This is a genomic window from Psychrobacter glacincola (assembly GCF_965118485.1).
GTDB lineage: Bacteria > Pseudomonadota > Gammaproteobacteria > Pseudomonadales > Moraxellaceae > Psychrobacter > Psychrobacter glacincola_D.
The window spans coordinates 1-51,866 of sequence record NZ_CBCPJH010000024.1; the positions used below are offsets into that span (position 1 = coordinate 1).

40 protein-coding genes and 1 tRNA gene are annotated in these 51,866 nt (G+C 42.0%); 21 read left to right on the plus strand and 20 right to left on the minus strand.

The genetic code is table 11. The features are described from left to right. Positions 1 to 444, plus strand: a 444-nt coding sequence (locus tag ACMHKH_RS09775) for an AMP-binding enzyme (protein ID WP_413520450.1), incomplete at its 5' end; no start/stop codon positions are given. 802 nt (positions 445 to 1,246) lie between these two features. Here the strand turns inward: ACMHKH_RS09775 and ACMHKH_RS09780 are convergent. The 7 genes from ACMHKH_RS09780 to ACMHKH_RS09810 form a co-directional block, all read right to left on the minus strand. Further along, positions 1,247 to 1,323: transfer RNA gene (locus ACMHKH_RS09780), tRNA-Ile, on the minus strand. A gap of 82 nt (positions 1,324 to 1,405) precedes the next feature. After that, on the minus strand, positions 1,406 to 2,209 hold the full coding sequence (locus ACMHKH_RS09785) for a pteridine reductase (RefSeq protein ID WP_413520451.1): 804 nt from the start codon (positions 2,207 to 2,209) through the stop codon (positions 1,406 to 1,408). Between the two features lie 70 nt (positions 2,210 to 2,279). Then, positions 2,280 to 3,467: a tRNA nucleotidyltransferase gene (locus ACMHKH_RS09790; RefSeq protein ID WP_413520452.1), complete on the minus strand. Its 1,188-nt coding sequence runs from the start codon at positions 3,465 to 3,467 to the stop codon at positions 2,280 to 2,282. Between the two features lie 152 nt (positions 3,468 to 3,619). Beyond that, positions 3,620 to 5,938, minus strand: coding sequence for an NADP-dependent malic enzyme (locus ACMHKH_RS09795; protein WP_413520453.1), 2,319 nt, complete (start codon positions 5,936 to 5,938; stop codon positions 3,620 to 3,622). A gap of 327 nt (positions 5,939 to 6,265) precedes the next feature. Then, positions 6,266 to 7,738, minus strand: a complete 1,473-nt coding sequence (locus ACMHKH_RS09800) for a protein adenylyltransferase SelO (RefSeq protein WP_413520454.1) — start codon at positions 7,736 to 7,738, stop codon at positions 6,266 to 6,268. Positions 7,739 to 7,999: 261 nt separating this feature from the next. After that, positions 8,000 to 9,178, minus strand: a complete 1,179-nt coding sequence (locus ACMHKH_RS09805; protein ID WP_413520488.1) for an acyl-CoA desaturase — start codon at positions 9,176 to 9,178, stop codon at positions 8,000 to 8,002. Positions 9,179 to 9,628: 450 nt separating this feature from the next. After that, entirely contained in the window at positions 9,629 to 10,354 is a 726-nt protein-coding gene (locus ACMHKH_RS09810) for a glycerophosphodiester phosphodiesterase (protein ID WP_413520455.1), read from the minus strand. Positions 10,355 to 10,790: 436 nt separating this feature from the next. Here ACMHKH_RS09810 and ACMHKH_RS09815 point away from each other — a divergent pair, with 436 nt between their 5' ends. Next, the gene (locus ACMHKH_RS09815) at positions 10,791 to 11,735 is read left to right on the plus strand and encodes a hypothetical protein (protein WP_413520456.1); all 945 of its coding nucleotides are present in this window, start codon (positions 10,791 to 10,793) and stop codon (positions 11,733 to 11,735) included. A 97-nt stretch (positions 11,736 to 11,832) separates the two neighbouring features. Here the strand turns inward: ACMHKH_RS09815 and ACMHKH_RS09820 are convergent, their stop codons facing one another. Further along, positions 11,833 to 12,429: a cob(I)yrinic acid a,c-diamide adenosyltransferase gene (locus ACMHKH_RS09820; protein ID WP_413520457.1), complete on the minus strand. Its 597-nt coding sequence runs from the start codon at positions 12,427 to 12,429 to the stop codon at positions 11,833 to 11,835. Between the two features lie 216 nt (positions 12,430 to 12,645). On the opposite strand from ACMHKH_RS09820, the gene cysS reads away from it, so the two are divergent. From cysS to pdxH, 5 genes are all read left to right on the plus strand, one after another. Next, on the plus strand, positions 12,646 to 14,106 hold the full coding sequence (cysS, locus tag ACMHKH_RS09825) for a cysteine--tRNA ligase (protein WP_413520458.1): 1,461 nt from the start codon (positions 12,646 to 12,648) through the stop codon (positions 14,104 to 14,106). A 140-nt stretch (positions 14,107 to 14,246) separates the two neighbouring features. Next, complete coding sequence (locus tag ACMHKH_RS09830) at positions 14,247 to 16,322, plus strand: mechanosensitive ion channel family protein (protein WP_413520459.1); 2,076 nt, start codon at positions 14,247 to 14,249, stop codon at positions 16,320 to 16,322. 374 nt (positions 16,323 to 16,696) lie between these two features. Beyond that, the gene (gene guaB, locus ACMHKH_RS09835; protein ID WP_413520460.1) at positions 16,697 to 18,169 is read left to right on the plus strand and encodes an IMP dehydrogenase; all 1,473 of its coding nucleotides are present in this window, start codon (positions 16,697 to 16,699) and stop codon (positions 18,167 to 18,169) included. A 230-nt stretch (positions 18,170 to 18,399) separates the two neighbouring features. Next, positions 18,400 to 19,767 (plus strand): phosphoglucosamine mutase, encoded by a 1,368-nt coding sequence (glmM, locus tag ACMHKH_RS09840; RefSeq protein ID WP_413520461.1) that lies wholly within the window; start codon positions 18,400 to 18,402, stop codon positions 19,765 to 19,767. A 52-nt stretch (positions 19,768 to 19,819) separates the two neighbouring features. After that, positions 19,820 to 20,470 carry a pyridoxamine 5'-phosphate oxidase gene (pdxH, locus tag ACMHKH_RS09845; protein WP_413520462.1) on the plus strand — a complete coding sequence of 217 codons (651 nt, stop codon included), beginning with the start codon at positions 19,820 to 19,822 and terminating at the stop codon, positions 20,468 to 20,470. A 140-nt stretch (positions 20,471 to 20,610) separates the two neighbouring features. Here pdxH and ACMHKH_RS09850 read toward each other — a convergent pair whose 3' ends face one another. The 7 genes from ACMHKH_RS09850 to ACMHKH_RS09880 all read right to left on the minus strand — a co-directional run bounded on the left by ACMHKH_RS09850 (position 20,611) and on the right by ACMHKH_RS09880 (position 28,954). Then, positions 20,611 to 21,984 carry an HlyD family secretion protein gene (locus tag ACMHKH_RS09850; protein WP_413520463.1) on the minus strand — a complete coding sequence of 458 codons (1,374 nt, stop codon included), beginning with the start codon at positions 21,982 to 21,984 and terminating at the stop codon, positions 20,611 to 20,613. A gap of 101 nt (positions 21,985 to 22,085) precedes the next feature. Next, positions 22,086 to 23,702: an MFS transporter gene (locus ACMHKH_RS09855; RefSeq protein WP_413520464.1), complete on the minus strand. Its 1,617-nt coding sequence runs from the start codon at positions 23,700 to 23,702 to the stop codon at positions 22,086 to 22,088. A 310-nt stretch (positions 23,703 to 24,012) separates the two neighbouring features. After that, a complete protein-coding gene (locus ACMHKH_RS09860) occupies positions 24,013 to 24,651 on the minus strand; it encodes a glutathione S-transferase family protein (protein WP_413520465.1) in 639 nt (212 codons plus the stop codon). 44 nt (positions 24,652 to 24,695) lie between these two features. Next, positions 24,696 to 25,373, minus strand: coding sequence for a type 1 glutamine amidotransferase domain-containing protein (locus tag ACMHKH_RS09865; RefSeq protein WP_413520466.1), 678 nt, complete (start codon positions 25,371 to 25,373; stop codon positions 24,696 to 24,698). A 272-nt stretch (positions 25,374 to 25,645) separates the two neighbouring features. Then, complete coding sequence (locus ACMHKH_RS09870) at positions 25,646 to 26,695, minus strand: NADP-dependent oxidoreductase (RefSeq protein ID WP_413520467.1); 1,050 nt, start codon at positions 26,693 to 26,695, stop codon at positions 25,646 to 25,648. A gap of 90 nt (positions 26,696 to 26,785) precedes the next feature. Further along, positions 26,786 to 28,006, minus strand: a complete 1,221-nt coding sequence (locus ACMHKH_RS09875) for an iron-containing alcohol dehydrogenase (protein ID WP_413520468.1) — start codon at positions 28,004 to 28,006, stop codon at positions 26,786 to 26,788. A gap of 309 nt (positions 28,007 to 28,315) precedes the next feature. Next, positions 28,316 to 28,954 (minus strand): TetR/AcrR family transcriptional regulator, encoded by a 639-nt coding sequence (locus tag ACMHKH_RS09880; RefSeq protein ID WP_413520469.1) that lies wholly within the window; start codon positions 28,952 to 28,954, stop codon positions 28,316 to 28,318. Between the two features lie 275 nt (positions 28,955 to 29,229). On the opposite strand from ACMHKH_RS09880, the gene ACMHKH_RS09885 reads away from it, so the two are divergent. Then, positions 29,230 to 30,720, plus strand: a complete 1,491-nt coding sequence (locus ACMHKH_RS09885; RefSeq protein ID WP_413520470.1) for an aldehyde dehydrogenase family protein — start codon at positions 29,230 to 29,232, stop codon at positions 30,718 to 30,720. A gap of 433 nt (positions 30,721 to 31,153) precedes the next feature. Here the strand turns inward: ACMHKH_RS09885 and ACMHKH_RS09890 are convergent, their stop codons facing one another. Continuing rightward, complete coding sequence (locus tag ACMHKH_RS09890) at positions 31,154 to 31,384, minus strand: hypothetical protein (protein ID WP_413520471.1); 231 nt, start codon at positions 31,382 to 31,384, stop codon at positions 31,154 to 31,156. 188 nt (positions 31,385 to 31,572) lie between these two features. On the opposite strand from ACMHKH_RS09890, the gene ACMHKH_RS09895 reads away from it, so the two are divergent. From ACMHKH_RS09895 to ACMHKH_RS09925, 7 genes are all read left to right on the plus strand, one after another. Then, a complete protein-coding gene (locus ACMHKH_RS09895) occupies positions 31,573 to 32,979 on the plus strand; it encodes a DASH family cryptochrome (RefSeq protein ID WP_413520472.1) in 1,407 nt (468 codons plus the stop codon). Between the two features lie 49 nt (positions 32,980 to 33,028). Further along, on the plus strand, positions 33,029 to 33,466 hold the full coding sequence (locus tag ACMHKH_RS09900) for a DUF3429 domain-containing protein (RefSeq protein ID WP_413520473.1): 438 nt from the start codon (positions 33,029 to 33,031) through the stop codon (positions 33,464 to 33,466). A gap of 175 nt (positions 33,467 to 33,641) precedes the next feature. Then, the gene (locus ACMHKH_RS09905; protein ID WP_413520474.1) at positions 33,642 to 35,114 is read left to right on the plus strand and encodes a hypothetical protein; all 1,473 of its coding nucleotides are present in this window, start codon (positions 33,642 to 33,644) and stop codon (positions 35,112 to 35,114) included. A 139-nt stretch (positions 35,115 to 35,253) separates the two neighbouring features. Then, a complete protein-coding gene (locus tag ACMHKH_RS09910) occupies positions 35,254 to 36,510 on the plus strand; it encodes an NnrS family protein (protein ID WP_413520475.1) in 1,257 nt (418 codons plus the stop codon). A 105-nt stretch (positions 36,511 to 36,615) separates the two neighbouring features. Beyond that, positions 36,616 to 37,170 carry an Rrf2 family transcriptional regulator gene (locus ACMHKH_RS09915; RefSeq protein ID WP_413520476.1) on the plus strand — a complete coding sequence of 185 codons (555 nt, stop codon included), beginning with the start codon at positions 36,616 to 36,618 and terminating at the stop codon, positions 37,168 to 37,170. 144 nt (positions 37,171 to 37,314) lie between these two features. Next, positions 37,315 to 38,097 (plus strand): ankyrin repeat domain-containing protein, encoded by a 783-nt coding sequence (locus ACMHKH_RS09920; RefSeq protein WP_413520477.1) that lies wholly within the window; start codon positions 37,315 to 37,317, stop codon positions 38,095 to 38,097. Between the two features lie 51 nt (positions 38,098 to 38,148). Next, on the plus strand, positions 38,149 to 38,592 hold the full coding sequence (locus ACMHKH_RS09925; protein ID WP_413520478.1) for an SRPBCC family protein: 444 nt from the start codon (positions 38,149 to 38,151) through the stop codon (positions 38,590 to 38,592). 75 nt (positions 38,593 to 38,667) lie between these two features. Here ACMHKH_RS09925 and ACMHKH_RS09930 read toward each other — a convergent pair whose 3' ends face one another. From ACMHKH_RS09930 to ACMHKH_RS09940, 3 genes are all read right to left on the minus strand, one after another. Beyond that, complete coding sequence (locus ACMHKH_RS09930; RefSeq protein WP_413520479.1) at positions 38,668 to 38,979, minus strand: DUF1244 domain-containing protein; 312 nt, start codon at positions 38,977 to 38,979, stop codon at positions 38,668 to 38,670. Positions 38,980 to 39,045: 66 nt separating this feature from the next. Then, positions 39,046 to 39,792 (minus strand): hypothetical protein, encoded by a 747-nt coding sequence (locus tag ACMHKH_RS09935; RefSeq protein ID WP_413520480.1) that lies wholly within the window; start codon positions 39,790 to 39,792, stop codon positions 39,046 to 39,048. Between the two features lie 229 nt (positions 39,793 to 40,021). Then, the gene (locus ACMHKH_RS09940; protein ID WP_413520481.1) at positions 40,022 to 40,444 is read right to left on the minus strand and encodes a tetratricopeptide repeat protein; all 423 of its coding nucleotides are present in this window, start codon (positions 40,442 to 40,444) and stop codon (positions 40,022 to 40,024) included. A gap of 359 nt (positions 40,445 to 40,803) precedes the next feature. Here ACMHKH_RS09940 and ACMHKH_RS09945 point away from each other — a divergent pair, with 359 nt between their 5' ends. Beyond that, entirely contained in the window at positions 40,804 to 42,057 is a 1,254-nt protein-coding gene (locus tag ACMHKH_RS09945; protein WP_413520482.1) for an amidohydrolase family protein, read from the plus strand. Here the strand turns inward: ACMHKH_RS09945 and ACMHKH_RS09950 are convergent. Further along, positions 42,052 to 42,960, minus strand: a complete 909-nt coding sequence (locus ACMHKH_RS09950) for a dienelactone hydrolase family protein (RefSeq protein WP_413520483.1) — start codon at positions 42,958 to 42,960, stop codon at positions 42,052 to 42,054. The two genes, ACMHKH_RS09945 and ACMHKH_RS09950, sit on opposite strands and share 6 nt — an antisense overlap. 459 nt (positions 42,961 to 43,419) lie before the next feature. Here ACMHKH_RS09950 and ACMHKH_RS09955 point away from each other — a divergent pair, with 459 nt between their 5' ends. From ACMHKH_RS09955 to ACMHKH_RS09975, 5 genes are all read left to right on the plus strand, one after another. After that, entirely contained in the window at positions 43,420 to 44,586 is a 1,167-nt protein-coding gene (locus tag ACMHKH_RS09955; protein ID WP_413520489.1) for an MFS transporter, read from the plus strand. A gap of 226 nt (positions 44,587 to 44,812) precedes the next feature. Beyond that, the gene (locus ACMHKH_RS09960) at positions 44,813 to 46,483 is read left to right on the plus strand and encodes a fatty acid--CoA ligase (RefSeq protein ID WP_413520484.1); all 1,671 of its coding nucleotides are present in this window, start codon (positions 44,813 to 44,815) and stop codon (positions 46,481 to 46,483) included. A 220-nt stretch (positions 46,484 to 46,703) separates the two neighbouring features. After that, positions 46,704 to 48,731: a propionate--CoA ligase gene (locus ACMHKH_RS09965; RefSeq protein WP_413520485.1), complete on the plus strand. Its 2,028-nt coding sequence runs from the start codon at positions 46,704 to 46,706 to the stop codon at positions 48,729 to 48,731. 289 nt (positions 48,732 to 49,020) lie between these two features. Then, entirely contained in the window at positions 49,021 to 50,505 is a 1,485-nt protein-coding gene (locus ACMHKH_RS09970; RefSeq protein WP_413520486.1) for a CoA-acylating methylmalonate-semialdehyde dehydrogenase, read from the plus strand. Positions 50,506 to 50,692: 187 nt separating this feature from the next. Next, entirely contained in the window at positions 50,693 to 51,853 is a 1,161-nt protein-coding gene (locus tag ACMHKH_RS09975; protein ID WP_413520487.1) for an acyl-CoA dehydrogenase family protein, read from the plus strand. Positions 51,854 to 51,866 lie beyond the last annotated feature (13 nt).

The window sequence follows — 51,866 nt, forward strand, 5'->3', positions numbered from 1 at the left end:
ACTTACTTTAATAGTGAAGAGTCGGCGCTTGAGTCCGATGGTTGGTTCGATACAGGCGATATTGCAACCATCAACGAAGATGGGTATTTAAGAATTCGAGATCGTGCCAAAGACTTAATCAAGTCGGGTGGTGAGTGGATATCATCAGTAGAGCTAGAAGATATTGCTATGTCGCATCCTTCGGTAGCTATGGCAGCGGTTATTGGCGCCACACATCCAAAATGGGATGAGCGTCCGGTTATCATCACCCAACTGGCGGTTGGCGAGCAGGTAAGCGAAGAAGCGCTACTCGCTCATTACGAAGGTAAAGTAGCAAAATGGCAGCTTCCTAATGCTGTCATCTTCGTAGAAGCAGTTCCGCTAAATGGTACTGGAAAAATGCTCAAAAAAGACTTACGCGAGCAGTATGGTAATCACCTTATTGAGCGCGGTTTGATTGACTAATTAAGCAATATTTCGGCTTTCATTTAAAAAAACATTTATTCGATAAGCTGTTGATACTACATATTTTGTAGTATCAACAGCTTTTTTTATAAGGTTAAGAGAATAATAGTCCTGCCTTCTATGGCAGAATGGGAGATATAGATCACATGGTTACCGTACTAAAGGCCAAGTATGCTTATGTAAATACCACTGGTAACTTAAAAATAAAACCAATGCTATCGATGCTATTTTAAATAATGATCTATTTGCAGTGGGGCTATGCAATTGCAGTACAAAAAGTGATGTCTTTCACAGCTGGCTGAGTCAGTTACTGCTACCCACTCTACATAGCTATTAGGGCGGTTATAGGAATGTTACTGAAGCTAAGATCGCCATCAGTAATTATATCTGGGGGTATTATCAATCCGTGAGAACGCACCATTTTAATGATTATTTGTCACCGCTAGAAAAAGAGAAACGTTACTTTAATCAAAACCTCTTATCAGGTGTCCTAAATTAGTTGACCACTATAGATTAGACTACTTGCCTACACGTAGTGTAAATCCAGTTAATACATCATCCATATAGATTTCAGTACCTTTAGCGGTATAGTCTACTGAATCGATAAATTTTTTGGTAAGTTTAACTTTCATATATCACCCATGCAGTAGTACATAACCATAGTGTTAGTAGTCGTCATACTTTAATTACTACAAGGGTCAAAGTATCAAGATAGTATCAAAAAATTAAATATATCATTGTATACGCATAAAATTTAAGCAACAAAAAACCCCGTAAACATTGAGTTTGCGGGGTTTAAATTTGGTGGGCCCAGTAGGACTTGAACCTACGACCAAAGGATTATGAGTCCTCTGCTCTAACCAACTGAGCTATGGGCCCTTTAGACGCACAATGATACCTGATTTTTATATATTTTCAAGTAAAACTTAGCAGATATAGCAGACTATTTGATTAAATGTGACTAATGACCACCAGCCAGTGTCAAACTTCGTCCACCATCCACTGTGATAATTTCGCCAGTAACATAACTGGCTTGTACCAAATACAGCACGCTGTGTGCAATTTCAGGAGGTATCCCTATACGCTGCATAGGGATAGAGCTTATAATTTTGTTTTGTTGCTCATTATCAAGCGCTTGGTCGCTATCCGCTTCGGGTAAAATATTCACTCCAGGAGCGACGCCGTTAACGCGTACATCAGGCGCCATATCAAGCGCTAGAGACTGTACCATCATCCGATGTGCTGCCTTTGCCATATTGTAGACGGTATAATTGGCAAACGGTTTATTATGCGCATGAATATCAAGTAGGCTGATAATACAGCCTTGCTGCATTTTTAGATAAGGATATAGCGCTTGGCTTAATAACAAAGGCGCTTTAGCATTGCTCAAGATCAGTTCATCCCATTGGTCATGATGAATACTTCCAAGTGGAGTAGGATAAAAGCGAGAAGCGTTATGTACCAGTACATCTAATTGTCCAAATGCTTGCATAATATTGTTAGTAAACTGCTCTAAAGTTTCACTGTTATTAACGACTGCCAAATCGGCCATAATAACCACAGCGCTATGAGCATGAGTCTCATTTAGCTCGTTAGCAAGAGCATTTGCTTCTTGCTCACTATGGTGACAGTGAATAATGACGCGATAGCCTTGCTTATGAGCTGCACGAACAATCGCAGCCCCAATGCGCTTAGCACTGCCCGTAACAAGCATAACAGGTGCAGATGTCGTCACCGGCTGAATGTTTTTAAGAGTTTGAGTCATAGTAATCTTTTAATCAGAACATGATTTTAAAGGGTCAAAATGTATAAAAAAGGATCGAATCTGTTTTCAGTCAGGCGATTTGAGTTTCTAAATGCTCAATTCTGCATTGACGTAAAGCTTCACCAATCGCTGGACCCTTGAGATTTTGGTCGATATCATTCATACCGATAGCGTGGAAGCTATTTAACGCTAACATCATTTGTCGATGTTGTATCGCTAGCTGCAAGACTTGGCTTGTGACCAAGAGCTGCGAGAGTTTTTCAGGCTCCTTATGGGCACTACAAGCTTGAATAAGGTCAATTTTTTCTGCTGCACTAAGCTGATTGATCACGTTTAATTTCTCAGCCTGTTGTATGAATAAAGTCGCAAACTGGGTCTGTACTTTTGGAACTTTAGTAGTATTGCCTATCTCATTAATTGCTTTGGCAGCTGTCACCGATTCATCAGGCTTTAAATCATTGGCGTTAAGATTAAATAACGACGAATTGAGGCTAGCCATTAAGATTGCCCAACGCTGTGATAAATTTAACTGCATTTGACCGGCAAAATATAGCGACGTCTGTACTGTTTCTCGTATCTGACCATCATTCCAGGCTTGATGTAATGAAGCAAAATACTCTGTGAGCGCGCCTATATCAAATAGCTGCTGCCAGTATACCTGCGGAGATAGTTGCATCATCGCGCGGCTCGATTCTTGCCAAATACGTTCATTACTTAAATGAGCAAGCTCGCCAGATGCCACCAACTGACGCATTAATAGCAAGGTTTCATCGGCGATGGTAAAACCTAGATCATAATAGCGGCTATAAAAGCGTGCCGTTCTTAGGACTCTTAAAGGGTCTTCGCTAAAGGCACTCGAGACGTGGCGCAAGGTCTTGTTCTCCATGTCAGCCAGTCCACCATAATAATCTATCACCTCACCATTTATTGGTGTATCGTCGGTTAGGCTAGTAACTTCTATTGCCATGGCGTTGACGGTCAAATCACGCCGCTGTAAATCTTCTTTTAAGCTAACGTTTGGACTGGCATGGACGCTAAAGCCCTGATAGCCAACCCCTTGTTTACGTTCAGTGCGTGCAAGCGCATACTCTTCACGGCTCACTGGATGCAAAAACACAGGGAAGTCTGCGCCTACCTGTTGAAACCCTGCATTCAGCATTTCTGCAATGGTTGCACCGACGACAACAAAGTCTTTATCTTTGATAGGACGCCCTAATAGCTGATCACGTACCGCACCGCCGACGAGATACACTTGCATAATATTCTCTTTGTCTTATTACTAATTAATCAAATTTTTACCAAAAAAAACCAGCCAACGCTATGAGCATTGGCCGGTTTTAGTATAGCAGACGGTCTCTACAAAAAACGATCGAGACGGTCTTAATTACGCACTTTAAAGAGCATAATTAGTTACTGCTGCTCGTTTTCTAAGTCTTGAGCTTCAGTGACGGCGAGCGCTGTCATATTGACCACACGGCGTGCTGTTGCTGATGGCGTCAAGATATGAACAGGTTTACTGCCGCCTAATAAAATAGGACCAATAGACGCGCTACCCGTTGCTGTCTTAAGCAAGTTAAAGGCAATATTTGCCGCATCTAGCGTCGGCAAGATAAGCAGATTTGCTGAACCTTTTAAATTGCTCGAAGGTAAGTCATGAGCACGGATATGCTCATCAAGTGCAGCATCACCTTGCATTTCACCATCGAATTCAAAGTCAACATTCATCTCTGTGAGCAGTTGATGTACCTTACGCATTTTCACTGCGCTGGCACGATCAGAAGTACCAAAGTTTGAATGTGATACCAACGCCACACGCGGAGTGATGCTAAAGCGGCGCAATTGCTCTGCTGCCAATACAGTCATTTCAGCCAATTGCTCAGCAGTTGGATCTTCATGGATATAAGTATCCGCAATAAAGATATTACGATCTTGCATGAGCACTGCATTCATCGCATAAAAATCATTGATACCTTCTTTTTTATCAATCACTCTGTCGACATACTTTAAATGCAGCTGATAGTGACCGAATGTACCACAAATCATGCCATCCGCATCGCCATTTTCAACCAAAAGTGCACCGATTAAAGAAGTTTTACGGCGTAAATCACGGCGAGCAAGCTCGATACTGACACCATTACGTTTGTTCTTCTCGTAGTAGCCTTTCCAGTAATCGGTGTAGCGTGGGTCATCATCAATATTGACAATAGTAATGTTTTCGCCATCTTTTAATCGTAGTGCTAGCTTGGCGATATTATTTTCAATGACTGAAGGACGACCGACCAAGATAGGATAAGCCAATTGCTCGTCGACGACCACTTGCACAGCTAACAATACATTGCTATCTTCGCCTTCACAGTAAACGATGCGCTTCGGATCGGCTTTTGCACGAGCAAAGATAGGTTTCATCACAAACGCTGAGTTATAGACAAACTCAGATAGACGCTGACGATAGGCTTTCATGTCGTCGATAGGAAGGGTTGCAACGCCTGAATCCATCGCCGCTTTGGCGACTGCAGAAGCAATTTCAATGATTAGGTTTGGCTCAAGTGGTCCTGGAATTAAGTATTCGCGACCAAAACTTGGCGTACTTTCAACGTTTTGCAAGTTGCTCATTGGCGTTGCTTCAACGTGTGCCATCGCAGCAATCGCACGTACGCAAGCAATTTTCATCTCTTCGTTAACGGTGGTCGCACCAACATCTAACGCACCGCGGAAGATATACGGAAAACACAAAGCATTGTTTACTTGGTTAGGATAGTCTGAGCGACCAGTCGCCATAATGACGTCTGGACGGACGGCATGGGCGAGTTCTGGCATAATCTCAGGGGTTGGGTTGGCAAGCGCAAAGATAATAGGATCTTTTGCCATACGGCGAACCATATCTTCTGTCAATGTACCCGGCATAGATAAGCCTAGGAACATATCGACATCATCGATGAGCTCTTCAATAGTCGTCGCTTTGGTGTCACGCGCATACATCTGCTTGGTTTCGTCTAGGTTCTCACGGCGAGTAGTAATAATACCGCGTGAGTCAGAAACGTAAATATTGTTTTTATTAACGCCAAGCGCACAGATAATGTTCAAGCATGAAATGGCTGCTGCGCCTGCACCTGAACAGATAATTTTAATATCTTCAATTTTTTTGCCAGTAATAATCAAGGCATTGAGCATCGCCGCGGCAACGATGATTGACGTACCATGCTGATCATCATGGAATACCGGAATGTTCATACGCTCACGCAATTCGCGCTCGATTTTGAAACATTCTGGTGCTTTGATGTCTTCTAAGTTAATACCGCCAAAGGTAGGCTCAAGAGAGGCAACCGCCTCGATGAATTTGTCTGGATCATTTTGAGCAATTTCAATATCAAAAACATCGATACCAGCAAATTTTTTGAATAAAACCCCTTTACCTTCCATTACAGGCTTTGATGCCAATGGACCAATATTTCCTAAACCTAATACTGCAGTACCATTGGTAATAACGCCGACCAAATTGCTACGCGCGGTGTATTTAGCCGCTAAAGAAGGATCTCTTTGAATCTCAAGACAAGGTACTGCAACACCTGGCGAATAGGCAAGCGCCAAGTCACGTTGGTTAGCCAATTGCTTGATAGGGGTAACCGAAATCTTACCCGGTCGTGGATGTGAATGGTAATGTAGGGCAGCCTGTTCAAACTGCTCTTTTTCCGTAGGGGTGTCCGTATTCAAAGTGATATCGTCATTCATAATAATTGCCATGGTTAGGATAAATTGGAATAAATTAAATGGTGATAAAAACTAATGCCTAATGCTCAAAAATCATAAAAGATGATCATGAGTGTATATTGATCATTAAAGAATGATGTGGGGTGCTTAGACGTCAAAATAAAACAATATTGTGCGAGAATGATTCTAGCATTATTGCCAATTATTTGCCTAGCAAGCAGCGTGTAACCCCTAAACAATATAATAAAATGATATTCGTTATTTATCTAGTTGATAATGCCAAAAAACCGACCTAAATATCAACCTTAAATGTAGCATATATTCAAAATATTACAGAAAAATTAACCATTAAGAAGAGCAGCTAATTGGCATTTGCGGTGCATGAGGCGCGGGCGGCATGGTATCAAGTTCGATGGCGCTATCATTTATAATATAAGGGTTAGCTAGTAAGTTGAATACCCGATTTAATTCATCGAACTGTCCTTGCTCTGCGGCAGTAATAACACGTTGAGCCATGCTATTACGCAATACATAAATAGGATTATTGGTTGTGATGTCGTCAATCGCTTGAGCAATAGATACCTGCTGTATTTGTGCTAAATAACGTGTTGCCCAATCTTGCAAGACTTGTGCTGCTTCATTGGTTAACTCAGCAGTCATTATTGTCAATAATTTCTGCTCATAAGGATGCTCATTTGGGGCGATTAAAGCCAATAATGCTCGGAAACTATTGGTATAGTCGAGTAAGTTATCTTCTAATAAGGTTAACCATTCAAAAGCCAAAGTTAAGCTCTCTTTTGCATGCGGCAATCCAAGCTTGCGGCATAACCCTTGCTGATAGTGCTGCATAAAGGTCGCTTCATAAGGTGCTAAACAATCTGCCAGCGTATCGCGTGTGACCCCAGCCTGCGTTAAGCGCATAAAGTGCGGCAGCCAAATGTTTAGATTCCAATGACCGATGGCAGGTTGGTTCTGGTAAGCATAGCGTCCGCTATGGTCGGAGTGATTGTTAATCCAAGCGGGATTAAAGCGTTCCATAAAGCCAAATGGACCGAAGTCTAAGGTGCTACCAGTAATAGATAAGTTATCCGTATTCATAACGCCATGAGCAAATCCAATCAACTGCCAATCGGCTATCATGCGCGCAGTCCGTTCAACCACAGCCTGTAAAAATGCTAGGACTGGCTTTTCACTATCGCGGCATTCTGGATAATAAGTATCAATCATATAATCGGTAAATTCGCTGAGCAAATCAGGAGCAAAGCTTGCTATCCATTCAACATGACCAAGGCGAATATGGCTGTCAGCGACACGCATTAACGCCGCACCAGCTTCTAGGCGTTCACGGCGTACGCGCGTATCAGACACCACAAATCCCAAGGCGTTAGATGAGGCAATACCAAGCTGAGTGAGGGCATGACCGCATAAATATTCGCGAATGGTACTGCGTAAGACTGCACGGCCATCACCCATGCGTGAGTAGGGCGTTAAACCTGCACCCTTCAGATGTAAATCTTGTAATTGATTATTTTTATCAAGTACTTGCGCCATCAATAATCCACGTCCATCACCCAACTGACCTGCCCATTGACCAAATTGGTGACCAGCATATGCCATTGATAAAGGCTTGAATTGTTCAGGCACATACTGCCCACCAAGTATCTCAACCCAGCGTGCCATTAAGTATTCATCTTCTGTCCAGCCTAGTTGCTGTGCAACCTGCATATTAAAATGACCGGTACGAGGGTTTTCTAGTGGGGTTGGCAGTTGCTCATGATAAAGGCGAGTGTCTAATTTGACGTAGGTATTTTGATAGCGCATAGAAGCCGTTCCAATTGAGAGATGAAAGCTAGGAGATAAGACTTAAGATATAGACCGAATAAACTCACTATAGCATAGCCTTGATATAGCAGCATTGCACTCTGTCAATCTCTTGTAAATCATGATTATTTATTACATGGTTGGTTATACATCACTATTTATCAATAGACATGATAATTTAATACCGCATAAAAAAATCCCCCTATCTTTACAGATAGAGGGAAGGAGAACCGTCACAATAGAAATACTAAATCGTTAAGCTTAAGCCGCTTTCGCGCTTTCACCGATAGAGCGAAACGCTGTTTTTAAATTACTATTATGTGCCAATATTTTTTGTTCAATCTTAGCATAATCTTGCTTCAACTCATGTTCAACTTCATGTAAGCGATCCGCAAACTCAGTCTTTTTCAGCTCAATCGTTTTGGCTTTAAGGGCTTGCCATTCTTCGACAGTCTGCGTAAAGGCATCATATTCAAACTTGATACGTTCTTGGAAGCTTTTCATAGCATGAGGAATATCGATACCACTCGATGTTGCCGTATCAATCTGCTGCTGTGCTGCTTTAAATTGCATTTGCACTTCAGCATGCTTAATCGTGGTGTCATCAACGGTACGTAGCTCGCTGGTCAAGCTAAGTTTCGATAAGCCTGCAATTAACCATTTGGTTGGATCATATTGCCACCATTTTACCCCATTACGATAATCGTATTGGAAGAAGTGATGGTAGTTATGATAACCCTCACCCCAGGTAAAGATAGCTAAGAAAAAGTTATCACGTGCACTATTAGTATCGGTATAAGGACGCGTACCAAACATATGACATAGCGAGTTGATAAAGAAGGTAAAATGATGCGTCAATACCAAGCGTAGTAGACCTACGATGATTAAAGTACCCCAAACATCACCTAGTAACCAACCAATCGCAGCGACCACGCCGATGTTCAGTGCCGCAACCCATAAACCGTAATATTTATGCTGAATTTGCAGCGTTCTATCTTTGGTTAGGTCAGGGATATTTTTATAATCAAACTTACCACTAGGATAATTGCGTAGCATCCAGCCCATGTGACTAAAGAAAAAGCCACGTTTCGCTGAATACGGGTCATCTAAGCGATCATCAACATGACGATGATGGCTACGATGACCTGAAACCCAATCAAAAGCTGAACCTTGTACAGCAAAGGTAGAACCTAGCAATAAAAAGTTTTTGACGATTGGATGCGCTTTATAAGCACGATGCGACAACAAACGGTGATAACCCGCTGTGATACTAATACCTGTCCAAACCATAAAAGCACCAAACACGCCCCAAACTGGTGCGCTAACTTGATGGGTAAACAGATACCATGGCGTAATGATAGCAGCAGCAATCGGCGTGGCTACCAGAATAGTCGCTGGAATCCAGTTAATCGGTGCTTTGGTAAACTCAAACTCACGCATATCGATGCTGTCTGCACTGGTAGAGACATCTTGCTCTCCTGCAGCATGAGCATAGTTGCGTTTGGCAACTGGTGTCTCATCAAGTGAGTTCTTCGCTTTATTCTCATCAAAACGCGTTCTAAAACGTGTGACTTGAGTGCTGGCGGTTTTGACAAATGTGTCACCAGATTTGATAGCGAAACGTAAGCCTTTAAGCGGTAAGCCAAGTGCTTTTTTTGCAATCATATAATATCCCTAACGGTATTAATTTAAGTCTCTATATTACCTTAAATACTTAGTAAAGTGAACACTTATACACTATAAAAATATTGCTAAATAACAATAACTTGTATCGTTTATGCGCTGTATTACCCTAAATAAGCAGTGACTTATCAGTTCTTGTGCGAGAGTGTAAGTAGGACGCTAAATATGTAGGCTAGAAGCATGCCTATTTAAGTACTGATAATATGTTTAGCACAGCAGATAACATGGATAATCGGTAATGATGACATCGACTTGCCAAGCTATTAGCTGTTTAATCGTTTCAATATCATTGACCGTCCAAGCACTAACAGGCAAATCATAGCGATGACAATACTGAATGACTTCTTGGTTTAGCAGTGGGTAGTGAATACCGAGTCGCGTGCAGCCCAGTTGCATAGCCGTATTGGGCGCAGTTGCTAATGATTCAGGCGTACGGATAAGTAATCCACGCGCTATGTGTCTTAATACAGTGGTACGTTGCAAGCGTGCATGCAGCTCAATATCAAAGCTGGTCAGTACGATAGGTAGGCTGGCAAGTGGACTGTCAATGAGGTCACGTATTAAAGCTTTTGTGAGTTTGGCATAATCAGTACGATTATGGGTCTTAACCTCAAGCTCAATATAACTGAAACCATTGAGTGCAGGCGCTATAGTAGGTAAGGCAATAATTGGCTGACCGAATTGTAAGTAACGCTGAATTTCAATAAGACTTAACTGGTCGATGCGTGATTGCTGGGCACACATGCGTTGTAGGTTGTCATCATGAAAGACGATCAGTTGCCCATCTCGGCTAAATTGCACATCAAACTCTACGCCTGCTACACCAGAAGGCTGTAGTTTTTGCGCATATTTAAAGCCTGAAAAAGTGTTTTCTAATGCTTCTCCACGCGCACCGCGATGACCGAGTAATAAGGTATTTTTAAAATCTATCATAATCAGTAACTGCCAACTGTTTTAAGTATTTTATTTCAATCATTCTACTTTGAGCGCCATAATTTGGATATGGTGCTTTTAAGATTATATTTTACCTATTGCTTTTATTTAGGAGCGACAATATCGAATACTATCGTCAGTCCTAAATAAAACAGAGAGCTACTGATATTCCCTCATGTAAATGTTGCAATATGTGGCTAAGCAAATTTCTATTTGTAGTTTTTTTGCAACTAAAACGGAATTTTGGACACAATGTTGAGCGTTATTTGTATATCAGTTGGCTAGATGGATGACCATTTCATACAAACACCGTATAATAATGTGGTTTTCAAATCTATTACAGAGCCTGTTTCGGTTAGATTTGAGTGTCATAGTTTAAACGTCAAATACTGTCCGTGAGCGGTGGTACGAATCAGCGAATTGGAGCAAAAGAGATATGAGCGTAGCAAATAAAAATGTGAGCAAGTGGTATAAAGTTGCTGGTATCGGCATGGTATGTGGTTTAGCGCTTGCTGGTTGTGATCGCTCAGAAAAAGAAGACGCTACTGATACAGTAGAGGTGACCGAGCAAGAAGGACAGGTCAGTGAAAACACGGCTGCCACAGTAGTAAGCTGTGATGACCCTATGGTACAAGATCGCCTTAAATCTGCTTTAAAAAATACGCTCAATCAACAAGCGCAAACGCTAGCAGTCAGTTATGCCAATGACGCAGAGATTGGTTTAAGCAGTGGTCTGGTCTCTACGAAAGCTGGCGGTATCATGATTGATGTACAAAACGCTGCCGTATTGCAAGCGACTAATGAAAATGGTCTGACCACTTGTCAAGCAAGCGTCAGCATGACATTGCCAAGTGAAGACTTATATCAAGCCAGCCAAGTGCAAGCCGCTAACAATCAGCCAAGTCTGCAATCACGCTTAGCCAATGACAATATTCGTATCAATAATAATATGCTTATCGACGACGCCTTTACTTATGTCGTTGGTAAGCAAGGTGGTCAAGTACGGACACGTATCGCAGGACAGCCAGCATTATTGACTGTCGTATCTGAAGTGATTGCTAGCTCAGCGCTGCAGTCAGCAATGGAAGAGCAGCGTGCCCAACGTGCCGCTCAGCAAGCTGAACGCCCAGCACAACAGAACAATACTGCCAGCCAGCCACGAGTAGTAGCGCCTGCTGCGCCTGTACGTCCAGCACAACCTGCTACACCGCCTACTGTGAATCAAAATAGTCAGAGTAGTAATAACCAGAGTAATAATCAAGCAGCAGCAACGCCTAAACCTAGTAATACCGCACCTGCCACTCCAGAAGCACCAAAAGCGACGCCTAAAGATGAAAGTATCGATATGGTGATTATTGAAGATAAAGACGCGACTTATTAATAATTCTTCTGCTCAATATTGATAAATATAGTTCAATAAAAAACGCCCGCAACTAATGAATTGCGGGCGTTTTTTTATTGATGATTCAGTATTTTTATTATTTATCAGCGAATTTTTGTAATACCTGACTGTCCCATAGGACTTCAGAAACCTGCTCAGGGTCGGTGCAAAAACGTGCAGCGACAAATAGCCAATCAGATAGGCGATTGATAAAACTTACTGCTGTCGGACGAATAGATTCTGGGCGCTGTTGTTGCAATAGTACTGCTTGGCGTTCAGCGCGGCGGCAAACAGTACGTGCCACGTGTAATTGGCTGACTAATAGTGAGCCTGTCGGTAAGATAAAATCTTTAAGCGGTGGCAACTTCGTATTCATCGCATCGATTTGCTGCTCTAACCAATCGATATGAGTGACATTGACACCTTCATACTCTGGCATCGACAGCTCGCCACCGATATTGAATAATAAGTGTTGAATAATGACTAAGGCTTGAGCAAAGTCAGCTTGTTGAGTATGCTCAATCGGCGTTTGCGTAAGCTGCGCGCGTACCAAGCCGATATGCGAGTTCAGCTCATCCACATCACCCATCACACTAAATAGACTATCAGCCTTGCTGACACGACTGCCATCTGCCATGCCCGTACTGCCATCATCACCAGTACGTGTATAAATTTTGCTTAAACGATTACCCATATCTCTATCCTTAACTATTTAGTATTTTTATCATTACAGGGTTTTACTTGCGCGCTCATTGTAGTATTTTACGAGCGTTTTCGCTAAGATAATGAGTTAAATTTTATCTTGGTAATCTGCTTACCATTAATTTAGACATTAACCGCTTATGTAAGTGCGTTTTTATTTGTTAGGCTTGTTTTTTCTTATACTTTTAATCAAAAAGGCTGTATTACTATGACTATAACTCTTGCAGACGCTATGTCTCAGCTTGCTATTTACGATTCACTCACTGGTCGCAAGCAATCATTCAAGCCACTGGTTGCAGGCGAAGTTGGTATGTATGTCTGTGGCATGACGGTTTATGATTATTGTCATATTGGTCATGCGCGAGTGATGGTTGCCTTTGATATGGCAGTGCGCTGGCTTGCGCAGCTAGGCTATGAGGTGAATTACGTACGTAATATTACCGATATTGATGACAAAATCATCAATCGTGCAGCGGAGAATGGTGAAGAGATTGGTGCGTTAACGCAGCGATTTATTACCGCCATGCACGAAGATGCGACAGCACTTGGTTGCCTATCACCTAATGCAGAGCCGCGTGCAACCGACCATATCGATGAGATGCAACAAATGATTGCAACGCTAGTCACTAACGATTATGCCTATGCGGGCGATAATGGCGACGTGTATTATGCGGTCGATAGCTTTGCTGATTATGGCAAATTATCGAAACGTAATCTTGATGAGATGCAGGCAGGTTCGCGGGTTGTTGTTGAAAATGATAAACGTAATCCGTTTGATTTTGTTTTATGGAAAGCGGCGAAACCTGGTGAGCCACAATGGATGTCGCCTTGGGGTCAAGGACGTCCAGGCTGGCATATTGAATGTTCGGCGATGTCGACCAAATGCCTTGGCAATACTTTTGATATTCACGGTGGCGGTCATGATTTACAATTCCCGCATCATGAAAACGAGATTGCGCAATCTGAAGCGGCTACTGGTTGTGAATACGCGCGCAATTGGATGCATGTCGGCTTTATTAATGTCGACGGCGAAAAAATGTCTAAATCGCTAGATAACTTCTTTACCATCCGTGATGTCATGGCAAAATATCTACCAGAAACGGTGCGCTTTTTCTTATTATCGAGCCATTATCGTAGCCAAGTAAACTTCTCTGATAGCGCTTTAGATGAAGCTCATAATAGCCTAAGCAGGTTGTATCAAGCATTAAAAGTTGCTGAACAACAAAAAGGTCAAACGCTTATCATCGATGACGCATTGATTAATAGCGCCTATGCAAGCGCAGCCGGACAAGACTTTATCAAAGCCATGAATGATGACTTTAATAGCTCAACTGCGATCAGTGTGCTGTTTGGATTGGCACGTGATATCAATAAAGCAGGCAAAGTAGAAGATGTAGAGACTGCATGGCAATTAGCGCAGCAATTAAAAGCGTTGGCGCAAACGCTCAATATTTTACAGCAGCCTGTTCAACAGTTCTTGCAAGCCGTAATTGGTGAAGCCGCAGAAGATGATTTAACAGATGACGCTATCGATGGTTTAATAATCGAGCGTACTGATGCCAAAACCAGTAAAGATTTTGCCCGTGCTGATGAGATACGTGTGCAGTTAAAGGAAGCGGGTATTGAATTAGAAGATAGCCGCGCTGGCACGACTTGGCGACGCGCTTAACGTAAAAGCTAAAATTAGTACATGCATCAAGCAACCAGTATGCTTAGAAATTTATGCTCAGAAATTAAGTCAGCTTAACGCTGGCTTTTTTTTGTAGAGTACATTAGCTTAAGCTTATACATAGGTCAGATATATATCGTATGAAAAATAATCATCAGTCTTTGGTTTCTAACTTGGATTCTAACAACGTTCAAGCTTTGCAATGCGGCATGGGTGGCAAAGGCATCAATTCTGGCGACGCCAAGAGTGATGTTTTTACTGCTTTTACTGTTGGCGATAAAAGGATTATTAAACACTCAAACGTATGGCAATTTACCCTCAGTATATTTGTCATGATATTGAGTATCGTTTATGTTCCTGTATATGCCGCTACTAGTGATGCTCTAGCGATTAATAATCAAAGTGATGTAAAAGCTCAAAATTATAACGCAGCAGAAAAAAGTACTGTACCAGAAAATATAGTTGATTATGCAGCGCAGAAAATTGAGGGTATTAAAGCAGAAGGAGTCAGCGTTTCTGCCATCGCAGAAGAAATGACTAGTCCGATAGAAAAAAACACGGTGCAGCAAGCAGGGGTGCTACAAGGAGACTCAGGTCTTACTGGTGATTATAATGAAGGCTATTATTCTTTAAATAAGCTCAATACCGGTTTGCCGCCATTATCTGAGCCGCCGAATTTGTCGACACCCCTTGCAACCTTAGAGTTTTTCCAATCAGCTGTGATGAAGCAGCAATATGACTTGGCCGCTTATGCACTAAATATGAATCTGATTGATGCCGATTCGCAATCAAGTCGAGCCATGGATTTGGTCAAGCAACTGGATTTTTTATTGGTTGAAAAAAAGCTCTATGTGTTCGATAAACTGCCTGATCGACCTGATGGTTTGATTGAGCCGCCGCTTGGTAGTACTAGCAGTATTCAAGGTATTCCTAGGCGCTCCATTCAGCTTGGGTATATTGATTATCGCGAACGCCGAGTGCCACTGCATCTAGAGCGTGTGCGTCTTGATGATGGAACGCCTTTTTGGGTATTCTCAGCACAGACGGTAGCAAATATTGACAAACTGTATGAACAGTATCATCCGGCAAAATTTGAGCGTTATTTACCGGATTGGACCAAGATTAAATTTTTCGGTATTGCTATCTGGGAGTTTTTGGCATTATTTGTATTTTTCGCCTTTACGATGGGTATCGGCTGGCTACTCAGTATTGCCGCGGGGAAACTCCTTAATTGGTATGTGATGGATAAAGAGGGTAACCGCCTTGGTACCCTTCATCATAACGGGGTGGAAGATTTGGTCAATAAGTTGACCGTGCCTTTAACCTTTACACTCAGTTTTTCATCTGTTTATACCTTGGTTTCCGGTGGTTTTCCTTATTTGGATGCTTTGGCTTCATCAACCCGTCCCATTGTTTGGATAGCACTGGTCTTTAGTGCGATGTGGCTTGGTATTCGAGCCATTAACTTTTTTGCCAATCGTTATAAAGATTTGCAAATTGAAAACCTAAGCGATGAGCATTTTGATAAAAGTCGTAGCCGCCGAACCTACATGTCTATCTTTCGCCGGGTTTTTATCTTTGTCATGATTTTGGGCGGGATTTGGATTGGCTTGAGCGAATTTACCAATATTGATGGACTAGGTAAGACTTTATTAACTTCAGCTGGTATTGCGGGTGCGGTCATTGGTATCGCCGCGCAACCTATTTTAGGTAATATTATCGCCGGAATGCAGGTTGCGATTACCCAGCCTGTACGTATCGGTGATACAGTCATGATGGAGGGCGAGTGGAGTACGATTGAGGATTTGGGCTATACCTATGCGGTACTCAAGACATGGGATGAGCGCCGATTGATCGTCCCTATGCGTCATTTTATTACGGAAATTGTAGAAAACTGGTCACATACGGAATCGCATCAAACGTCAGTGATTTATCTCTATGTCGATTATGGCGCTGATATTGATGCTATTCGGCAGAAATATATTGAGCTTGTAAAAAAGAATGGACTATGGGATAGCGAAGTTGAGCCTGAATTGTATACGGTATCAGTATCCGAGAGTAGTATTAAGCTGCGCTGTAGTCAAGCATCTGATAGCCCAATCAACGCATGGACACTTGAATGTGAAGTGCGCGAGGAGATGATGAGTTATTTATATACGGAACAAAAAAACTATCTACCAGCTGAGCGTTTGATAATTAAAACCAATTACAGTTAAATACTGATTATTATTTTTAAGTAATTAATAGGGTTACTGTAGCAAAATAGGCTGACAAATAAGTTATGCGAATGCTGGTATTATTTGCTATAATATGGCGTTATTTTTAAAGGATAATTCAGCTATTAAGCGTTGAGTAATCGTGTTTTAGGGTAAGTAGAGGCGCTATATTTGCGAATTTACCGAGCTAATAATATTATTGCCAATGATAAATGAATGATGTGCTGAGTGAATGTTGGTATTTAAAATTTATTCTGCACAGTTTTATCGCTATTTACTGGGTCTTTATGACCTAACAAGGTGAATAAAGCGCTCGTTTATTGTCTTGATGTTGCATTGTCTACCCATCAAAATAACCACTACTAGGGGTCTGTATGTTGCGAATTGTCGATGAAGCCTTAACCTTTGATGACGTTTTATTATTGCCAGCTTATTCAGAAATACTGCCAAAAGCTACTAATCTAACGACACGTCTTACAAAAAGCATCACACTGAACTTACCGCTTATCTCTGCTGCTATGGATACCGTTACTGAGTCCGAGATGGCCATTACCATGGCACAGCTTGGTGGCTTAGGTATCTTGCATAAAAGTATGGATATTGACAGACAAGCCATGCAAGTGCGCCGCGTCAAGAAATTTGAAGCAGGTACAGTGGTAGATCCTATTACGGTCCATCCAGAGATGACTATCGGTGAGTTATTAAGACTGACCCAAGACAATAATATCTCAGGCGTACCAGTGGTCGAGAAGGGCACGGATAAAGTAGTCGGTATCGTCACTCATCGTGATTGGCGTTTTGAGACCAATCTATCATTGCCTGTTAGCCATATCATGACGCCCCAAGATCAGCTGGTTACCGTAAAAGAAGGTGAGAGCAATGAGAATATTAAAAGACTGCTACATGAGCACCGTATCGAAAAGGTCATTGTAATTAATGATGATTTTCGTTTGCGCGGTCTGATTACGGTTAATGATTTTGCTAAAGCTGAAAACAACCCAAATGCTTGTAAAGATGAGCAAGGTCGCCTGCGTGTTGGCGCAGCTGTTGGTACAGGCGCAGATACCCAAGCGCGCGTTGAGGCTTTAATTGCCGCTGACGTCGATATCCTTGTTGTTGACACGGCGCATGGTCATTCAAAAGGCGTGATTGATAAAGTATCTTGGATTAAAAAGAACTTTCCGCACGTACAAGTGATCGGTGGTAATATCGCTACAGGCGACGCTGCTAAAGCGTTACGTGATGCTGGAGCAGATGCTGTGAAAGTTGGTATTGGTCCAGGATCTATCTGTACCACACGTATTATCGCGGGTGTTGGTATGCCGCAAATATCTGCCATTGATAGTGTTGCAACTGCTTTGCAAGACAGTATTCCATTGATTGCTGATGGTGGTATTCGCTACTCAGGCGATATGGCAAAAGCCATTGCTGCAGGTGCCTCTTGTATAATGGTTGGTTCGCTTATGGCAGGTACCGAAGAAGCACCGGGTGAAGTTGAGCTATTCCAAGGTCGCTACTATAAAGCTTATCGCGGTATGGGTAGCTTGGGCGCTATGTCAGGTCAAAACGGCTCATCAGATCGCTATTTCCAAGATGCCAAAGACGGTGTCGAAAAATTGGTACCAGAAGGTATCGAAGGTCGTGTACCGTATAAAGGTCCAGTTGCTGGTATCGTTAACCAAATGGTTGGTGGCTTGCGCTCATCTATGGGTTATACGGGCTGTGCAACGATTGAAGAGATGCGTACTAAGCCACAGTTTGTGAAAGTGACTTCAGCTGGTATGAAAGAATCACATGTCCATGATGTACAGATTACTAAAGAAGCACCTAACTATCGCGTTGACTAATGGTAATTTTGACGCTGTAGGGTGCAATAACGGGCAGTCTGACTGCGTCAAGTGACATTAAGATACAAACAGCCAACAATGCCTTGTTATTGTTGGCTGTTTTTTTTGTAAAATACAATAATAGATTATTTTAATAATAATTGATAATGACTTATCCTTGTTAATTATTAAAACCACTTAGCCTGCGTGTACGTCTGGCCTTTTACTTTTATACTTAAGGAACAATAATAATGAGCTACTTTGGCACCGATGGTATTCGCGGAAAATTTGGTGAGCTGCCAATTACGCCAGACTTTATCTTGAAACTAGGGTATGTAACTGGGCTTGTGCTGATAGAAAATAATGATAATTCTGCTCGTAAGCCAAGCGTGGTAATTGGTAAAGATACACGGCTGTCAGGCTATGTGATTGAAGGCGCATTACAAGCAGGTTTTAACGCAGCTGGCGTTGATGTATATATGCTAGGACCACTGCCAACGCCCGCTATTGCGCACTTAACACGTAGTTTTAATGCCGATGCAGGTGTGGTTATTTCTGCTTCTCACAATCCTTATTTTGATAATGGTATTAAGCTCTTTTCAGGTGACGGCAAAAAATTGACCGATGAGATGCAAAATGCCATCAACGATAAATTAAAAGCTATTATGGCTGCTACAGGTAGTAATGACACACTGATGCCTATTCTTGACCCTGCGCAATTGGGTAAAAATAATCGTATCGATGATGCAAAAGGGCGCTATATTGAATTCTGTAAAGGTAGTTTTCCTTATCAGTATGACTTAGATCATCTGACTGTGGTCGTCGACTGTGCAAATGGTGCAGGCTATAGTGTGGCACCTCGTGTCATGCGTGAGCTTGGCGCCAATGTCATCGCCATTAATAATAAGCCTGACGGTATCAATATTAATGCTGATTGCGGCTCAACCCATCCTAAAGGCTTACAAGCAGCGGTGCTTAAATACGAAGCCGATGTCGGTATTGCCTTAGATGGTGATGGTGACCGTATTGTAATGGTCGATGAAGCCGGTAATTTGGTTGATGGTGATGGCATCTTATATGTACTCGCTACCCAAGGTATAAATAAAGCCAAAGGCGTCGTTGGGACATTAATGAGTAATATGGGTTTAGAGTTGGCACTAAAAGCAGCTGAGATTGAGTTTACACGTGCAAAAGTAGGCGATCGTTATGTGATGCAAGAGCTTGAAGCAAACGGTTGGATATTAGGCGGCGAGCCATCAGGTCATATTTTATGCTTGGATAAAAGCCGAACGGGCGATGCCATTATCGCAAGTTTACAGATACTTGCAGTTATGCAAGCAAGAGGTAAAGCGCTGAGCGATTTAACTGAAGGCTTTGAAGTGTTACCACAAAAGCTGGTCAATGTACGACTATCTCAAATGCAAGATCCGTTTGAGCATGAAGAGTTGGTTGCCGCTTTTGATAAAGCACGTGCTACTTTAGAAGGTCGTGGTCGACTACTTATTCGCCAATCTGGTACTGAGCCGATGATTCGAGTGATGGTTGAGTCAGATGATGAGATAGAATGTGATGTAATGGCAAATGATTTAGCAGATAAAATCAAAGCTATATTGGGCTAGTAGTATTTAAATATAAAACTATTAAAATAAGCTATTAAAAAAAGGAAGCATCATGAGTATGGACTTTACTGATCAGCGTTTATCATATGAAAAAGGTCAACTTGACCAACAGTCAGTACCAACATCACCGTTTGAGCTGTTAAAGGCTTGGATGAATGAAGCAATAGAGGCGCAGGTACAAGAGCCTTATGCGATGAGTTTGGCGACTTGCGGCGCCGACAGTAAACCTAGCGTGCGCATCGTTTTATTACGTGAGATTACGGATAAAGGTATCGTGTTTTATACCAATTATGAAAGCGCTAAAGGTCAAGATATTGCTGAAAACCCTAATGCAGAAGCATTGTTCTTTTGGCATAAACTTGAGCGTCAGATTCGTATCAGCGGCAGTATTGCCAAAATTGATGCTGATAAATCTGAGGCTTACTTCCAAAAGCGTCCGCATGACAGTCAAGTAGGGGCATGGGTCAGCCAGCCACAAAGCGGTGAAGTTGCCAATCGTGAGGTGATGGAGCAGACGTTTGAGCAGTTGCAAACAGATTATCCAGAAGGCACCGCCGTACCAACGCCAGAGTTTTGGGGTGGTTATGAGATTACTATCAGTGATATTGAGTTTTGGCAAGGTCGCGCCAATCGGATGCATGACCGCATTGTCTATCATAAAAAGGCAGATGGTAGCTTTAGCACCAAACGCTTATTGCCTTAAGTGCAATAGATAGTTGATGATATAAACTTATGAGAAGTTAATATCTATAAAAAAGCCACTTTACATGCCATATTCATATGGCAGATAAAGTGGCTTTTTGCATTCATTACCAGATCAACTATCTTGTTTTTACATTTTATCTATTTGGTATCTACATCCACCGACACGGACATACCAGGACGTAGCCGAGCAAGCTCTGGCTGATTTGGGTCTAAGTCGATACGTACCGGAATGCGCTGAGCGATTTTGATATAGTTTCCTGTCGCGGGATTGGCAGCGCCAGCACTAAATTCACTACCTGTTGCGGGTGAGATATTGCTGACATGCCCGCTAAACTGCGTGCCACCCAAGGCATCCACATGAATGGTAGCGGCTTCGCCAACTGTCATGTTTGCTACCTGCGTTTCCTTAAAGTTGGCAATAATCCACACACCTTTTGGTACGATATACATGAGCTGCGTACCAGCACTAACAAGCTGTCCCGCTTGTACATTTATTTGACTCAGCTGACCTGACTCTGGTGCTCGAATAACCGTATTTTCAAGGTTAATCTGTGCTTGCTTGGCACCGGCTTCTGCATTTTTGATGTTAGCATCAAGAGATGAGCGGCTGCCACTGGTTTTTTCACGGGCTTCACGTGCCACTTGCAAGTTTGCTTCCGCTTGTTGTACGCCTGCGAGCGCCTTGGCAAGCTGAGCTTCGGCATGAGCAACCTCTGCTCTTGATACGGCGCCAATGGCGACCAGTCCCTGATAGCGCTTCACATCTTCACGAGCACTTGTGACACTGACTTTCGCACTGTTTAGATCCGCTTCACGCGCTTGAATCTGTGCTTGGCTTGACCCTGTATCTTGCGCATTACTAGAGCGATTGGTCACGGCCACTTCAATATTAGCTCTTGCCTGTTCAAGTTGCTGCTGAAAGCTACGGTCATCTATTTTTACCAACAAATCACCTGCTTTTACGCTGGCAAAATCTTGTACGGCAACTTCAGTCACGTAGCCAGAAACCTGTGGGCTGATAATGGTTGTTTGACCTTTAACAAAGGCATTGTTGGTTTGCTGAACGGTTGGCGTAAAAGGCGGTAGTTTCCAGGCATAGAGAATGAGTGCCACACCAATAACAATCAAAGCAATGAGTAAAGCCAAATTAAAAAACGATTTCTTTTTGGGTGACCAACCTGTCGAGTCGGTTATTGGCTCTACGGGTGGCATAGGTGTGGCATCAACGGTCTTATTTGCTACATTCTCAGTATTATTAGCATTAGTGTCATTAATATCAGTATTTGTGCTTTCAATAGCCGTATCCGACTTAATTAAATCAGGATTTATCTCGCCATCGCCAGTAGTTAGTTTCGCTCCATGGATTGCTGTTGCAGGCTCTATAGGGGTTTTGATGGCTGAACCAGTCTGATTTGTGCCATCAGGATTGGTAATTGCATTGTTAGGTTCATTGTTATTCGCGTTGTTAGGTGTGTTTGCGTCATCAAGGCGATTGGGTTTGTCTTCGTTCATGACGCGCTCCTAAGGGTTTTAATAAACATAATAGATAACTTTAAAATAATAATTAGAGAGAGTAATAGATATAGAATACACAATAAAATCTGTACTATCTGCTATTTTTTGCCCATCATTTCTGCTAACGCCGCCAGCTCTTTGCCAAGCGGGTTGCGCTTATGATACAGGTAATAAAAATAGACCATCAATAAATAGAGCGCGGTAATCGTAGCAGCCACTGCCATTAAAAAGAATAAGTCATCATAAGCGGCGACGGTCGCTTGGCGCTGAATACCTTGCAACATTTGGGTCATTTGAGCAGGATCACCAGCAGTCATCGAGCTGACCATATCTGCATAGTGCATCTGCGTGCGGATAGTGGTAAAGGCTTGAATACCTGCCGCACCTGCCAAACCGCCAACCGTTTGTGAGATACCAAAAATGACAGAGAAGCTAATAATATAGGCAGGTCCATTGGCAATCGCACGGAACATCCCTTCAAATACCATCGGTCCCATAAAATATACGGCAGCAAAGGCAATGATAAATTGGCTAAAATAAAACATAATAGGCGCAGAATTAAGTGATACACCGGTATCTATCCAAGCACCGATCGCAATCAGTGCAACAGCAAAAATTACCGGTCGACGTAGGTCCATTGCATTGGTCGTAAAGATACTAAGTACCAATGCCAGCGCACTGGCTGCTAAAATAATGGCATAAAACACAATCAGCTGATCGTTGCCATAGCCAAGGTTTGCCAACAATCCTGCTGCGCCAACGCTTTGCTCGGACAGCAAAATACGCATGACAGCACCGGTTATCATAAAGGCGATAATGGTTCGGCTACGCATCCAACGTACTTGCAACATCGGGTTTTTACGATGGGTTTCAATCCATAATGCAATGGTAATGGTGACAACAGCAATAATCAATGGATAACTGAGCCAAGGCGTCGTCCACCATAAGATACGACCTTGTACCAAAAATACCGCCAATGCAGCAAGACCGGTCGCAAAAAAAGCAAAGCTGACGATATCAAGTTTTTCAAAGACTTTTTCGGTATTACCACGAGGTAGCTCAAGAATATTAATGAGCCCAAAGCATATCAATGCCAGCCCAACTTGAAATAGGAACAAACCTTCAAGTTGACCATCAGCTGCTAGATAAGGCGAGATGATACGGGATAAAGGCACCCCAAACTGCACCAAGCCAAAGCCCAAGATTAGCCCGCTGATACGCCGCGCCGTTGGCATACCTTGCAGACAATAAAAGATAGACAGCACTGTCATGGCACTGGCGACCACACCACTAAACCCCCGAGCAATCAGCTCTAAATAATAAGGCTCGATGCTAATGCCAGTCGTTGAGCTCAGTAAATTACTACTGACCAACCACTGCATGCTAGTGGCGGCAAGCAAAAAGAATAAGGTGATTTTGCTAAACAATGGCATACCAAACTGTTGGCGTATCTTATACAAAAGTACGGTGACACAAGCATTGGTCATATTATAAGCGACCGATATCCAGCCACCTTCAACAGGTGTCAGACCCATCTCTCCTTGAATTTGAGAGAGGTTAGCGACCAATAAACCGTTTTGGAAACTGGCTGTGATACCGATAAAAATACCGATGAGTAAATAAAATACCTTTCGGCGTGTAGGATGGTCGGGTGTGGCAGGCGAGCCCAGCATGAACGGCTGTTCATGAGGCTTAAATTGATAGTCGGTACTCATAAGGCAGGGTCGATCTGTATAGGGGAATTGATTGACATAAGACAGCTCCTAAACAGGACTTACGACAGTTGCAATGACATCCATTAAGCGTAATGCTCGGTAATAGAGTGATAGAACCAAAAGAAGTGCATAAAAGCTGCTTTAAATATTTTATCATAGTTTTTGCTGAGGATTTAGCATCCGCGTCTATTTTATGAAGTTAGCAAACTATAAATAAAAAAGCAGCCTATCACGTAGGCTGCTTTTCTGTTTTAATGATATAGTCAATATCCTTTAATATTGATATAAAATTACACTGACTATATCTCCATTAATATACGTTGCTGGTTTCATCATGATTCGCCTCTAAACGCATCGCACGCTGATAACTATCGAGGCTAGCAAGTTGTAGCGCGTATTGTTTGATATGAGGATAATCCTCTAACGCTTCACGCTTGGCAAGCATAATCAAATCAAATGACAGCATAAAGTCTGCACCGCTAAGCTTATTACCGACGATAAATGACTTACCTGCCACCTCATCATTTAGATAGCTAAGCAGCTTATGTTTTTCTTGAGCGATATATCCTTGCAAAAAGGCATTGTCACCAGCGCCTGCTTTATTGGTAAATAATTCAAGCAATAATGGCAGCATCAGCGAGCTTTCTGCAAAATTAATCCACTGCAAGTAATGGCCATAATCTGCGCTATCAGTAGCAGGGCGCAGGCTATCGGCAGCAAAGCGTTCAATCAATAGTTCAGTGATCGCCCCTGATTCCGCATAAAGCTCGCCATCCATCTCAATAACCGGAGATTTACCAAGTGGATGTACCGCTTTTAAGCTATCTGGTGCTAGATGCGTTTTGGCATCGCGCTGATGGCTAATAATCTCATAAGGTTGCCCTAATTCTTCTAAAAGCCATAAGGTACGTAATGAGCGTGATTGATTGAGATGATGTAAGCGAATCATGGGGTTAACCTTTTAGCTATTTTAAATGTAGCGTATTTTATATATTAAGCCTGTAGCTTGGCGAGTAAACGCTTCGCCGCTTCTTCTGATGAGGCTGGGTTTTGACCGGTGATCAACAAGCCGTCTTCTACCACATAGGATTCCCAGTCCGCTCCTTTTTCATAGTTGCCACCATTAGCTTTAAGGACATCTTCTAATAAGAAGGGCACCACGTCTGTAAGCTGAACACCTTCTTCTTCAGTATTGCTAAAGCCTGTTACGGTTTTACCTTTAACCAAGTATTCGCCATCAATTTTGACGTTTTTAAGCGCAGCAGGTGAATGACAAACGAAAGCCACGGGCTTATCTTGTTTGATAAATGTCTCAATCAGTTCGATCGAGTTTTTGTCAACGGCTAAATCCCATAATGGACCATGACCACCTGGATAGAATACGGAATCGAAATCTTCAGCGTTCATATCAGCCAGTTTTTTAGTATTCGCAAGATGCTCTTGAGCTTCAGAGTCTTCTTTAAAGCGCTTGGTATCTTTAGTTTGCGCATCTGCTGTATCACTACTTGGATCTAGTGGTGGTTGACCGCCAGCAGGAGAAGCTAAGGTAACATTGACACCGGCATCTAAAAAAGCGTAGTAAGGGGCGGCAAATTCTTCAAGCCAAAAGCCTGTTTTTTTGCCAGTATCGCCCAGTTTATCGTGTGAGGTTAGTACCATTAAAATATTCATAATTATCCTTGTTTATAATTGACGTTTATTGTTGAGAGTTATTATTGACGTTTATGATTGCTATTTATAGTTTAAAGCTATCAGGGCTGTGTCGCAGTTAGCATTATAAAATCAGCGTTGCTACTAAGCATCAGCAATGCTGAAAAACTAACTGCTCACAGTATTCCTTTTTTACGACTGACTTTCAGTAGCTGTATTAACGATTTATGTTGTTAACTGGTTATTTTAAGACACCTTGATGTCAGCTGCTTTTTACTACTCGTTCATCTAGACTATTGAACGTCAGCCACTTTTACCACGGTTTTACCAAAGTTTTTACCATCAAGCATATCGAAGAAAGCTTGTGGTGCTTGCTCTAAGCCTTCAACGATATGTTCTTTGGTTTTTACTTTACCTGAATCAAGCCAGTCGCCCATGGTTTTTAAGAACTCAGGGAAGTGGTCGCCATATTCTTCAAAGATAATAAAACCTTTGACCGTTAAGCGTTTACTTAGAATATTGCCCATCAGTACACCTAAGCGGTCTTTACCATCAGGCAGTTCAGTGGCGTTATATTGTGAAACCAATCCGCATACTGGGATACGTGCATGAGCATTTAGCAATGGCATAACCGCATCAAACACTTTGCCGCCGACGTTTTCATAGTAGATATCGATACCATCTGGGCAAGCAGCTTTTAATTGCTCGGCAAAATCGTCCGCTTTATGGTCGATACACACATCAAAGCCAAGCTCATTCACCGCGAAGTCGCATTTTTCTTTACCGCCTGCTATACCGACAGTATGCAAACCAAGCTGATTGCCCGTTTGTCCGACGGTTGCGCCGACAGGACCAGTAGCTGCTGCAACGACTAAGGTTTCGCCTTTTTGTGGTTTTCCGATATCGGTTAAACCCATATAGCCTGTGAAGCCTGGCATACCAAGCACACCCAAACCGTAAGATGGATTGGTCATATTTTTATCAAGCTTTAGTACGCCTATCTCATCACTGACGCTATAATCCTGCCAACCTGAATTTGACACAACCAAATCACCGACGGCGAAATTAGCGATATTGGATTCGACCACTTGTGCAACCGTTCCACCTAGCATCACATCACCAACTTGTAGAGGGTCAGCATAGCTTGCGGCATCGCTCATACGTCCGCGCATATAAGGGTCAAGCGACATATAGACGGTACGTAGTAGCATTTGCTTGTCGTTTGCTGTTGGAATCTCACCAATGGCTAGCTCGAAGTTATCGGCAGTTGGCGCGCCATGTGGGCGGCTGGCAAGTTTGATTTGACGGTTTTGTTGTTGGTTTTGTTGTTTGTTAAAGCTCATGATAAATTACCTTCTTTTATTTATTCTAGGTTGTAAGGTTAGCCGCCACTTTGAAGTGACAGGCTAATGGTTATTATAATGTTCAAGGTGTTAGGCTGCGCTGGTAATGGCACGCTCTAAGATACGACGTGATACTGCTAAGTCATTTTTACCATGCTCACCCAGTTTGACCATTTTGTGAGCTTCAAGTTGGCTGATGATAGGGTCGATGGCAGCAGCGTCTAAATCTGCATCTTCTAAACTCACCGGCAGACCAAGCTCGCGGAAGAATTTTTCAGTCTGTTTGATAGCCGCTTCAATGATGGCATCATCATTTAGCTCAGTACCATTATCCTCTGCTTTAATGTTCCAAACGTTACGTGCATATTGAAGGAGCTTGTCTTTTTTGCTGTCTTTAAGCTCACGTAGTACGGATGGCAACAGGATAGTTAAGGTGCGGGCATGGTCAATCGCATGCAATGAAGTCAATTCATGACCAATCATATGCGTCGTCCAGTCTTGTGGTACACCCGTACCAATCAAACCGTTTAGCGCCATGGTCGCTGTCCACATGATATTTTTACGTGTTTCTAAATTCTCTGGATCTGCTTTTACCGCGGCACCTTCTTCAATCAGAATTTTCAGTAAACTCTCAGCAAAGGCATCTTGGACTTTTGCGTTGACCGGATAGGTCAGGTATTGCTCCATGACGTGTACAAAGGCATCCGCTACACCGTTCATCACTTGGCGCTCAGGCAAGGTCATGGTTTTGGTTGGATCTAAAATTGAAAATTTAGGGAAAGCTAGTGGATTACCAAACGGTAGCTTTGCTTGACGTTCACTATAGTTGATCACGCCGCCCGAGTTCATCTCAGAGCCGGTCGCTGGAATAGTCAATACCGCACCCAAATCAACCGCTGAGTCGATGTTTCGGCAATAACTTGTCAACGCATTCCACGCTTGCTCGCGTGATACCGTGCCATCTTCTTCAGTCAATGATGAGACCAGCGCGACAAACTTACTGCCATCAATCACTGAACCGCCACCAACCGCTAATAAAAAGTCAATATTATGCTCATTGACCATATCAGCTGCTTTTAATAGCGTCGTAAACTCTGGATTGGCTTCAATACCACCAAACTCAAATACCTCACGATTGCCACTGGCTGCCAATGCTGTTTTAACTTCATCCAACGTACCCGTACGCTGCGCTGAACCGCCACCATAAGTAATCAGTACACGAGCATCTGTCGGTACAAGCTCAGCTAACTTCTCGATTTGACCTTCGCCAAAGACGATACGGACAGGGTTGTAATATTGAAAGTTATTCATAAGATTCCTAGTAGATTCATAAGTACGAAAAAAGTATTTAATAGTTAAGATAAGGTATGCAGGTTATTTGCATCTGTTCGCATTATATATTAATTAGACCGGTCGTCTAGTAATTATTTTTAATATTTACAAAACTATCGTATAAGTGTTTTTCACGATAGGAGTATTAAAATGCTATTCAATTGGGTTTTAAGTAGAAAGTTGAGTAGTGTGCTTAGAAATATCCTTGCCTACTAACGATTGAAGGTTAGCCAAACAAGGATAGAGAACAGACAAGTATGAAAATAGAAGAAGGCAAAAGGAGCGTGCTTAGCGTCCCATCTCTGTCGTTGTCATCTGCCAGACTTCTGCTAACGGTGTATCCGTTTGGCTAATCTTAGCTACTAAGCTAGCGCCTAGCCAAGCAAAGTACCAACGCTTTGCCATACTCTCAGCGGCGACATTATCGAGACGAGGAACAGATTTATCCTCCCAACCGACTTTAATTTGAGTCGCAAGCCAAGTAATGGTTTGCAAGTAGCCGGCATGCAAAACTTTACGCATGGGCTCAGACATATCGGCAACTTCAGCGCTCAGCTTCACGACCAAGCATTTCTCATGATCACAGTTATTTTGCTGGGTGTCATACCAGTTTTGAAAATAATCATATAGTTTTTGCTGGGCACTAACATTTTGTGACCCAATAATATCTAAGCGCTGCTTATACTGGGTAAAGTAGTGGCTGATAATCGCCTCGCCAAAGGCTTCTTTTGACGCAAAATAATGATAAAAAGACCCTTTAGGGACGCCTGCGGTATCTAAGATCTGCTTAATACCAACTGCGGTAAAGCCTTTTTGTGCAATAAGCTTATAGCCTGTCATCAATAGATGTTCTTTGGTATTTGATAGCGCAATATTTGAAGCTTGGTTGTCAGTATTGGGTGTGTTTATTGCATTGGGTATAGACATAGTGCTTATGTTCTCCTTAGAGAGACGTATTTTTAAGTGTAAATTATTAGATATGAATGGTTTATAAGAATAAATTACGTTTGTTCAACAAAGAATAAGGTTAAAAGACGTTTATTTCTATACTGTCTATGTTAGCATTAGACCAGTCGTCTAGCAAGTTGCATTTATTATAGGTGCTTAACTGCCATAGACGATAAATAGCAAAACTTAGAACTTATAAATTTATAAAAGAGTTTGTTTAATTAAATATCAACTAAAAATAAATAAGGATAATTATGTCAACCGAGACTAAAAATACCCCGCCAAATGCTTATACGGATTTCCATTTGCAATATATCGCAGGCGAATGGAAAAAAGGTGATGATGATAGTATTAATACCGATACCAATCCTTTTAACGGTGAGACGTTAGTAGAGATTCAACAAGCGACAGATAAGCAGTTGGATGAAGCTTATCAAGCTGCCAGTGAGGCGCAAAAGCAATGGGCACAGCAAACCCCGAACGAGCGTGCTACTATCCTTTATAAAGTAGTGAATATTTTTGATCAGCGTCAAGATGAGATAATTGATTGGCTCATTAAAGAGTCGGGCAGTACGCGTATTAAGGCAATGGTCGAGTTCAGTAGTGCGCGTGCGATTACCCTTGAAGCCGCAAGTTTCCCTAATCGCGTCCATGGTGAGATTCGTCCGTCTAACACGCCAGGTAAAGAGAACTTTATCTATCGTGAGCCGATGGGCGTGATTGCGGTAATTAGCCCATGGAATTTCCCGCTACATTTGACCCAACGCTCAATTGCGCCAGCATTGGCATTAGGTAATGCGGTAGTACTGAAGCCTGCTAGTGATACACCGATTACGGGTGGCTTGCTGCTTGCAAAAATATTCGAAGAAGCGGGTTTACCAAAAGGGCTGTTAAACGTCGTCGTCGGTAGCGGTAGCGAAATTGGCGATGCGATTGTCACCCATGACATTCCAAGTTTGGTTTCCTTTACCGGCTCAACCTCAGTTGGTAAGCATATTGGCGAATTGGCAAATGGCGGCGATTATATTAAGCAAGTGGCGTTAGAGCTCGGTGGTAACAGTCCGTTTGTCGTGTTAAAAGATGCTGATATTGAGCAAGCGGTGAAAGCGGCAGCCTTTGGTAAGTTCCTACATCAAGGTCAGATTTGTATTGCGATTAACCGTATCATTGTAGAAGATGAGATTTACGACGATTTTGTTAGCCGTTTTGTCGCGCACGTTAAGACTTTGAATGTTGGTGATCCTAACAAAGCAGATACCGCAGTCGGTCCAATTATTAACGAAAAACAAGTAAAATCGCTCAAAGATAAAATTGCTAAAACGCAGCAAGAAGGCGCAAAAATGCTATTGAGCGGTGAGATAAAGGGTCAAATGGTGCCACCTCATATCTTTACCGAAGTAACGCGTGAGATGGATTTGTCTTGTAATGAAGTGTTTGGTCCTTTGGTCGGCATCATTCGCGCCAAAGACGAAGACGATGCGTTGTCGATTGCTAATGACTCTATGTATGGCTTATCAAGTGCAGTGTTTACTCAAGATATGGCAAAAGGCTTGCGCTTTGCCCGTGGTATCAAAGCTGGCATGACCCATATCAATGATATCTCGGTCAATGATGAAAGCAATGCACCTTTTGGCGGCGAGAAGAACTCAGGTATCGGACGCTTTAATGGCGAGTGGATTCTCGAAGAATTTACTACTTTACATTGGATCTCGGTGCAGCATACGCCGCGTGATTATCCTTTTTAAATACGCAGTTTTAAATAACCCATTCTAAATATTTTAAATGAAAATTTTAGTATAAAAAAAGACTGCCTTCGGGCGGTCTTTTTTTATTCGTATAGGATAACGAAAGATATATAGAGGCTATCTTTAAGACTATTAAAAATCAAGGTCATATTAGATAACATGGCTTACTCTCAAAAGCGTTACTATTATTAATAATATCGCGCATATTGTTATTAAGAACCAGGTCGTTTTAGCCCAGTTTTGCATAATCCCATTACTCCAATATATTCGTTATATTGAATATAATATATAACAATATAAATAAGTCAAACTCTTTAGAGCATCATGGAGATTTCAATGTGTTGTAGTCAGTTTTTAGGAGTAATAGATTATCACTCTTGATATCAATTAAAAGACCGCTACATGGCGGCCTTTTAAAAAAATTCAAACATAATTATTTAAGATGAAAGCCCAATAAACCCTGTATCTCTTCAATAGTCATGTGCCTAACGAGCGCTTGTTCTTCAACCGTTAAGCGGTTGGTATGTTCCTTTATCATTGTATAAATGCTGCGAGAAATCTCAGACGTCGTGGCATAGTACATTTGCGGCTGTTCTTGGGTAAGCTTGATTAAAAATCTATTAATAATTTTATGCTTTTGAGTGGAAGTGTGTTCTTCGGTCATGGCATTCTCCTAGGTATAAACTATTTAAGCAGGCGCTTGAATGATAGTCAATCATGATACTGAGAATAATGATAAATATCACAGGCTGCTGTTTAACAAGGCATGTATAGTATTTTCTATTATAAAGTATTATATTTATTCATAAGTAATTTATTAAGTAAATCTAATTAAAAATATTGGGGATAATAATGGGCAATCAGCCAGCAGCTACGTTATCACAAACACTGATGGACAGAAAAATCGTGTTGATGCTGTTCCATAATGATTTACGGATTAATGATAATGCAACCTTACTAAAAGCGGCTGAAATAGCCAGTGATAATAACGGACGACTGCTGTGTGTTTATGTCTCAGACATGGCAGATTTGCTTGCCGAGCAGGCTAGTAAACCACTTTATCAGTTTGCCGATATGGGGCAGGCACGCACGAAGTTTTTAGTTGAGAGCTTGGCTGATTTGGATAAATCACTACAACGCCTTGGCAATAGATTGCTGTGTTTAGAAAAACAACATTCAGTACAAGACGATTCATCCCAAGAGTTAAATGACTTTATACGGCTATGCCAACTTATCGAGCAAAAACAAGTCACTGATATTTGTGTCAGTCAAACTGCAGACTATTATCAAAATCAAGCTTATAAGGCCTTGCAACATAAATTCCCGCATATTAATTGGCACAGTCAGTCAACAGCGACACTATTTGCTGCTATGCCAACGGATGAGCTGCCCAAAAGCTTTACTCAATTTCGTAAACAGGTAGAAGCACATCATAATTTATTAACCGCAGAAAGTGGTTTTGAGGTTTATCAGACACCAGAAGCATTGCCACCCATGCCCGATAATATACTGAATGGTCACCAATATTTACTAAATCAACAATCTGAGGATTTATTACAGCAAACAAAACCATCTGAATTTCAAGGCGGTGAAACAAGCGCTACCAGTCATTTAAATAGCTATTTTAATTCTCAAGCGCCTAGTACTTATAAGATAACTCGTAATGCGCTGGACGATTGGACGCACTCCACTAAGTTTTCAGCGTGGCTAGCGAATGGTACATTATCGGTCAAAGTGCTACTGAATCGCTTGCGGCTTTATGAAGCACAAGTTATCGCAAATGACTCGACTTATTGGATATGGTTTGAGCTGCTATGGCGCGAGTATTTCCACTGGTATGCAATGGCTCATCAACAAAAACTGTTTTGGTTCCGCGGTATTAGTCAGCATGCACCAACAACTTGCCTTGATACAGAACGTTTAGAGCAATGGCAAATGGGTACAACGCCATATCCTATCGTCAATGCTTGTATACATCAGCTGAAAGCAACAGGCTATATGTCCAATCGAGGCAGGCAAATCGTTGCAAGTTGTCTGATTCATGAGTTGAATCTTGATTGGCGTTATGGTGCTAGCTATTTTGAGCAGCATCTTATCGATTATGATGTTGCTAGTAACTGGGGTAATTGGCAGTATTTAGCAGGTGTAGGCGCTGATCCACGGGGGTGCAGACAGTTTAATCTTAAAAAACAAACACAACAGTATGACCCCAACGGTGACTTTATTAAAAAATGGCAAGGGAATAAAATCAGTGAATAGCGGTAATAAGCCTTAGATTAGATACCTTAATACGAGATAAATGAATACTATGAAAAAACCTAGTCCTTATTTAACTTTTGCAGGCGCTATGCCATTTGTGCTTAGTGCTATTTTTATTACTATCGGTATTGACGCTATCCCAGTTTTGGGGGAAATTGGGCATGTTCTTTCGATTTACGGCTTGGTGATAGCGTCATTTATGGCAGGCGCGCATTGGGGTAATCATCTGAGTTTAGCTGATGACAATACATGGGCGGTCAAGCTACCTATATTTAGTAATATTATCGCGCTTGCACTGTGGTTAGGGTTTCTAATTTTATCAAGTGCTGGTTTTATTTGGCTGTTGGTCGCGGGCTTTATTAGCATGTTAGTGATTGATTATGGTCTGCATCAAGCGCATATTATTAATAATGAGTATTTTAGAGTAAGAAAGTACGTCACTATAATAGTGGTTGTTGCACTTATTATTGCAGGGGTTCAGTTGTAGGTTTTTATTGGTTATCTTGATTTTAAAAATCATTATGTTCAAAATTACAATATTCAAAATAATGGTATAAATACTGCTATAGATTCTAATTTGACGCTTAGCGCTATTTATATCATTGATGTTATTGTTACAGGAATAGGGCTTTGCTTAGTCGAAGAAGTAAAGGAGCTTGGTTATGAGATACCTATTTATTTCTCTTTGCTACTTTAGCTTACTGTCTTGTGCGACTATTCCTGATCAGGCTTATCATAAAGTTGTCTGCGATATAGAAGATTCTTGCGCCAAAACAGAGTTAGATGCCAATATCAAGCCAGTCACCAATATGGTGATCGTCAATGGCGTATCAGTATTTCGAGAAGATCAGGTGGAGAAAAAACAGGGAGATACTATTGCTAATACCTCCTTCAATTTACTTTACTTGGAATATGCTGAGAATGGTCAAAAATTTGAGGGCACTAGGCAGCTCGATGTCATTAAGCGTGCCATGGCAACTTCAAACAAACCGGTTTATTTGGTTATTTATGTGAATAGTTGGAATAATAATGCGAGCAGCGACCAGCCAAGCCCAGATTTAGTCAGTTTTCCTTATCTACTCGCTCGTCGCAATTTCCAGAATCCAGAGATGAATGTCATCGGTGTGTATATTGGCTGGAATGGTAAAAAACATCAGAATGCTCTAGCCAATATTTTATCGGTACAAAATAGAGCAAAAGTTGCGGATACGATTGGTAAAAAAGGAGAGGTAAGAGCAGATATTATTTCTTTGGTAAATAATGTGCAAGAGAACCCTCATTCAGGATACACGCTTATCATAGGCAAATCTTTTGGTGGGCGACTGTTGTCCCGAGCTTTTATCGATGATTTAGCACAAGCAAAATCGGTTAAAGATTGGCCTCTGGGAAGTCGTTCATTGTTAGTGACATTAAACTCAGCAATAGGGGCAGACGCTTTTGATAAAATATATCAAAATATGCCGGATCCTGACCCTAACTCTGGTTTAACACTGCAACGACCCTTTTGGATAAATCTAACCTCAAAAGATGATTGGGTGACTGGGAAAGCATTCCCAAAAGCGCGATTAATCGGACAAAAGCTCTCTGATTTGGCGAAAAAAAGAACGATTGGACATTATATACCCTATGTTTCTCATTCTATTACCATTGAGAATGGTGATTCTCCATATAAAAAATTTGAGTGTTTTTCTAGCTACAACAGTCATGACAGCCATGATAGTCACGGCATTGAAGCGCAAGATGGAAAGGCAACGCTAATGCCAATGCCTAATGTCAGAGGCATAGAACCATGGTTCAAAATACCCTTGCAAGACCCAAATTATAGTAGAGCAAATCGACGTAATGATAATGGAAATCTGACGAATAGTTTCTGTGATGAGACACGATATGTATATGAAAATCCAAATGCTATAGGAACGGATGGTCGTTATTACACGACTGTTTTACGACCTTTATATCATCGATCGGAAAGCAGATTAGGTTATATGTGGAATTTCCACACCGATCAAAGTGTCATTGGCTATAGACCGGAAGAAGCAAAAGTCATAAAAAACTCAGGAAAACATAATGCCTATGTGCAGACCATTCTTGGTCGTATGGCTGACGATATGTTATTCACATCCCCAGAAAAGTAATTGGTTTTACGTGAATAAAAAAATGATAACTGTGCTTTATAAACAAACTTAAAAGCTAAAAACATTGAATAGTCAATAAGATTCATTTAAAATGAATCTTTAAGGTAGCTTTTCTAACATTCATTATAAGAAGCCTGCTATGCAATCGATTAATTTACCTACTAAGCCGCCAAGCTCGCCGCATCCTATACTCAACTTAAGCTTTCGGATATTTTTTAGTGCAGGGGCAATTTTTGCCATTATAACAATGGCATTGTGGGCATTTGTGTTTACTGGGCATACCGATATCGATGCACAAACCTTAAATCCATTATATTGGCACGGTCATGAGATGATTTATGGCTATGCGTTAGCCATAGTAGCAGGGTTTTTGCTGACCGCGGTGAAAACGTGGACCGGCGTTATGATGCCTTACGGTTATAGATTGCTGGGTATTTTTGTTTGTTGGTTGCTGGCACGTTTAGGCTGGATAGCATTTGGTTTAGGGTTTGATATTGGTCTTGAGCAAAGTGCTTGGTTGTTGTATATAGCTGCCGTGTTTGATTTGCTATTTGTCGGTTCTATGGCTTTTGTGGTATTTCGTGCTGTGTTACAAGTTAAGCAATATAAGCAAATGGGTATCTTGGCAAAGCTTGCGCTACTCACGCTCGGTAATGGCTTGTGCTACTGGGGTATTATCAGTGCCAATATGAATGTAACCAAAATAGGCGTCTATTTAGGTTTTTATCTTATTATTGGCTTGGTATTGACTATCGGTCGCCGGGTAGTGCCGTTCTTTATTGAACGCGGTTTGAGTATTCCAAATGCCGCAGGCGTGGCAGAAACGGTGACAGTACGGAATAGTAAGGTACAAGATATTACAAGTTTGCTATTCTTCTTCGCCTTTTTTATCACTGATTTATTTTATCCCAATAAATACTTGCTGACCATTAGTGCTCTTGGTGTGGCAGTGGTGAATATCGTACGCTTGATGGGTTGGTATCATCATAGTCTTTGGCAAAAGCCGTTGTTATGGTCGCTGTTCGTCGCGTTTTTAGGCATGTGTGTGAGTTTTATACTGTACGCGCTACAGCCGTGGCTCGGTTATAATCATAGTATTGCTGTACATGGATTGGCAATCGCCGGTATTGGTATGATGACGGTAGCGATGATGGCACGTGTGTCGCTTGGACATACAGGGCGTAGTATTCATCAGCCACCCAAAACGCTCAATATCATGTTTGCATTGATGGTATTGGTATTTATCAGCCGCGTGCTATTGCCACTTATCGATAATAGCCATTATTTATGGTGGGTAATGGCCGCGCAAGGGGCTTGGATTGCCTGCTTTATATTGTTTTGCAGCAGCTATCTGCGTATCCTAGCAAGCCCGCGTCCAGATGGTTTATTTGGTTAATGCTTGCTGCTATCTGTTTACTGATAGCGACAGTGATAAAAATGCATCTGAATGACAATATATGTTAAATGAATCCATTACTGATTAACAATAGGAGCGCTTAAAATGCGACTGACCAATTATAGTGATTATGCGCTGCGCTCATTAATATATTTGGCGACCAAGCCTGATCCGTATTTATTAGCGAATATTAGTGATATTGCCGATAGTTATCATATTTCTAAAAGTCATTTGACCAAGATTATTCACCAGCTTGGACAACTTGGTTATATCGATAGTGTGCGTGGTAAAAACGGTGGTATTCGCTTGGCCCTTGCCCCAAAAGACATTAATTTAGGTGTATTGATTAAACAAATTGAGCCAGATTTTAATTTGGTTGAGTGTTTTGCGACAGACTTGTCCGTTACTCCAAAGTCCGATAGTAATAATAATTTGGTAAATATCGACAGTAGCCACGAAGAACATATCGCTAAAGATGTCTCATTAACACTGGTTGATGAAGTAGCACAGACGGCTAGGGTAGGCTGTGTTATTAGCCCTGTCTGTCAGTTAAAGCAAGTGTTCTTTGAAGCGTTAACCGCTTTCATAGCAGTGCTTGAAGGCTATACCTTGGCAGATATTATTACTAATAAAGATGAGCTTGCAGCACTATTATCATAAGTTGTTTTCTTGGTTTTTAAGAGATGACTAAGATATAACAAGATTTTGTGATTTACTTAATGGCCATTGTTAAGTTATTATTAACCTTATAATACTCCAGTGTATATTATTTAAATTAAATCTAAGTTCGTATAAGGTTATACTATGAAATTTGTTTGTAAAATGGGCGCATCCGCTGTTATGGCAGCAATGTTATTAACAGGTTGTTCAAGTTTAGATGCTGCTAGTAATAATACTCAAGGTAGCACAGTACAAGTGGCGCCGACGCTGCAAGCAGGGTTTCGCTTTAGCGCTGCTGAGAATTTCGATATTGCCAATAAAGACAAGCTCGCGTGGCGTGTATTTTACGACAAACCATCTATAGGCACAGATGCTAAGTGGTTCGATGCAGTCAAACATGGAGATCTGGCGACTGTTAAATATATGGTGGCAAACGGTCAAAATGTAGAAGTCAAAGATACTGGTAGTCTTGATCAAACGGCATTGGGTTGGGCGGCATTTATTGGTTATGAAGATATGGTTGATTATCTGATTGCTCAAGGCGCAAGCTTGCAGGCGACTGATAAAGGCGATGTCTATAATGTCCTAAAATCTGCCGTATTGGGTAAAAATACCAAAGTGGTCAAAAAGGTATATAACTTACTAGATGCAAGTGAAGGCGTTGATTTAAACGATCAAACTCGCGAGAGCGATGGCGAGACCTTGATTATGGTTGCCGCTAGCAACAACCGCATCGAAACGGTCAAATACTTACTGTCAAAAGATGCCAATCCAAACTTGGTAGCGACGACTAAAGATAAGAAATTAGGTTCTTATAATCAAGGCGCGTACTCTTATGCTTGTACGCGCGGGCATGTAGAGATGCAGCAATTGCTAAAAGCAAATGGCGCTATCAATCATCGTACTGGCAAAGCAAGTTGTGAGTAATTTAAAAAATAAGTTCATAAACTTAAAACCTTACTTTAAAGAGATAAGCCAGTGTTTAAAATAAAAGTAGAACGTATTGTAAAAAAACCTATTGATGAGGTGTTTGAGGCCATAAGTGATCATGCCAGTTATGGATCATTTAAAGCGGTGAGTACTGCTAAGTTAGTAACTGAGGGTGATGATGAACGCAATGGCGTTGGTGCTTTACGAAGCGTACAAACGGGACCCATTAAACTTTGGGAGCGCATCACTGCGTTTGAGCGTCCTACTCATATGCAATATAAAATAGAAAAAGCTAGACCTGTAAAATTTAACCATGATAAAGGTATTATTGATTTAAGAGATTTAGGCGATGGAACCACCCACGTCACATGGATATCAGAAGGTCGAATAGTAGTACCATTACCCTTAATCGGTCGCTTGCTTGATCGCAAAATGCAAAAACAAGGTACGGTAGGATTTAGTAGCATACTCAAAGCAATAGAAAGCCGCTAACTCAGTGGCGATTTTGGCTTTTTCGCTATAATTATTCAGTGGTGGCTAAATTTAGTTGAGCCACCACTGTTAGTTTTAATCAGCTTTGTTTTTAGCCGCTTCAATCTCGTTAAAGCGTGCTAATTGCTCTGGAGTTGCTGGTTGTTGATACTTTTGTTTCCACTCGGGATAAGGCATACCATAGACGAGTTCACGAGCATCCTCATAGTCGATTTCAATACCACGCTCCTCACCAGCTGCTTTATACCATTTCGATAAACAGTTGCGACAAAAGTCAGCAAGATTCATGAGTTCGATATTTTGTACATCTTTACGCTCATCTAAATGAGCTAATAGACGGCGAAATGCTGCGGCTTCTAATTCGGTGTTGGATTCTAATTTCGCCATAATATTTTCACTAATACTTAATAGCTAGTTGTGTGTGCAGAGGTTCAAACTTTAACCTAACTTAACTTATGCGTTTTCAAGTTTAGGACGTGCTTTATCAATGGCTTTTAATAGCGCTTTCTCGAACTCACCGTCTTTAAATGTGACCAAATAAGAATGTGCTGCGCAAAAGTTGCGTACATCACGCCAGTCATGTGCTAATTTACTCGCCCAATCACAATATTGCTTGCCGGCATCTGGATCATTTTTCAGCGCTTTTTTGGTCGTTAGATGCAGCAATAATTCAGGTAATACCGCTTCTAGTAATTTGGTCGGTGGACTCATAAAAGTATCATCAACGTGTAAGCTTTTACTGGCAGGATGGAATGCTAGTAGCGAACCTGCATGAATCATCTCATTAGGTGCGATGTAGTGGATGCCTTGTGATATTGAGAACTTCAGCTCAGGATAACGCTTAGCGACCGCATCACTTTCGACTAAGTCCTTTGCCCACTGTACTTCAGGTACTTTTTTATGATGGCGACTACTGCCATAAAAAGTCGCTTGCGGAAAGTCTTTTGCCATTTGCGTACAATGTACAGTATGAAAGGGGTGGAGATTAAGTACTGCTTCGACATCTTGCCCATTGTTTGTCAGCGCCATTACTTGCGCTCGCAGGTCATCAGTCAAGGTATAACTGTCTAAAAAAACAAACTTTCCAGAGCTAAGTTTAACCAATGAGCATTGCGTGCCGATATTTAGCACACCGCCTAGGCGAAACGTACCACGAATGTTCCAAAACCCTGCTCCCAAATCTATGATTTTATCGCTCATTGATACTAATCCTTATGGTTTGTTTTCTTAAACTATTTTAGTGGTTAGATAGCTGCTAATTATAAATGCTTATAATAATGCCTATGTGTTCTTAGGCTTATAAATCCTACAATAAAAAAGCGTGCATAGAGTCTGCCATAAAAAAGATAGCAGGATGTGTATCAATATGCGAAGGTAGAAATGTATTGATTCGATGTAGTATTGGTACTGGATTGACAGTTCAGATTATTTACTCGGCTAATAGCTTGGTTAGCAACTTATCAATTTCTACTTTAAACTCTTTATCTTCGATTTTATTGGCAGTGATTTTTGCATTTTGTAGGCTCGTAATAGCCGCTTCTTTTTGCCCCAACTCAACTTGAATCACCGCCATAGAAAATGCAATGGATGACAGATGGTCTTTTGAATTGATGGCTTTGGCTTTCTCTAGCGCTTTATCATAAATGACCAAGGCTTCATCTAACTCTGCGGTAAAGTCAGCAAGAGTTTCCCACTGTTCTGGATGGTCTTTATCGGTGTTTTCATTGTCTATGCAAATCGCTTTTAACTCGCTATACAGCCAATTAAAGGCTTCTTGATGTCCTTTTCTGTCGGCTTCTAGGAGCTTTTCAGCTAAGGTATAGACGGACTTATATATTTTAGTACTAATCATGATTCACATCCTTTTTAAAATTGAGCGTAGCGTTTTAGGTAAAGCGGTAGAGAATATATTTCTGAAACTAGGAGCAAAGCTGTAGCTAGAATATGGGAAAATCGTTATTTTAACATTATTTGTGTTACTGCTGGACGGCAGACGTAAGCAGGGGCTGTAAAATAGCATCCTACTTGCGCTCACTCAATAGACGATTGAGTTTATCCATTGTTTATTATTGAAGGATTGAGAATTAAACAGTTGCGATAAAGTGGTTGTAGTAATTCGATTTTGGCGAAACAATTATTAGTGTTTTGTTAAATATAGTCAGCCCAAGCGATTTAATAAATTATTAATAAAAACTAGAAAGGATCACAATCATGGATGTCATTATTACTAATGCTCGCTTGGCAAATTATCAAGAGAAGGTCACGATAAAGATAAAAGATGGGCTGATTGCCGCTATCGAAGATAGTCATACTGAAAGCTATGAAGATAAAGCTTCTGAAAATAATGCTAATCCCACCATTTATGATGCTAAAAGCAACTTCGTCTGTGCAGGATTTTATGAAAGCCATATCCACCTTGATAAAGCCTGCATACTTGATCGCTGCAATATAGAAACTGGTGATTTGGATGAAGCAGTAAGTGAGACAGGGCAGGCAAAAGCAGAGTTTAGCGAAGACGATGTATATGAGCGTGCTTGCAAAGTGATAGAGATGGCGATAAAAAAAGGCACAGTGGGACTGCGTACGTTTGTAGAAACGGATGCCAAAACCCAATTACGCAGCTTTAATGCCATTAAAAAAGCGCGGGAAAAATATGCCTTTGCAATGGATATCGAGATTTGCGCCTTTGCTCAAGATGGTTTGACCATGGCGCCACAAACTTATGCGCTATTACGACAAGCTTTGACGCAAGGCGCGGATTTGGTTGGTGGTTGCCCTTATAAAGACGATCATCCAGACCGCCATATCGAGATGATATTTGATTTAGCAGAGCAGTTCGATGTCAATGTTGATTTTCATTTGGATTTTGACTTAGATCCTAAAGGCTCGAGCATCCCTAAAGTGGTTGAAGAAACTCTCAAACGTCAGTATCAAGGGCGTGTGTCGATTGGTCATGTGACTAAGCTTTCGGCGATGAATACCTTACAACGCGGCGCAATGGCAGGGCTATTAAAATTCGCGGATATTTCATTAACCGTCTTGCCTGCGACCGATATCTATTTAAATGGGCGCGATTATGAGGCATTAATCCCAAGAGGGATGGTGAATGCTAATGAGCTGGCAGAGTTGGGCATTAATACCACCATTTCTAGCAACAATATTCTCAATGCTTTTACTCCTTATGGTGATGCCTCGCTTATTAGAATGGGTAATATGTATGCCAATATCGCTCAACTCTCAAAAGACAAAGATATAGAAGCTGTCTTTGATATGATTGGTAAAAATGCGGCAAAGATACTGTCAATGCAAGCGGAAATTGCCATTGGCGCGCCTGCAACTCTAGTCGTCTTGGAAGCTAAAGATGCGGTGACCGCCATTAGAACCAACGCGCAGGCTTTGGCAGGCTTTAAAAACGGTAAGCAGACATTTTGCAATGCGTCGGCTGTTATTTTGAGCGGATTATAAGCAGTTTTTATGGTCGTAGGCTGATATGCGTGGGCTACTGCTATAGTCCTCCTTGCCACATAAAAATTTATCAAAACGTGTATCGTTATTGATATAGCGGTGCATCCATGCAATACCTGGTTTGCTCAGTAGTATCTCGTTAAAACGATAGCTTGGACAAAAGTGGCTACCATTTTTTATCTCAATCTTCATTTTAGGACCTGAAGCATTGTTATAAAAGACATTGCCATAATTTTTATTAGCTGCAATGCGATCATTTTGACAACTGATAAACAAAGCGGGCGTGTCCATGTCGCCATAGCTTTTTTCGTGATAAGGGGTTTGTGGAATAATGGCGCGTATGCTTGGGCGCTCGGTTGCTAAACGGAGTGCGCCACCACCACCCATTGACCAGCCGATAGCGCCCAAGCGATTGCTGTCTATCTGCGCACCGACGGTACTGTCATTGATGATATGATCAAGGGCAGCATTTAGTTGCGCGGCGCGGCTATCTGGGTTGTCATAGATAGAGTTGGTGTTAATAGTAATAACGACAAAGCCCCAAGATGCCAAACGCGGTCCCCACCATTTGATAGAGGATTCGTAAGATACATAACCAGGTATCACCGCGATAGCGCCTAATAGACCACAGCCACTGGCATCGGTTGGATAATGAATCGTACCACCACCAAAACCGTTTGCCAGCTGCCGCGGTACGTGCTTTTTAGCGACAGAAAAAGGACCATTGTCGCGAGTATCCGAAAGTTCAGCCGCACTAATGACGCTATCAGCAATACAGTTGGATGTTAGTAACGTTTCCATTGAAGGTGTTTTATCTGTCGTTAGAGCGTTCACGTTTAGCGAGAATAGTAGTACGCTAGTAGCGATTATAGATGTCGAAAAAGAAGGTGTGTTTAGCATCATAAATAGTCTGTTTTATAAAGGTTTTTTAGCGGATTGTGGAGCGTTGTCAATTACTATCAAAACTTAGGGCTAGTAAAAAATAATGGTAGATATTAATCTGCTATTTGTCAAAAATATAAATCACCTGCCCAGTATTGATATCACGTGCTTAAAATCAAATTAATAGCACAACGTGAATAACACTCCGAAACCTGAGTTGGTTATTTGATGTGATAAAATAAATCGTCATTCATTTTGCTGTGAGCCATAATTTTTTAGTTGTCGGCTCATATAGCAGTGCTTCATTTCTATCACCTATGCCAACTAGCCTCAGCTAAAAAGGCCTACAATACAGTCAGTCATACTTTGAATAATGCGATTAATAACAATACCAATAACGACGCCAAAGATAACACGCCAACAAACAATGTTATTGATGCGCTTAAAACCCAGCCACCATTCTATTCACCTTCATGGCTATTGAAGCTAACTATTGGTCTGATAGGTATGTTTGCATTTTTGCAGGTGTATTCTATTCAAGCAATTTTGCCGGTATTGATGACTGATTTTTCAGCCACTGAAGTGCAGGCAGGGATGATTGTTGGCGCAACGGTAATGGCGATTGCTATTATGTCACCGTTTTTAGGCATGTTGTCTGATGCGGTCGGGCGCAAATCTTTTATCGTTGGGGCGCTATTATTTATGGCGATACCTACAGCTTTAATTGCCCAAAGTCCGAGTATTGGCTGGTTGGGTATGTGGCGCTTCATGCAAGGATTGTCTGTCCCAGGCATTACCGTAGTGACCATTGCTTATATCGGTGAGGAGTTTGAGGGGCGTGCTGTCACAGAGCTAATGTCCTTCTATGTTTCAGGCTCGGTACTCGGTGGCTTTATGGGGCGGTTTTTGCTGGGACATTTACATGAGTTTATAGGCTGGCGTGCTGGCTATTATGTAATGGCAGTGATGACGCTTATCGGTGCAGTTTGGGTCGGAAAAATGTTGCCATCATCGCGGCATTTTATAGCCAATCCAAACTTTCGCTCAGCGATGCAAACGCTTGGTGAGCATTTGACCAACCGTTATGTCGTAACCGCATGTTTACTAGGCGCTTGCGTATTATTTTCTCTCGTTGGCTGCTTTACATTTATTAATCTGCATCTTGCTGGCACGCCTTATGAATTAGGTACGGGGGCGCTTGCCAATATTTTTGCGGTCTATTTAATCGGTGTGATCATCACGCCATTATCGACCACACTATTACGTCGATTTGGAGCCGCGCGCACCGTCCGAGTGGCAGTGGTCTTTTCGATGTTTGGGGCGCTATTGACGCTAGTTACGCCGTTATGGGGCATTATCGTTGGGCTTGCTATTCTATCGTCAGGCGTTTTTATTACCCAAGCGGCGACCATCAGCTATATTGCAGTCAATGTTACAAAAGGTCGCTCATTAGCCTCAGGTTTATACTATATGGCTTATTATGCCGGCGGCACGATGGGTGCGTGGCTGTGCGGCATCGTCTATGCGCGCGGGCAATGGTCACTGACGGTTTGGCTATTATTATTTGTACAGGTATTGGCGCTGTTAGTAGCAAGTTTTGGCATGATTAAAACAAAACCGCGTACATCTTTACCTAAAACAAGCTAGCACAAGCTGAGGGATTATCAAATGAGTATTATCGAACACTGAGTGCTGCGCCACTTACGTGCCGTGCCTTTACATAGGGAGGGTTTTTTCTTACTATCAATGAGTTGCTAATAAAAAGATAAGCATGCCGAGCAAAGCATTAATCGATGTTGTTTTTAGTCATTCAAAAGCACCATTATACAAAGATACCGTTATTCAAAATACCATTAACAAGGATGTTAAACCTATGTCAAATATCTATCACAGTGCGCCATCTGCCTATGATTTCCCTCTGCTAATTAAACAGCTATTAAACCGTGCCAAAACCGTATCACTCGATCAAGAAATTGTTTATGCGGATAAAAAGCGTTTCACCTATAAAGACTTGTTCAACCGTATCAATCGTTTGGCAAATGTTTTAGACGGCTTGAACCTCGATGCTGGTGATGTGGTAGCTGTCATGGACTGGGACAGCAATCGCTATCTTGAATCCTACTTTGCCGTGCCGATGTCAGAGTATATTTTGCAGACGGTCAATATTCGTCTGTCACCGGATAAAATACTCTATACCATCAATCATGCGAAACCAAAAGTACTGCTCCTTAACTCTGAATTTGCGCCGCTGGTTAAAGACTATCAGTTTGAGAACTCTAGCATTGAGCATATTATTTGGCTTGATGATAATGGCGTGACCTCTGAGGGCGTATTTGGTGGCAATCAGAACCGCGTTAAAGGTGAGTATGAAGCGCTACTTGCTGCTGCTGATGATAGCTTTAATTTTCCAGATTTTGATGAGAATACCATTGCCACGACCTTTTATACTTCAGGTACAACAGGTGATCCGAAAGGCGTGTTCTTTAGCCATCGTCAATTGGTACTGCATACCCTGACTGAAGCGGCATCGATTGGTATGTTACCAAACAAGCAAGGCGTTAGCTATGGCGATGTCTATATGCCAATGACGCCGATGTTCCACGTTCATGCGTGGGGTTTTCCGTTTACGGCTACCATGACAGGTCTAAAACAAGTCTATCCTGGCCGTTATGCACCCGATTTGTTGATGGATTTGATTATCAATGAAAAGGTCAGTATCACCCATTGTGTACCGACTATTTTGCAAATGGTACTTAAAGAAGCGCAAGATCGCGGTGCTAGCTTTAATGGTCTAAAAATGATTATCGGTGGCTCACGATTGACAGAAGGTTTGGCAAAAGCGGCGATGGCGCAAGGTATCGAAGTCTATACCGGTTACGGTATGTCGGAGACAGCACCTTTGATTAGCTTGACGGATTTCAGTCTTAATGAGCCGCAGCTAAGTGAAGAAGAGGATATAGCTCGCCGCTGTATGACTGGTAAGCCCGTACTGATGGTCGATGCTCAAGTATGGAACACCAGTAATCAGCCGGTGGGTAAAGGTAAAGATAACACCGGCGAGCTGGTATTACGAGCACCTTGGTTGACCCAAAGTTATCTTAAAAATGATGACGCTGGCAAAGAGCTGTGGGAAAACGGCTATATGCACACCCAAGATATCGCTTATATACGCCCTGATGGCTATATTAAAATCACTGATCGCCTAAAAGATGTGATTAAATCAGGTGGTGAATGGATATCGTCGTTAGAGATTGAGACGATTTTATCGCTACATCCTGCGGTGGCAGATGTATCCGTGATTGGGGTGCCTGATAAACAATGGGGTGAGCGTCCACTTGCCTTGGTGGTACTCAAACCAAATTGCCAAGATACCAAAGCCGAGGATATCAAAGCGCTAGCAGAGCAGGCAGTGGCACGTGGTATGATTCCAAAATATGGTGTACCTAGTCAGTTTAAATTTGTCGATGAGCTACCAAAAACCTCCGTTGGTAAACATGATAAAAAAGTAATGCGTGAGATGTATGCCAATCAAACCGAGGTATAGATTTTTAAAGTGGTTTACCTATTGAGCAGATATTTTGCTTAATAGTTGACCTTTATGATTGGCTCTGCTACATTTTAAACCGATACCTACTAAATCGATACGTAGTGTATCGGTTTTTAATCTAGTAAGGATAGCTGGCAGGGATAGCCAGTTTTACATTACGATATTATCAGACAATATCATATCGCATTACCCATCATTTATGCTAAGGACAGCTATTATGAGCGAGCACACCGCCACTGCAGTGACCAATCAAACATCATTTAATACTACTCAAGCCTTTGCTGAGATTTATCGTAGCTCTATTGAAAATAAAGAACAGTTTTGGGCAGAGCAAGCAAAACGTATCTACTGGCATAAAGAGCCTGAACAAATCCTTGATGATAGCAATCTGCCTTTCGCTCAGTGGTTTGTCAGCGGTGAGACCAACCTTTGTTACAACTGTGTTGATCGTCACCTTGCAGAACGCGCAGAGCAGGATGCCTTTATTTGGCTGTCATCAGAGATTAATCAAGAACTCATAGAAACCTATCCTGCTATTGTCGATGCCTTTAAAGAATTGGGTAATAACGTTGAGTTTTATACTGACTATACCAAGCGCCGTCTGACGTACAACGATTTATATAAAGAAGTCAATTATTTTGCTGATGTATTAAAGCGCCACGGTATTGAGAAAGGCGATCGTGTCATCATTTATATGCCAATGATTTTGGAGGCAGCTTATGCAATGCTCGCCTGTGCGCGTATCGGTGCGGTGCATTCGGTAGTATTTGGTGGTTTTGCGGCGCATAACTTAGCCATTCGTATGGATGATGCCGAAGCAAAAATGGTTATCACGGTAGATGCAGGTTTGCGCGGTGGTAAGGTTGTCAATTATAAGAGCCTTGTCAATCAAGGTATCGAGCAGGCAACCATCAAACCTGAGCATGTGCTGGTAGTCAACCGCGGTATCTTGCCGTTTGGAGTAAAAGAGTTAGATGTCGATTATGCTACTGAACGTCGAATCAGCTATGAGGCTAATGCTATCGTAGAGCCAGTCTGGCTTGAATCGAATGAGCCATCCTACTTACTTTATACATCGGGTACAACAGGTACACCAAAAGGCGTGCAGCGTGATACTGGTGGGCATGCAGTGGCGTTGACCACATCAATGGATTATATCTATGATGGTAAAGCAGGCGAGACATTTTGGGCGATATCTGATATTGGCTGGGCAGTCGGACACTCTTACACCATCTACGCGCCGTTGCTAGCTGGCATGACCAGTGTCATGTATGAAGGCTTACCGCATCGACCAAACCCTGGTATCTGGTGGCGAATTGTCGAAGCAAATAAGGTTAATATTTTGTTTACCGCGCCGACTGGTGTGCGTATGCTCAAAAAGCAAGATGAAACATGGATGACACGCTACGATGTCTCAAGCGTCAAATCGTTCTTTTTAGCAGGCGAACCACTAGATGAGTCGACTGCCAGTTGGCTGACCAAGCATTTAGGTGTACCGATTTTAGACCATTATTGGCAGACAGAATCGGGTTGGCCTATCTTGAGCAATACGCCTAGATTTAATCATAAACCGCATAAACAAGGCTCGCCCGGTTATCCTATGTATGGCTACGATGCACAGGTTATCAACGAAGAAACGGGTGAGCCATGTAAGGCTGGCGAAAAAGGGTTGCTTGCGATTCGTGCGCCTTTACCACCGGGCTGCTTAACCACCGTTTGGCGTAATGATAAGCGCTTTATTGACAGCTACTTTAGCTTAGCGGACAGCAATCAATATTCAACATCAGACTATGCTGTCGTTGACGAAGACGGCTACTTTCATATCCTTGGTCGTACCGATGACGTCATCAACGTCGCCGGTCATAGATTAGGTACTCAAGAGATTGAAGAGGCGATTAGCACCCATCCAGAGGTTGCAGAGTGTGCGGTGGTGGGTATCCAGGATGAGCTAAAAGGCGAGCTACCGATTGCTTTTTGCGTACTCAAAGACCATGAACTGGTGGCAACGACTGAAAACCGCTTCCGTCTTGAGCAGCAAGTAATTGGCGCTGTCGTAAAATCATTGGGCGGTATTGCAAGACCTGCCGCGATTTATTTCCCGCAAGCATTACCAAAGACACGCTCTGGTAAAATCCTGCGCCGTGCTATTCGAGCGTTAGCAGAGGATAAACCAACCGGCGATATGTCTACTCTTGATAATCCAACGGCTATTGATGCGGTCAAGCAATCTATGAAAGATTATTAAGTACATTTTAAAACCTCCTTTCTCTAAAAAAGCTCATAAATATTCATGGGCTTTTTTTGGATTTTAAACTTCTAATGAAATCAGTAAATAAATCACACAATCACATTAACTTTGTTAAAAGAATCATAAAGGGCTTGACCATAAATTTGTTTTATTGTTATAGTCAATAATGATACGAAATAAATCATTTTAAAATTATATGAAATAATGATAAAGCTATAAATTCAAAGCCTTTAATATACTAAGACGTCAGTTAAGGACAGTCTTGCAAACAAGATAAGGACATCTTATGCACCACATAAAACAGCTCATCAATGGTCAATTTATTGATTCTAATACTAGCGAATGGATTGATATCACCGATCCAGCCACTCAAGAAGTCATCGCCAAAGTACCGCAAACGACTGATGATGAAATAAACCAAGCAGTTGCAGCCGCAAAGACCGCTTTTCAGACATGGCGCAAAACGCCAATTACCACACGTGCCCGTATCTTTTTGAAGTATCAGGCACTGATTCGTGAGCATATGGACGAGCTGGCAGAAATCTTGACCGCAGAGCAGGGCAAAACCATTGCTGATGCGCGCGGTGATGTATTCCGTGGCTTAGAAGTCGTCGAGCATGCTGCTGGAATTGCCAATTTGCAAATTGGTGATTTTGTTGAAAACGTCGCTTCAGGCGTTGATACTTATAGTATTTGGCAGCCATTAGGTGTTTGTGCTGGTATCACGCCATTTAACTTCCCAGCGATGATTCCACTTTGGATGTTCCCAATGGCGATTGCCACGGGTAATACTTTTATCCTAAAACCTTCTGAGCAAGATCCAATGGTCACCATGCGTCTGGTAGAGCTTGCCATTGAAGCAGGCGTACCTGAAGGGGTCCTAAACGTGGTGCATGGCGGCAAAGCAACCGTCGATGCGATTTGTGACCACCCAGATATTAAAGCAGTTTCTTTTGTGGGTTCGACCAACGTCGGCAAACACGTTTATGAGCGTGCTAGTCAATCAGGTAAACGCGCACAGTGTATGATGGGCGCAAAAAATCATGGCGTTATTTTGCCAGATGCTAATAAAGAGCAGACGCTTAATCAGCTAGCAGGAGCTGCATTTGGCGCTGCTGGTCAGCGCTGTATGGCGCTTTCGGTCGTAGTATTAGTCGGTGCCGCTGGTGAGTGGATTGATGACATCAAAGCTAAAGCAGAAGGTTTAATCGTTTCAGCTGGTAAACATGATAAAGATTTGGGTCCACTGATTTCTCCTACGGCAAAAGCGCGTGTTGAGCATTTGATTGGTACAGGGGTAGAGGAAGGGGCGAGCTTACTGCTGGACGGTCGCGGTATTACGGTCGAGGGTTATGAGAAGGGTAACTTCGTTGGTCCAACTATTTTTGATAATGTCACCGCAGAGATGCAAATTTATAAAGAAGAAATCTTTGGTCCAGTATTATGTATCATGCGTGCCAATAGCTTGGATGAAGCGATTGAGCTGCTTAATGCCAATCCACATGGCAATGGCACGGCAATATTTACCCAGTCAGGCGCTGCTGCCCATAAATTCCAACAAGACATTCAAGTCGGTCAAATTGGTATTAACTTACCGATACCTGTGCCTCTACCGATGTTTTCATTCTCAGGCTCACGTGCTAGTAAGCTTGGTGATTTGGGTCCTTATGGTAAGCAAGCAGTGCAATTTTATACCCAAACTAAGACCGTTACTGCACGTTGGTTTGATGATGAAGCAAGTCGCGGCGTCAATACAACTATTTCAATTTAAGGTTAATCACTTATACTTGCGGTATAGCATTCATATTGCTTAATGTGTTTATAGTTTTATTAAAACGCAGTCTTATGATCGCTACACCGCTAGATTATTTGAAACAATGATTGTAATAACGGTATTAAGCTAACTGCTTATCAATTTTAATCCACCATATTTGTTATGCAAGCACAAGGATGCCTCTATGGATTTTTCATTGACTGATGACCAAATCGCTTTTCGCCAAACTGCTAGGCAGTTTGCACAAAAAGAGCTAAAGCCCAATGCTGCTGAATGGGATCGCACCTCGCACTTCCCAATAGATGTGATTAAGAAATCAGGCGAACTTGGATTTTTAGGCCTATATACCAATCCTGAGTATGATGGCCTAGGTCTGCCGCGCTTAGATTCTGCCATGGTATTTGAAGAGTTGGCATGGGGCGATACCGCTGTTGCTGCCTATATGAGTATTCATAATATGGCAGGCTGGATGATTGGCGAATTTGGTAATGATGCGCTGTGCAAAAAATACTTGCCAAATATGGTCAGCGGTGAATGGCTTGGCAGCTATTGCTTGACCGAACCCAATGCTGGCTCTGATGCAGCGTCACTGCGCACTAAAGCAGATAAGCAAGGCGAGTACTATGTGCTCAACGGTGAAAAAACCTTTATTTCAGGTGCAGGCTCGACTGATGTATTGGTAGTGATGGCACGGACGGGTGGTGCAGGGCCAAAAGGCATTTCAGCATTCGTTGTTGATGCTGATAGCGCTGGTATCGAATATGGCAAAAACGAGCATAAAATGGGCTGGAAAGCGCAGCCAACACGGACAATCAGTTTTAAAGACGTCAAAGTACCAGCAGAGAATCTCATTGGCGAGGAAGGTCAAGGCTTTCGTATTGCGATGAAAGGTCTAGATGGTGGTCGTATTAATATTGGTATCTGTGCGGTCGGTACTGCGCAAGCGGCGCTTGAGACAGCGACCAATTACGTCCAAGAGCGCAGTCAGTTTGGTAGCACGATTGCTAGCTTACAGTCGGTACAGTTCAAGCTTGCTGATATGCTGACCCAAACTATTACCGCACGGCAAATGCTGTATCTAGCAGCAAGCAAAGTTGACAATAAAGATGCGCAAGCGTCAACTTATTGTGCGATGGCAAAGCGTTTATCTACTGATCTTTGTTTTGATGTCGCTAACGAAGCCCTGCAACTACATGGTGGTTACGGCTATCTTAATGAGTATCCACTTGAACGTCATGTTCGTGATTTGCGCGTGCATCAGATTTTAGAGGGCACCAATGAAATCATGCGGGTAATTGTCTCACGCCAGCTGCTGCAAGACGATGCGCTAAGTCAGTTACGCTAATCAGTTTATATGA

Bases quoted from the DNA above. Each gene is read 5' to 3' on its own strand.
- ACMHKH_RS09785 (WP_413520451.1), bottom strand. From the start codon at position 2,209: ATGACTCAAACTCTTAAAAACATTCAGCCGGTGACGACATCTGCACCT.
- ACMHKH_RS09790 (WP_413520452.1), bottom strand. From the start codon at position 3,467: ATGCAAGTGTATCTCGTCGGCGGTGCGGTACGTGATCAGCTATTAGGG.
- ACMHKH_RS09795 (WP_413520453.1), bottom strand. From the start codon at position 5,938: ATGAATGACGATATCACTTTGAATACGGACACCCCTACGGAAAAAGAG.
- ACMHKH_RS09800 (WP_413520454.1), bottom strand. From the start codon at position 7,738: ATGCGCTATCAAAATACCTACGTCAAATTAGACACTCGCCTTTATCAT.
- ACMHKH_RS09805 (WP_413520488.1), bottom strand. From the start codon at position 9,178: ATGCGTGAGTTTGAGTTTACCAAAGCACCGATTAACTGGATTCCAGCG.
- ACMHKH_RS09810 (WP_413520455.1), bottom strand. From the start codon at position 10,354: ATGATAGATTTTAAAAATACCTTATTACTCGGTCATCGCGGTGCGCGT.
- ACMHKH_RS09815 (WP_413520456.1), top strand. From the start codon at position 10,791: ATGAGCGTAGCAAATAAAAATGTGAGCAAGTGGTATAAAGTTGCTGGT.
- ACMHKH_RS09820 (WP_413520457.1), bottom strand. From the start codon at position 12,429: ATGGGTAATCGTTTAAGCAAAATTTATACACGTACTGGTGATGATGGC.
- cysS (WP_413520458.1), top strand. From the start codon at position 12,646: ATGACTATAACTCTTGCAGACGCTATGTCTCAGCTTGCTATTTACGAT.
- ACMHKH_RS09830 (WP_413520459.1), top strand. From the start codon at position 14,247: ATGAAAAATAATCATCAGTCTTTGGTTTCTAACTTGGATTCTAACAAC.
- guaB (WP_413520460.1), top strand. From the start codon at position 16,697: ATGTTGCGAATTGTCGATGAAGCCTTAACCTTTGATGACGTTTTATTA.
- glmM (WP_413520461.1), top strand. From the start codon at position 18,400: ATGAGCTACTTTGGCACCGATGGTATTCGCGGAAAATTTGGTGAGCTG.
- pdxH (WP_413520462.1), top strand. From the start codon at position 19,820: ATGAGTATGGACTTTACTGATCAGCGTTTATCATATGAAAAAGGTCAA.
- ACMHKH_RS09850 (WP_413520463.1), bottom strand. From the start codon at position 21,984: ATGAACGAAGACAAACCCAATCGCCTTGATGACGCAAACACACCTAAC.
- ACMHKH_RS09855 (WP_413520464.1), bottom strand. From the start codon at position 23,702: ATGAGTACCGACTATCAATTTAAGCCTCATGAACAGCCGTTCATGCTG.
- ACMHKH_RS09860 (WP_413520465.1), bottom strand. From the start codon at position 24,651: ATGATTCGCTTACATCATCTCAATCAATCACGCTCATTACGTACCTTA.
- ACMHKH_RS09865 (WP_413520466.1), bottom strand. From the start codon at position 25,373: ATGAATATTTTAATGGTACTAACCTCACACGATAAACTGGGCGATACT.
- ACMHKH_RS09870 (WP_413520467.1), bottom strand. From the start codon at position 26,695: ATGAGCTTTAACAAACAACAAAACCAACAACAAAACCGTCAAATCAAA.
- ACMHKH_RS09875 (WP_413520468.1), bottom strand. From the start codon at position 28,006: ATGAATAACTTTCAATATTACAACCCTGTCCGTATCGTCTTTGGCGAA.
- ACMHKH_RS09880 (WP_413520469.1), bottom strand. From the start codon at position 28,954: ATGTCTATACCCAATGCAATAAACACACCCAATACTGACAACCAAGCT.
- ACMHKH_RS09885 (WP_413520470.1), top strand. From the start codon at position 29,230: ATGTCAACCGAGACTAAAAATACCCCGCCAAATGCTTATACGGATTTC.
- ACMHKH_RS09890 (WP_413520471.1), bottom strand. From the start codon at position 31,384: ATGACCGAAGAACACACTTCCACTCAAAAGCATAAAATTATTAATAGA.
- ACMHKH_RS09895 (WP_413520472.1), top strand. From the start codon at position 31,573: ATGGGCAATCAGCCAGCAGCTACGTTATCACAAACACTGATGGACAGA.
- ACMHKH_RS09900 (WP_413520473.1), top strand. From the start codon at position 33,029: ATGAAAAAACCTAGTCCTTATTTAACTTTTGCAGGCGCTATGCCATTT.
- ACMHKH_RS09905 (WP_413520474.1), top strand. From the start codon at position 33,642: ATGAGATACCTATTTATTTCTCTTTGCTACTTTAGCTTACTGTCTTGT.
- ACMHKH_RS09910 (WP_413520475.1), top strand. From the start codon at position 35,254: ATGCAATCGATTAATTTACCTACTAAGCCGCCAAGCTCGCCGCATCCT.
- ACMHKH_RS09915 (WP_413520476.1), top strand. From the start codon at position 36,616: ATGCGACTGACCAATTATAGTGATTATGCGCTGCGCTCATTAATATAT.
- ACMHKH_RS09920 (WP_413520477.1), top strand. From the start codon at position 37,315: ATGAAATTTGTTTGTAAAATGGGCGCATCCGCTGTTATGGCAGCAATG.
- ACMHKH_RS09930 (WP_413520479.1), bottom strand. From the start codon at position 38,979: ATGGCGAAATTAGAATCCAACACCGAATTAGAAGCCGCAGCATTTCGC.
- ACMHKH_RS09935 (WP_413520480.1), bottom strand. From the start codon at position 39,792: ATGAGCGATAAAATCATAGATTTGGGAGCAGGGTTTTGGAACATTCGT.
- ACMHKH_RS09940 (WP_413520481.1), bottom strand. From the start codon at position 40,444: ATGATTAGTACTAAAATATATAAGTCCGTCTATACCTTAGCTGAAAAG.
- ACMHKH_RS09945 (WP_413520482.1), top strand. From the start codon at position 40,804: ATGGATGTCATTATTACTAATGCTCGCTTGGCAAATTATCAAGAGAAG.
- ACMHKH_RS09950 (WP_413520483.1), bottom strand. From the start codon at position 42,960: ATGATGCTAAACACACCTTCTTTTTCGACATCTATAATCGCTACTAGC.
- ACMHKH_RS09960 (WP_413520484.1), top strand. From the start codon at position 44,813: ATGTCAAATATCTATCACAGTGCGCCATCTGCCTATGATTTCCCTCTG.
- ACMHKH_RS09965 (WP_413520485.1), top strand. From the start codon at position 46,704: ATGAGCGAGCACACCGCCACTGCAGTGACCAATCAAACATCATTTAAT.
- ACMHKH_RS09970 (WP_413520486.1), top strand. From the start codon at position 49,021: ATGCACCACATAAAACAGCTCATCAATGGTCAATTTATTGATTCTAAT.
- ACMHKH_RS09975 (WP_413520487.1), top strand. From the start codon at position 50,693: ATGGATTTTTCATTGACTGATGACCAAATCGCTTTTCGCCAAACTGCT.